Here is a 56,362-nt window from a genome sequence, read left to right on the forward strand (position 1 = left end):
GAGGGCGCTGGCGGTGGCGGCCACGGGGAGCTCGAAGCCGTCGGGGTTCTGCTCGAGTCGGTGGGCCACGTGGCGCAGGAACAGCGTTGTGGTCGGGCCGAGGATGGGGAGCCAGAACTGCTCCACGTACGTCGACCGGGCGTCGTGGCCGTGCTGGTCGAGAAGCGGGTCCAGCCAGGTGGAGATCTGGATGGCATCGGTGGGTAGCGAGTGGATGGCGGGGGGAAGTGACACGAGGTCCTCCGGGGGAGCCGGCGCACGGGCCGGTGGGCTGAGGAGACGGGGAAGATGTTTCATGTAGTTTCATGTTCTTTCCACCCATTTGTCAACTGTCGGGAATCCCTGGTCTGGATCGATTGTTGACCTCACAGGTAGCCTTTTGCACACCCCGGGTCCGTCGGCCCGGCACCGATCGCCGCACTTCCCCAGAGGACCCACCATGGCCAGCCTTCGAGACCTCCTCGAGTCGACCAAGTCAATGATCCGGGAGGTCACCACGGCAGAGGCCGATGACCTTCGGCTGGCACCCCGCGCCGTCACGCTGGACGTGCGCGAAGCCGACGAGTACGAGCAGGGTGCCCTGCCCCGCGCCATCCACATTCCGCGGGGCACCCTCGAGACCACCATCGAGATGAAGGTGCCAGACAAGACCACGCCGCTAGTGGTGTACTGCGCTGGCGGTACCCGCTCGGCATTCGCGGCCCGGACCCTCCAAGACCTCGGCTACACCGACGTGGTATCGGTGGTCGGCGGCTTCAACCGTTGGAAGGACGAAGATCGAGACTGGCTGACCCCGGCCTCGCTCAACGCCGAGCAACGGAACCGCTACAAGCGCCACCTCCTGCTGCCCGAGGTGGGGGAAACCGGTCAGCAAGAACTGCTCCAGGCCAAGGTGCTCCTGCTCGGTGCCGGTGGGCTCGGGTCTCCCGCTGCCCTCTACCTGGCCGCCGCGGGCGTCGGCACCCTGGGCATAATCGACATGGACGTGGTCGACGCCTCCAACCTCCAGCGCCAGATCCTCCACAACATGGACCGGATCGGAGACCGCAAGGTCGACTCGGCCAAGAAGACGCTCACGTTGTTGAACCCCGACGTGAACGTGGTGACCCATGACGTGCGCCTCGGCGCCGACAACGTCATGGACATCCTGGCTCAGTACGACATCGTGGTGGACGGCACCGACAACTTCCCGACCCGTTTCCTGGTCAACGACGCCTCGGTGAAGTTGGGCATTCCGGTGGTCCACGGATCGATCTTCCGCTTCGAGGGCATGGTCACCGTTTTCGACCCCAAGAACGGGCCCACCTACCGAGACATGGTCCCCGAGCCGCCGCCCGCCGAGCTGGCCCCGAGCTGCGCCGAGGCCGGGGTGCTGGGCGTGCTGCCCGGAATCGTCGGCTCCATCCAGGCCATCGAGACCATCAAGCTCATCCTCGGGCTCGGCGACCCCCTCGTGGGCAGGCTGTTGGCCTATGACTCCCTGGAGCAGAGCTTCCGGGAGTACAAGGTGCGCGTTGATCCCAGCAACGAGATCACCTGGGACAACCGGGACCGCATCGTGGTGGCCGAGCTAGACGGCATGTGCGCGCCGTTGCCCCTCCAGCCCCCGCCGAGCTGATCGAGGATCAGGGGACCTCGGCGGCTACTACCGTCCAGGGGAACGGTTTCTGGACGGAGCGAACCCGGAACCGTCGACCCACGAGGGCGGCGAAAGCGCCGCTGCCCCAGTGGTTGATGTGGCCCGGCGTGTTGCCCAGATCGCCGATGTACTTGCCCCGGGCCAGGTTGGCGACCCGCCAGATGGGTTCGCGGGGTACCGACACCACCACATCTCGACGAGCGACACGGGCCAGTTCGGCCAACGCCAACTCAGGGAAGGGGACATGTTCAAGGACCTCGATGGCCAGGACCAGGTCGAACTGACCATCCCGGAACGGAAGGCGTCCGATGTCGCCGAACAGGGGAGAGAACCGGGCGTGGTCCCAATGGGCGGCCAACTCCGGGTCCGGAAGGTCCAGGCCCACCACTGTGGCGTCGGGCCAGCGGGAGGCGATTCGGCCCGTCACCTCACCTTCGCCCACGCCGACCTCCAAGATGTAGCTGGGGGAGGTGGCCGGTAGGGCGACGTCGAGGGCTCGGAAGAACCCATCCATGAGCCGCTGTTCGACAGGGTTCTTCGACTTGTACTTGTCGTAGGTGTTGCCGGTCGGCACCACCTCGGCTGTGGGGCTCACACGGGCTCCGATGTCGATCCGCCCCGGGGTGTCGAGGTGGATCGACGGCCCGGAGGAAACGTCGGCGACGCGTCGCGCTCGTAGCCGGCGGCGGGCTGGACTTCGTTCACGGCGCGGGTGGCCCGACCGACGAGGTCGGCGAGCATGCCGACCACGAACACCTGGAACGCAGCCAGCAGGATCAACAACGTGTTGATCGCCACCTTGAAGTCGTGCTGGATCACGTCGTATCCGAGCTTGGCCACTCCCACCGCGCTCAAAAGAAAGCCCAACGGCAGGAACACCCGGAATGGGTCGTAGCTCAGCGTCATGCGGATGACCTGAAGCAGGTAGCGGCGGGTGTCGTTCCACCAGTGGAACTTGGACTTCCCCGCTCTTTCCGAATAGGTGATGGGCCAGTACTTGACGGTGTAGCCATGGGCCAAGAAGGTCATGGTGATGGTGGTGACACAGCTGAAGCCGGCTGGAAGCTGGCTGACGTACTGGAGCGCCACATCTCGGCGGAACGCCCTCATGCCCGAGTTGAGGTCGGGGATGGGGGTTTGCACCAGGTACGACGCCAGCTTGCGGATGAACCACTTGGCCGGCACCCGGAACGCCTTGTGGGTGCCCTCCTCGGTGGTGCGGGCCCCGACCACCTGGTCGTAACCGGCCATCTCCCGCACCAGTTCGGGGATCAGGTCGTTGGGGTACGACATGTCCACGTCGGTCCACACCACGACCGGCCGCGGGCGGCCCTGGTCCCGAACTTGCGGGCCGACCCCGAGCCGCGGTTGGTGAGGAACTGGATGAGGCGGATCCCCTCTATCTCACGTAGAGCTTCACCCGATCCGTCGTTGGAGCCGTCGTCCACCACCACCAACTCGTAGGAGAACTCCGACGCGTCCATGGCGGCCCGTATCCGGTCGATCTCGGCGCGCAGGTGGCCCTTCTCGTTGTAGACGGGCAACACGATGCTGACGTCCACGTCATCGACGCCGGACGCGGTGTGGGCATCGGCCGTGTCAGGCCAGGGCTGGGGCATGACCCGAGGGTACCTGCCGTGAGGTCGCGGTTCGGGAGTCGGCGGTGTCCGAGAGAGCCTTCGGTACCATCGGTTCCTCCATGGCCGCTGATTCCGACCCGAGCGAGGTGCTGGACCCGTCTGGTCCCGTCGCCTCGGGTGTGGGTGCCCGCATCGGTTCGGTGGTGGGAACCGGCTTCGCCCTGGCCGCCCTGGCGTTCGTGTTCAAGACGTTGAGTCGGGAGTGGGAGCAGGCCGAGGCCCAACTCCGAGCAGCCCGGCCCGGGTGGCTGCTGGTGGCGGTGGTCCTGGCCGGCCTGGCCATGACCTCCATCGGTGTGGTGTGGGGCCGGGTGTTGCACCAGTTGGGGGTCGCGGTGAAGGCCACCCGAGTGGTGTCCTGGTACTTCGTGGGCGAACTGGGCAAGTACCTGCCTGGTGGGGTGTGGCCGGTAGTGGGGCGGGGAGAGCTGGCCCGCCGTGGTGGCGTTCCCCGCACCCGGGCCTACACCAGCGTCGCCCTGTCGCTGGGAATGCTCTACCTGGCGGCAATGTTCGTGGTGGCCGCCCTCGTCCCTTTCGCCTTGGCCGAGGGCGGTTTCACTCCGTGGATGCTGTTCCTGCTCGCCCTCCCCGTGGGGGTGGTCGGCCTCCACCACCGGGTGTTGGAGTGGTTGTTGGCCGTGGTTCGACGCTTCACCGGGCGCGTCGTCCACCTGGACGTACCTCGGTGGCGTCAGTCGCTGGGCTTGGTCGCCATGTACATCCCGACCTGGGTCGGCATCGGGTTGTCCACCTGGGCCGTGGCCCGGGCCCTCACCCCCGACGCCCCCCTGGTCCGGGTGGCGTTCGCGGCGGTGCTGAGCTGGGTGGCAGGGTTCCTGGCCGTGCCGGTGCCGGCGGGGGCGGGTATCCGTGAGGCGGTCCTGCTGGCCGCGTCGGGTTTGGACGGCGGTGTGGCGGCCGCCACCGCCATCGTGGCCCGCTTGATCTTCGTGGCCGTCGACGCCCTCGGCGCCGTCGCCGGGGCCCCGGCCGCTACCCGTCGACGGGGCGGCGTACAGGTGGGGCCCATGGGGGAGTCGGTCGAATCGATGGAGCGCCCGGGTCAGGGCCTGGGTCCTGAGTAGGGTCCAGGCGTGTACGGACTGAGACCCCTTGGCGTGGGGGAGTTGCTCGACGCCTCCATCAAGATCTACCGGAGCCGGGCCCGCACCCTGCTGGCAGCCGTGGCCGTCCCCGTGGTGCCGGTGGTGATCTTCAGCGTCTTGGTGTCGGCCTCGGCGGGGTCTGAGCCCACCATCGACCCGGTCACCGGTGAGATCTCAGCGGACTCGGGAGACATGCTCTTGTACCTCGTGGGGCTTCTGGTCAGCTCGTTGTCGATCATCGTGGCCACCACCGTCGCCACCGCGGCCTGCTTCCGGTCCATCAGCGGGGCCTACGTGGGCGATGACCCCGACTGGAAGGAGAGCCTGCGATTCGGGTTCTCGCGGATCTGGTCGGTTCTGGGCCTCACCTTCTTGAGCACCTTGGCCACCGTGGCCGGGCTCTTCGCCTGCGGGATCGGTGTGTTGTGGCCGATGGCGGTGTTCGCGGTAGCGATGCCGGTGCTGCTGCTCGAGGGCACCTCCGCAGCCCGGTCCATGGGCCGATCTCGTGAGCTCGTCAAGGGGATGTGCTGGCGGACCCTGGGTGTGGTCTTGTTGGGCACGATCCTGGCCAGTGTGTTCCAGGGGATGTTGGCGGCACCGGTGGCGGTGGTGATGTTCATGGATGCCGGAGTGGTGGTGACTGCGATCCTCAACGGCATCGTCTCGATTGTCAGCACCGTTGCCGTCACGCCCTTCACCGCGGCCTTGACCATGGCTCTGTACGTCGATCTGCGGGTTAGAAAAGAGGGCTTCGACCTGTACCTGTGGGCCCAACGTCTGGGCACCGAGACGACGACGGGCTTCCCGGCTCAGCCTGGCTCCCGCCCGCTGCCGCCCGGTTGGGCACCAGCAGGTCCTGGTGTGCCCGGCGGATTCTCCGCTCCACCCCCGGCCTACCCCGGTCAGTACAACCCCGGCTACGCGGGTGGAAGCGCTCCCTACCCCGGCCAGCCTGGACCCGGTCTCGGTGCACCGCCCCCACCTCCACCTCCGCCCCCGCCTCCCCCTCCTCCACCTCCTCCAGCTCCTCCAGCTCCAGCGCCCCACGCGTCGCCTTCGCCCACCACCTGGGCCCCACCAATCGACTCTGGCGATCCCGGAGATCCGACCCGTTGGTCTCCGTCTGACCAGGGCTGATGAACCCCGACGAGGCCCGTCGCCGAGCCCAGAGCATCCTCGACGGCGACAAGTACCAGGAGCAGCGCCTACCCCGCCCGTTCAAAGGTGTGCTGGAGTGGATCGCCGACCGGCTGCGCCCCATCACCGACGCCGTGGCCGAGGTGATGGAAGCGGTCTTGCGCCCGTTGCTGAGCGTCCCCTTCGGTGAGTACATCCTCCTAGCCCTCGTGATCGGCGTGGCGGCGGCGCTGATGTGGTGGCTGGCGTCGCGTCGCAGCCGCTCGGCGGTGATCGACGGGGACCGCTCCGCTCTGGTCGACATCGGTCTGGACCCAGACGGGCTCGATCGCCTGGCCGCCAAAGCCGAGTCCGACGGTGACTGGGCGTTGGTCGTCCGCTACCGGTACCAGGCCGGGCTTCTCCGCTTGGTGCGAGCCGATCGGCTGGTTTTGAGACCCGACACCACCGCGGAGGGAGCCGCAGGTCAGGTCGGGCACCCCGTCATGGACCAGCTCACGGTGGACTTCGAGGAGATCACCTACGGGGGACGCCCCGCCACCTCCGAGGATGGTGAACGGGCCAAGCTCCGGTGGGCGGAGCTGATCGGGACCAGGACCCCACGGTGAACGCTCGCGAGTGGTGGAACGCCCTGACCCTGACCCAACGGGTCGTGATCTCGTTCATCGGGGCAGTGGTCGCCCTGAACGTGGCCTTGATGGGCGTGCGCAGCGCCATCGGAGGGGGCAACCCGGGAGGACCGGTTTCGTCGTCGCTCAGCACCGGTGGATCCGGTCTCGAAGCCTTCGCCGATCTAGCCCGACAGTCGGGCCACGACGTGGTGCGCCTAACCGAGGCGGTAGGTCAGGACGATCTGCCCGCCGGGTCCACGGTGGTGGTGGCCGATCCCCGAGAGATGGACGAAGCCCAGGCCCGGGCCATCCTCGAAGCCGCGGGTCGAGGTGGCCGGTTGGTGTTGGCGGGTCCGGCGACGGCCCCGCTGCTGGCCGCGGTGGCTGGGCCGGAGCTATCGGTCGAGCAGGTAGACCCCCAGAACCCCCTAGCTGTGAGCGTCGAGGACGCGGTAGAGGGAGACGTGGGGGGAAGCGTCACCGGTCGGGCCCGGTCGATGGCCGGTGATGGCGGAACCAGGTGGCAGGGGCTGGAAGGTCACCGGGTTCACGTGGCCGACGACGACGGCCGACCCGTGTTGGTGTCGATCCCGCTGGGCCGAGGTGAGGTGGTGGCGTTGGCCGACGCCGATCCACTCCACAACCGCAACCTGGCGAAGGCCGACAACGCTGCTCTGGCCCTGGGGCTGGCCGGCGAACCAGGTGGGGTGCTGGTGTTCGTGGAGTCGGTACATGGTTTCGCCGCAAGTGGAACCGGTGCAGTTCCGGCCCACTGGCGGTGGGTGGCCGCCGGGTTGGCGGGCGCCTTCGTCGTCGGGCTGTGGTGGGCCGGTGTTCGCTTCGGCCCACCCGAACCAGACCGTCGAGCCCTGCGTCCGCCCCGTCTGGACCACGTTCGGGCTGTGGCCGCCGACCTGGATCGTGTCGCACCCCACCCGGCCGAGACGGTGGCTCCCTGATGTTGGCCAATCGTCGTCACCTGACCGAGGCGCTGGGAATCCCTCCCGACGCGTCGGACACGGTGGTCGCCGCCAGCGCCGAGGCAGCCGGGATCGACCCGGCCACCATCGCCACCGTCGTAGAGGCGCCGGCCGACCTGCATACCGCTCTGGCGGTGGGTGAACTGGCAGTCGCGAACCGTCGCGCCCGAACTGGTCTCGATCCCCGCCGCGACCGTCAAGCCGGTACGGTCACGCGTCCTCAGCCTTGGGAGGCGAGCCGATAGGTGAGCCGACCCATCAGTACGGCATGGTCAAACCGAGGCGAAGCCTCGGTCTGAATACCCTCGCAGCGACGAAGGCTGGACCTATCCCGCTAGGACCCTTAGGAGCAGTTGCCTTGTCCGATCCGACAGCCCCGATCCCGACGCCGGTCCCAGCAGCGGTGCCACCAGCCGACGGGGTGCTGCGTACCCTAAGGACGCGCCTGCACGCCGAGGTCTCCAAGGTGGTGATCGGTCAGGACGAGGCGCTCGACACCCTCCTGGTGGCGTTGGCGGTCGGTGGACACGTCCTGCTCGAAGGCGTGCCGGGTACGGCTAAGACGTTGCTGGCATCCACGTTCTCTCGGGCCCTGGGTCTCGAGTTCCGGCGGGCTCAGTTCACTCCCGACCTGTTGCCGTCGGACCTCACCGGGAACCTCACCCTTAGAGACCGCGAGCTCGTGTTCCGACCCGGCCCGGTGTTCACCAACGTCCTGTTGGCCGATGAGATCAACCGCACGCCGCCCAAGACGCAGGCCGCACTCCTGGAAGCAATGCAGGAAGGCCAGGTGTCGATCGACGGTACCGCCCACCCACTACCTCAGCCGTTCCTGGTGATCGCCACCCAGAACCCGCTGGAGTACGAAGGCACCTACCCGCTTCCCGAGGCTCAGCTCGACCGGTTCCTGGTCAAGGTCCTGGTCGACTATCCCAGCGCCGACCAGGAGAAGGCTCTGCTCGGATTGGGCCGCAAGGGTCTGGTACCGACCGGGACCGCGGACGTGCAACGCGTGGTGGATGCCGGCGATGTGATGGCGGCTCGGGCCGAGGTGGACTCCACCGCCGTCACCGACGAGGTCGCCGGCTACGTGACGGCCCTCATCCGCCAGACCCGAGCCCTGCCCAGTGTGGCGGTGGGCGCCAGTCCTCGGGCCGCGGTGCACCTGCTGGTGGCGGCCAAGGCGTCGGCTCGACTGTGGGGTCGTCACTATGTGATCCCCGACGATGTGATCCGGGTGGCGCCCGGAGTGTTGCGTCATCGACTGGTGCTTCGCCCCGAGGCCGAACTCGACCGGCTGACCGCCGACGCGGCGGTGGCCAACGCAATCTCGGCCGTCCCAGTACCGCGCTGATCGGCTGGCGTCATGCCTATGAGCCCCACCGGTCGAACCGTGGCCCTTCTGGCGTTGGTGGCCATGGCCGCGCTGGTGGTGCCGGTGCCGGTGGCGGGGGCGGCATTCGCCCTGGTGCTGGTCGGTCTGGTGGTCGACAGCTGGTGGGTTCGTAAGCCTCCCGCCGTCGAGCGCAGCCTTGCTTCGGAGGTGGTCAGGGGGGTGGCTGTTCCGTTCCTGGTCGAGGTCGAGTCCCGGCCGGCGGTACGGGTGGATGTCCGCCAACCTCAGACCGCCGATGTTCGGGTGACCCCGGCCGAAGCGCTGGGGGCGATCCGGGGAGAGATGGTGGTCACCGCCCGGGGGGAGCATTCGATCGGTCCGGTCGTGACCCGCAGCACCGGCCCGCTGCGTCTGGGGCGATGGCGCCACTTCGCCGCCGGAGACGCCGTCATCCACAGTCATGCCGACCTGCCCGGGGCCCGTCGGATGGCGGCGGCGGTACGTCAGGGCACCTTCCGGGATCCGGGCATGCGCCGTGGTCCTTTGGGGCTGGGCACCGACTTCGAGACCATCCGGGAGTACACGCCCGACGACGACATCCGCCACCTCAACTGGCGAGCCAGCGAACGTACCGGTCGGCCGATGGTCAACCAGTACCGCGAAGACACCGAACGGGACCTGTGGTGCCTGGTGGACACGGGCCGCCTCCTGTCGTCTCCGGTCGGTGACCGCACTCGCCTGGATGTGGCCCTCGACGCCATGGCCGCGGTGGCGGCGGTGGCCGATGCCGTCGGAGACCGGGTTGGGGCGGTCGTGTTCGACAGCGAGGTGCACCGAGTGGTGCGTCCGAGACGTTCCAATGCGCAAGGGCTCACCCGGTTGCTCGATGACCTTCAACCCCGAGTGGTGGACAGTGATTACCAAGCAGGTTTCGCCCGGGTGGGTGAAGCCAAGCGGGCTCTTGTGATCGTCTTCACCGATCTGGCCGATGCTGCCGCCGCCCGTCCGCTGTTGGCAGCGGTGCCGGTGCTCGTACGCCGCCACGCCGTCTTGGTGGCCAGCGTGAACGATCCTGATCTGGAGGCGACGGTGACCCGTTCACCGGGTACCCGGCGTGACCTGTTGGAGGCGGGAGTTGCAGCCGAGATCATGTTCGAGCAGGACGAGGTTCGGGCCAAGCTGGCGGCATCGGGGGCGGTGCTGGCCGAAGCGCCCGCCGACCTGTTGGCCACCCGTTGCGTGTCGGCCTATCTGCGACTGAAGTCGACGGCAAGGATCTGAGGCTGACGTGGGTGAACCTCTTTCGCAGTTCGTAGCCGAGCGCGGTGACCGCTGGGACCGACTCGAGGCCCTGACGACCCGAGCCCGGGGCCGGGTGCAACGGCTCGCCCCCGCCGAGATATCGGAGCTGGGAGCGAGCTATCGCGGTGCCGTCGCCGACCTGGCCTACGCCCGCCAGCAGTACCGGGCCGACCCGGTGACCAGGCGACTCGAGGTGTTGGTCGGAGATGCCCGCCCCCTGGTCTACGGCAGCGTGACCGAACGAGAGTCGGTGGCACGTTTCGTCACCACCGGCTTCTGGCGGAGGGTGGCGGAACGGCCGGTCTACCTAGTGGTCTCGGCACTCCTGTTGTTCGTTCCGATGGGGGCCATGGGCTTTTGGTCGCACGCCAATCCTCGGGTAGCGGCCCGGGTGGCCCAGGTATCTGACCTGTCGGCGGGCGTCGGCGAAGGCGAGTTCCGAGATCCAGACACCGAGACGATCACCGAGACCGGCACCAACGCTGGCTTCTCTGCGGCCATCTTCACCAACAACGCACGGGTGGCGCTGGTGGCCTTCGCCGGCGGCCTCACCGGCGGGGCGATGACCGTCGTCAGCCTGTTGTTCAACGGACTCCTGGTGGGGCTGATCGCGGGGTTGGCGGTGGCCGGAGGCAACGGTGAGGCGTTCTGGCGTCTGGTGGTCCCTCATGGCGTGCTGGAGATGTCTCTCATCGTCGTGGCCGGAGCCGCTGGCCTTCGTGCCGGGTGGGCGCTGGTCCATCCCGGTCACCGCACCCGGGTGGAGGCGCTGGCCGTGGAGGGCCGGGCCGGGGTCGAGATGGCTCTGGGTGCGGCGGCGCTGCTGGTACCCACCGGGTTCGTGGAGGGTTTCATCACGCCCCGAGGTCTGGACCTGGTTCCCGCGGTGGTGTTCGGGGTGGGCCTGGCCGTGGTGTTCTGGGTGCTGGTGCTCTGGCGGGGTCGGGTACAGCCCGACGCCGGGTAGCTTCTCGGCGTGGAGTTGGATGACCGCGTCAGCGTGGCCGGAGCCGAAGGCCTCGATCACGAGATGGTGCTGGCCGGCCTGGGTTCGAGGGTGGCAGCAGCCATGGTCGACCTGATCCTCCAGGTGTTGGCGCTCACCGTGCTCACCTTCGTGGGTGGACTGTTCGGTGACGCCGGGGTGGTGTTGGTGTCGGTCGGCGGATTCATGGTGATGCTGGGCTACCCGGTGGTGGCCGAGGCCTTCGCCGGGGGTCAGACGGTCGGCAAGCGGGTCTTCGGCATGACCGTGGTCCGCCGTGACGGAACACCGGTCACATTTCTGACGGCCACGGTGCGAAACCTGGTGCGGGTGGTCGACATCCTCCCTGGCACGTACCTGGTGGGAGCGGTGGCCATCTTCGTGTCGCCGCTGAACCAGCGGGTCGGAGACATGGCGGCCGGGACCTTGGTGGTGAACCGGCCGCGGGCTGGAGCCGGCAACCTCGTCTCGGTCACCGGATCGGCTATGGCGCCGGTGTTGTCGCCGGGCGTGGTGGGTTGGGACGTCTCATCGGTCACAGCCGAGGAGGTGGCCGCAGTTCGGTCGTTCCTGCTTCGGCGCAGCGAACTGGATCCCGGTCATCGGGCCAACCTGGCTCAGACACTGGCCTTCCAGTTGCTCCCCAAGGTGGCAGGGGTACCGCTCGACGGTGGGCCTGAGGTGTTCTTGGAGCGAGTAGCCGCAGCCCGTACAGGCTGAGCTGTCGGCGGGCTACTCAGGTCGAGAATCGATCGAGGAGGGTCTGGGCGGCGGCGGTGGGAGCGGTCTTTCCTGACTCGACAGACAGTTCCAGGTCCGCGAGTACCTCGCGGACCGCGGGTGACTCGCTGAAGCGCTGGGTGAGCCCGGCCCGGACTTCTTCCCACATCCATGCCGTGGCTTGGCGGGCCCGCAGCGCCGGGAGTTGGCCGCTGGTAGTGAGGTGGTGGTGGGCGGCCAGAAGGTGGTCCCACACCTGAGGGATTCCGGTGCCGTCGGGGGAGGAGACCAACAGCGTCTCGGTGGTGAGACCTTCGTGCTTGGGTCTCATGAGGTGCAGGGCTCGTCGCAGGTCGGCGGCGGCATGGTTGGCGGCGCTGAGGAGGTGGCCGTCGGCCTTGGTGACGACCACGACGTCGGCCAGCTCCATGATTCCCCGCTTGATCCCTTGGAGGTCGTCTCCGCCGCCGGGGGAGGCCAACAGCACGAAGAGGTCGACCAGGTCGGCCACGGCCAGTTCGGACTGACCGACCCCCACGGTCTCGATGACGATGACGTCATAGCCGGCGGCTTCGCACAGCAGGCCGGCCTCTCGGGTGCGGCGGGCTACTCCACCCAGTTCCCCGCCCGAAGGCGACGGGCGGATGAACGCGCGCGGGTGCCTTGCCAGGGCTTCCATGCGGGTCTTGTCTCCCAGGATCGACCCGCCGGTGCGGGCGCTGGTGGGATCCACCGCCAGCACCGCCAAGCGGTGGCCGAGGTCGGCAACGTGGGTTCCGATCGCTTCGATGAAGGTGGACTTGCCGACCCCTGGTGGTCCGCTGATGCCGATGCGAACGGCCGAACCGGTCCGGGGGAGAACGGCATCGAGCAGGGCGGCGGCTTGGGCCCGATGGTCGGGACGGGTTGATTCGACCAGGGTTATGGCCCGGGCCAGGGTCCTCCGGTCGCCGGTGAGCACACCGTCTCGCAGGGCCTCGAGATCGGTGGGTTGGCCGGGCTGGCCGGTTGGGGCGGTTTGTGGGGCGGGGCCGGGGGTGTCCGGGGTGGGATCGGGCACATCGCCACGGTAGGCGACGCGTCGGCACCGCACGGTTGGCCGCTACGTTGCCGAGATGGCCAACCGGAACCTGTACCTGCACGAGACCGTCGACATCGTGGGGCAGGGCCAATACGACTACATGGCGTGCGTTACCCGGGAACCCACCAACGTCATGCCCGACATGTTGACGCTCCAGGGCACCTTCTTCGTGTGTGCCGTGGGCGGTGGGCGCTGGCCCCAGGTGGTCAACATCTGGGACGTCGGGCCGCAGGGCTGGTCTGGTTGGGCGGCCAACGTGGACCGTCTCAACCTCAAGCGGCGAAACGCCTTTTACGGGGAATGGTGGGATGAGGCGGCCCAGTGGAGGACCGGCGGCTTCGACCGCTTGTGCGGTGGGGTTCCTGGGAGTCCGTCCACCTCGGAGCTGGCCGAACGGGGAGTGAAGGGAACTCTGTTCGTGCACCAGCTCCTGACGGTGCGCCCCGGAGCGCCGTTGGACTACCTAGCCGCGGTGGTGGCCGAGCAGGTTCCGTTGTGGCGGGAGTACGGCCACGAACCGACCGGGATCTACGAAGTGTTGACCAACCAGCACGAAGTGGTGGTGGTGTGGGCGGCATCGAACGAGGCGCAGACCCGACTCCGAGCTGCTCGCGACTCGGCCCGGGGCTTGGCTGACGACGCCGTCGGGGGAACCGACCCCGACGATCGGCTGGTGGCTTGGGAGCGAACTTCGGCTCAGTGGGTCACCGGAGGAGACACCCACCTGATGACCCCGATGCCGGGCACTGTGTACGGGCCTGACGACTGGGATGAGGCATCGCTCACGGACTGGTTGCCCAGCGGCGACGGTCGATAGGGACTTCGGTGCCTCAGACCTTTTGGATGACACGTTCAGAGAAGGCGGCGTAGGCCTCGGTGGCGCTGTCTACATCCCAGGCCAAGGGCGGGATGATCATCCGGGTCACACCCAGGGCCGCCATCTCCTCGACCGCGGCCAGGGGGTCCTCACCCATCACTCCGGGGTGACCGGCGGTCAGCTCCAACCGGTCGGGGTCGCGACCAGCTTCCTCGGCTGCGGCCCGGGCCACGTCGAACAGGTGGGCCAGCTCCTCCACGGTGCCCTTGCCGGGGAAGAAGCCGTCGCCCAGACGGCCGGCTCGGCGGGCGGCGGCCTCGGTGTGGCCACCGACCACGATGGGAACCCGCCCGTGGACGGGGGTGGGCAGGCTCACGGCCCGGTTCCAGCGGTGGAAGCCATCGTCGAGATCCACCGCCTCGCCGGTCCACAACGAGCGCATGGCGGCGACGTAGGCGTCGGTGCGAGCCCCGCGCCCTGCAAACGGAACACCGAGGGCGTCGAACTCTTCCTCCAGCCAGCCGACTCCGATTCCAAGCTCGACCCGTCCGCCCGACAGGCGGTCGAGGGTGGCCACCTCTTTGGCGACGATGGCCGGGTTGCGCTGGGGCAGGATGAGGATCCCGGTTCCGAGGCGGATGGTGGTGGTCGATGCCGCCACGTAGGCGAGCCACACCAGCGGATCGGGAATGGCGATCGACTCGCCGCCGGGCATGCGGCCGCCGCGGGCGTAGGGGTAGGTGGACTGGTAGTCGACGGGTACCAGTACGTGCTCGACGGTCCACATCGATTCGAACCCGGCAACCTCGGCGGCGCGGGCAACCCCGGCGGCGGCCGGCCCTTCGGCTAGGGGTCCGGTGTTGGCGAAGGCGATTCCGAAGTGCATGGTCGGGACCGTATCCGGGTGGAATGCTTGACCACAGTTATGTGATATGCGAAGGTGTCGTGTCACACTTCGGGGGGCGAAGACGACAAGGGGACGACCAGTGCGTTCTGAACACATGTCCGCGGACGGCCAACGGTGCCAGCACCGGCTGCATCGACGGGTAGTTCCGCTGAGCGTCGCCGTCATGGTGCTGCTGGCGGCCCTGGCCGCTTGCAGCAACGACTCCGGCAAGGCCGCATCGGAACCGACCAGGTCAGGACCGAACGCAACCGACCTAGCGGTGGAGGTCGACGTCGACCAAGAAACCGGACCGGCCCAGTTCGAAGTGGTGCCCGGAACCGAGGAAGTGACCGTCACCGGTGTCGAGCCTCGTCAACGGCTGTCGCTGGTAGATGCCGACAACAACCGGCTGGTCGTGCTGCGAGCCGACAAGTTTGGCCAGGCCCACTTCTCCTATCTGCCCGATGAGCTGGCCGAGTTTCAGACCGGAGCCAAGGCCAAACTGCCCACCGATCAGGGCTACGTAGTCGAGGCCGGCAAGGGCTACACCGTCCGGCTGGAGGACACCGATCCCGTCCAGGTCTCCGAGCCGTTCGAGGTCCTGGGCGCCGACAGCCACCCCGACCCCGACTTCTTCGACGACCAGGTCGGAGATATCGGGCCGTCCGGCGACGACACCGAATGGTTCGGTTACGTGACGATGCGAGACGGCGTACAGCTCGGCGTCAACGTGAGGTTGCCGGGACCGGTCGAGAAGGGCCCGTACCCGACCGTCATCGAGTACTCCGGCTACGCCGTCTCCAACCCCGACGAGACCGAGCCCGGTTCGATGATCGCCGGGCTGTTGGGGTTCGCCACCGTCGGCGTGAACATGCGTGGCACCGGATGCTCGGGGGGCGTGTTCGATGTGTTCAACCGGGCCCAGCAGGTCGATGGCTACGACGTGGTCGAAGCAGTGGCCCGCCAGCCCTGGGTGCGGGGCAACAAGGTGGGGATGATCGGCCTGTCGTACTCGGGGATCACCCAGCTCTACACCGCGGCCACCCAACCGCCGAGCCTGGCCGCCATCACCCCGTTGTCGGTGATCAAGGACCCCTGGCTGCAACAGTGGCCGGGTGGGATCTACAACGGTGGATTCACCCGCCAATGGCTGGCCGAACGCGACAGCCAGTCCTCGTCGAGTGGCATGTCTTGGACGGACAAGCTGATCGACGAAGGCGACAAGACCTGCGCGGCCCACCAACAACTCCGCGAGCAGAACATCGATTTCGAAGCGTTCGGGAAGTCACTGGTCCACCGGCCCGAACAGGCCGATGCCCGTGACCTGTCCAGGGGTTGGTGTCCCAGATCGAGGTACCGGTGTTCCTGGCCGGGGCATGGCAGGACGAACAGACCGGCCCCCAGTTCACCGACATGTTGGGCAACTTCACTTCCAGCCCGGATCTGCACTTCAACCTCTACAACGGGCGTCATCCCGACGGTTACGCCCCCCAGGTGCTGTCCCGATGGCTCGAGTTCCTTCAGTTCTACGTGGCCGGCGAGGTCCCCCACATGGACGACATGATCCGCGCCGCCGCTCCCCCCTACTTCGAGGATGCCTTCGGTACCCCCGGGCTCTCCTTCGGACCCAACCGCTTCGAGCAGTACCGACCCGGGCGCTACGACGCCGCTCTGGCTGCATTCCGGGCCGAACCCGACGTCAGGGTGCTGTTCGAGAGCGGCACGGCCGGAGAGGTGCCGGGCGCGCCGGTGTCCGCCTTCGAGACCACCTACGAAGCCTGGCCTCCACCGACCAGCAAGGATCGCACCTTCTACCTCGGCGCCGATGGTGCCTTGAGCGCGACCAAGCCAGACGGTGACGGGGTCAACCGCTTCTCAAATGCTCCCGACAGTGCCGGCGAGGACTTCTTCGGGGAAGCTGGCTACCAACTGCTGGCCCCGACCTGGGATCTGGACTGGACTCGATTCCCCGACGGTGACGCACTTGGCTACGTCAGCGAACCTTTCGAGACCACCACCATCCTTGGAGGTCCAGCCTTCGCCGAGTTGTTCATGAAGGTCCCCGACGGGGATGGTGCCGTTCAGGTCACGGTCAGCTTGGTGCGTCCCGATGACACCGAATGGCTGGTCACCTCGGGACTGCTCCGACTCAGCGACCGGGCTGTGTCCGACACCTCGCAGGGTCGCCAGATCGACCGGACCTACTCGGCCGCCGACGCCGACGAAATGCCCGACGACAGCTTCCAGTCCGTGAAGGTGGCGATCCCGTCCTTTGCCCAAGCCTTCCGCAAGGGTGACCGCCTAGCCATCTCGATCTCGAGCCCCGGCCGCAACTTCGGGGCCTGGACCTTCACCGACCTGGGCGAAGCCGGAGCTGAGCGCGACGTGGCCTGGGGCGGCGCCCGAGCTTCGCGCCTGGTGGTAGGCGTCCTGCCTGCCATGGAGGTACCCGAAGCCACATGGCCGTGCCCATCGCTTCGAGGCCAACCGTGCCGGCCCTACCAGGCGGTCACCAACGACGATGCCCCCTGAGTCACCGGGGCACCCCCGCAACCGGCGGGGACTGGACACCCGGGCCCGCATCCTGGTTGCCGGAGACGAGTGCTTCGAGGAGCACGGCCTCGACCTGACCCTGGACCAGGTCGCCGAACGGGCGGGTACGACCCGCATGACGGTGCACCGTCACACCGGGGGTCGAGAGCAGCTGGTGACCCACCTGGTACTCCGGGCCTCGGGCCGTCTGGCGGGGGAGCTCACCGCCATCCTCGAACGCCCGGCGCCGACCGGATCCAACCTGGCCGACGCTCTCATCCACACCGTGGTGGCTATTCGGGCCACGCCGTCGCTGGCCCGGCTGTTCAGCGGTGGAGACGTGACCGGACCGTGGCGGGAACTCGACCCTGACGAACGGGTACTCGGGGTCATCCACGACTTCTATCGACCTCACCTGGCGGCCATGGACGAGGCCGGGATGCTGCGGTCGGGGGTGACGGCCGACGATGCCGTGTCGTGGCTGTTGTCCCAGGTCCTGCTGACCCTGGTCGTACCGTCGGTGGCTACCGACGTGGAGGACTTCTTCACCCGGTTCGTCCTGCCGGCGGTGCTCAAGCAGCGATCCGACCCATAAGAACGGCACGGTAAACCGAGGCGGAGCCTGATCCACCGGTCGGTACGGGGCCACCCAGCTATCGCAACGATGCCACCATGCGATGGGCTTGGTCTGGTGTCAGGTCGCCGGAGATGGTGAACACTGTGTCGCCGCTGATGCCCCACAGGTGGGTTCGGCCGCGGGCATCGGTGGAGATGGTGGTACGGGCACCGTTGAAGGCTCCGTCCCCAACGGTGCGCTCCGTTGGTTCCTGGCCGGCGGCGGGACCGAACGGTGAAGACCACGCCGTCGGGTCGCTGCCCGCCGAGCGGGTGCTGAGGGTGATGCGCTCCGAACCTCGCTGGAAACCGATGGACATGACCGCCACGTCGGGAGGGTTGGTACCAGACCCGGTGGTGGGTGCCGAGCCCGGAGCTTCTGCCCGTACCGTCACCGCAGCCATCTCGAAACCGGCGGGAAGCCAGCCCGGGGTGATGGCATCTCCCCGACCCAATAGGGGCACGGCAGACAGATCGGTGGAGGTGAAACCGTGATCCTCGACGCTGGACCGGGCATCGTCGGCCACCGGTTGGTGGAAGGTGTCGGCGGCCACCTCGGTGAGGGTGGTCCACGAGGTGATTTGGGTGCGGCGAACGGTGCGGCTCCCCACCGACCGAGTCACGTCGACCGGGAGCGAGGTGTCGGCTGCCACTCGAATCGTCCAGGTCTCATCGGTGCCGTCTACCCCGGTGGCCAGATTTGTGGACAGCACGTAGAGCGACCGGCCGTCATCGGTGGTGCGCGGCATCCTCGCCTGGCCAGCGACGCGTAACACCGACGGCACTGCACTGAGGTCGGCCAGGGGAACTGGTTCGATGGTCGACGGGTCTGGGGGTCCGGCCGCCAGACCGGTGGCGTCGGTGGCGTACACGCCGGCCTTGTCCCCACGGCCGATGACGGCCACTCGGCGCATCAGACCTTCTTCGGCATCGAAGGTGGTCTGGTCGATGGTGCCACGGTCCGATACCACCCAGGACCCGTCCCCGCCCAGGATCAACTCGTAGGTTCGTTCCGTTCGTCGGCCGGTGGCGTCGTGTTCTTCCACGTCGATCAACACCCGCCGGTAGGGGCCTTCGGCCATGGCGGCCGAAGTTGTGGCCGCAACCTCGGATGCGGCCCTGGATCCGTCCGGTATCCGGTCGCTGGTGCCGATGATCACCGCGGTCGTAATCAGGGCGGCTAGTGCAACTACAGCCAAGATCACCAAAGCGAGACGTCGTCGGTTCCGGGGAGGCCTTATGAGCTCGGCTTGCTCGGCCATGCCGTGCACGGGATCGGAACGGGGATGGAACCCGGGCTCGGCGGGGTGTGAGCGGGCCAGGCGCTCCATCGGGTCGAAGGCTGGAGCCGCGGGAGATGCCCGTTCGGCCAGCAGACGACGGCCCAATGTCGACCAGAAGCGGGGATCGGGGGCGGGAACCGGGATCGCAGACAGCACCTCGGACGCGGCGGGCGCCAGGTCGACAGGTGATGCGGTGTCGGGCGCGTGGTTGGCCGAGTGGGTCAGTAGACGTCGGGCCGATTCCAGGCGGTTGGTGGCGGTCTCGACGTCGGCATCCAAGGTCCGCGCCGCCTCGGTCAGGGTGTGGCCTTCTAGGTCCACGAGCACAGCCAGGGCCCGTTGGTCGGGGGCCAGGCGTCGCCAACCAGCGGGGGTGGATCCGATCTTGGTGTTGGCTGCAGGAGTGTCGGGGAGCCCCTCGGTGCCGGGGGCGGTGGAATCGAGCTCCCTGTCGAGCAGGAACAGGTCTTCGATCGAAATGCCGGTGTGGACGGTGGGCGCGTCGGTCGCCGTTTCGGCCCGTCCTTCATCGGCGAGGGCACGGCGGCGGGCCGGGTCCCGGGTGATGCGGCGCAGCTCGTCGGTGGCAGCCAGGTATGCGATGCGGTGGAGCCACAAGCCCGGCTTCTGGCTGGCGTCGTAGCGGGGGAGGGCTCGGTAGGCCCGCACATAGGCCGCCGACAGTGCCCTGTCGGTGGAACCGTCACCGCCCAACACGTGGTGTACGAACGGACGCAGGTAGGGGTCCCAGTGTTCGATCATGTGGGCGAAGGACGCCGGGTCGCCTCGTCGGGCTGACAACACCAGGTCGATGGGTACCTCGGGCGGCCCCGAGCGTCTCGCCGGGGTTGGAGGCGTGCGCTCCTCGTCCCGTTCCTCGGGTGGAGGAGACGGTGGAGCGGGCGCGGTGGAGGAGGGGGAGTCGTTGGTGGCCGTCACCGGACGTCCAGGGTACCGGGGGTCCGGTGCGCGACACTGGATGCACCGGCCGGCCAGGCTGGGGCTGGAGGGAGATGAGCGATGAGGCGTGCGGTCGTGGCCGTCGCGGTTGTGGTGACGATGGTGGTCGGTGCGTGCACCCCCGACACGGGGGTGGACCGGGCTGCCACCGGTGGTTCGGGCTCGTCGAGCGGGCCCGAGGTGACCGTCACCTCTTCCACCAGCACCGAGGCCTCCACCACGCTGCCTCCGACCACCGTCACCACCACTACCGCTCCCATCACCACGCTGCCCCCGACCACCGTTCCCCCGACCACCACGACCCTGCCTCCACAGTCGATCACCGAACCGCCGGGACCGCTTCAGGGCGGCAGCGTCGGGGTGAGGACCATGGCCCTGCAAAAGGCGTTGGCCGAGCAGTTCTACGACCCGGGTGAAGCCGACGGGCGGTTCGGGGTCAAGACCACCATGTCGGTGTGGGCGTTCCAGGCCCTGTTCGGAATGCCCCGCGATGGGATCGTGACGCCCGAGTTGGAGCAGTTGATCCTGGCCCGACCGGCGCAGGCCATGTTGCGACCCGAACTGGGCCCCACCCACGTCGAGATCGATCTCACCCGCCAGGTGATGCTGGTTTGGCGGGACGGAAACCTGAAGCTGGTCACCCATGTCTCCTCTGGGAGCGAGGTGCCCTATTGCGAGAGGACCAGGGAGGGGCGTCGATGCGGGAGCGCCGTCACGCCACTGGGCGTCTACCAGTTCGGACGGCGGGTCTCTGGTTGGCGCGACGCACCCCTGGGTCGGCTCTACAACCCGGTGTACTTCAACGGTGGAATAGCTGTCCACGGGGCGGGGTCGGTACCGAACCGTCCGGCCAGCCATGGCTGTGTGAGGATCCCGATGCACGTGGCCGACTACTTCCCGGCCCTGGTTGAAACCGGTGATCTCGTCGAGGTGTTTCGGAGCTGACCGGCACCGGTCCGCCCCTTCGGAACCCGAATATCTGGAACTGGGTCTGGACGGTGCTGGTTGGTCGCGGTTACCGTGACCCTCGTCACGACCCGCTTCTCGCAGGTCCGACGACCCCGCCCGATCTGCAGGCTGCCCCCGAAGGGGGAGGGCGCCGCGATCGGGCGGAGTCGCGTCCGGCTCCAACCAATACCGGGAGGCCCCGATGACCATCGACCCGCTCGAATCTTTCCGCCTCGACAGCAAGGTGGCGGTGGTGACCGGAGCCTCGGTCGGTTTGGGGCGACGTTTTGCCCAGGTGCTGCACGGAGCCGGGGCCACCGTGGTGGTGGGGGGGCAAGGCGGCTGGACCGTTTGGAGAGCCTGGCCTCCGAACTTGGAGAACGGTGCATCCCGGTGGCCTGTGATGTGACGGTGGGGTCCCAGTGCGAGGCGTTGATCGCTCGGGCCGTTGAAGCGGGCGATGGTTCCTTCGACGTGCTGGTCAACAACGCCGGCATTTCGGTGATCGGCCCGGCCGAGACCGAGCGGTTCGAGGACTTCACCCGCGTGGTCGACGTCAACCTGAACGCGGTGTTCCGGCTGTGTCAGCTCGCCTACGAGCCGATGGTTGCTGGTGGTGGGGGCAGCATCGTCAACATCGCATCGATCCTGGGGCTGGTGGCAGGGACCCCGGTGAAGCAGGCCGGCTACTGCGCGGCCAAGGCCGGCGTCGTGAACCTGACCCGGGAACTGGGCGCCCAGTGGGGGCGACGAGGCGTACGGGTCAACGCCATCGCCCCAGGATGGTTCCCCAGCGAGATGACCGCGGTCATGTGGGGAGACGAGTCTTCGGAACGCTTCGTAGCCACCAACACCGCGGTCGGTCGGGCCGGTGAGGACCACGAACTCGATGGTGCTCTGTTGTTCCTGGCCTCGGAAGCGTCGTCATATGTCATAGGCCAGACCATCCCCGTCGACGGCGGCTGGACCATCCGCTGACCAACGAGGCCCCAGCCGCCTGGTGTGCGGCGCGGAGATCGGCGTCACCAGGTCAAGCCGCGGTGACGGGGAAGCAGGCGGCGATCTCGGTGAGGTAGGCGTTGAGGGTGTCGCTGGCCTCGTCGGAGTTGGAGTTCTGTCCCAGGCGCACCACCACCAGATCACGCGTGGGGAAGCAGATGACGCGCTGGCCTTCGAACCCGTGGGCGCCAAAGGGCATCTGGTCTTGGTCCCAGCTCCACCAGTGGGCTCCGTGGAAGATGCCCTTGTCGTTGGAACGGGGGGTGCGGCCATGGTCGATCCACTCCGCTGGAACGATCTGGCGCCCGTCCCAGAACCCACCCCTCAACGCCAACAAACCGAACCGACACCAGCTCTGAAGCGTGCAATGGGCATAGGAGGAACCGACAAAGGTGCCAGCTTCGTCGAACTCGAGCCGGGTGTCGGTCATGCCGATTGGATCGAGGATGTGGTGGTGGAGCCACCGGGTGAACCCCTCGACATCACCCGACATCCCGAGGACCCGTTGCAAGTTGGCCACGATCACGTTGGTGGTACCCGAGGAGTACACGTACGCCTCCGGTGAGCCCGGAGGGTGGGCCAACTCGAAACCGGCCGCGAAACCGGCGGTGTCGTCCGCCCCCGATGCGAACAACATCTCGACCACGTCGGGCAGGCGGTCGGTATCGATGACGTACTCCTCGCGCCAGGCCAGACCTCCTCGCATGGTCAACAGATCGTCCCAGGTGATGTCGTGTCTGGGATCGCTTGGGTCGGCCCAGCGCGGTTCGGGCACCCGCTCGTGGTGGTCGATCAGTCCATCGGCCACAGCCACCCCGACGGCCAGATGGGTGAGGCTCTTGGCCATCGACCAGCTCAACAGCTCGCTGGACTCGTCGAGGCGGTCGAGCGGGGGGTCGGGCTCGAGGGCTCGTAGGTCTCGGACCGGACGTAGCCCGTAGCGTTCGGTGACCAGCTGTCCCTGGCAAACCACGGCGGCGGCGAAGGTGCGACCCATGGTGGGGTGGGGCTGGTCGGCCACCAACACGTCCAGCAGGGCGGTCAGGCGGGCGACGTCGGCTCCCAGGTCGGAGGCGTCGGCGCGGGGCCATCTGCTGGTTGGCCACGGGATCCCATCGGCCTGTCGGGGGAGGTCGGGGAGCGGTCGTTCGGTCATGGGCGGAGGCGAGGCGCTCATCGACGTTGGAGGTGGACGGTCACCGAAACGGCCAGGTGGTCGGACAGGCTGCCAGCCGGTCCGCCTCGGACGCCACGGCCTGGGAACGCCCAACGGCGGGGGCGGTCCAGCTCGACCTTGGTGCGGGCGCGGCGCCAGGGCGGGCTGTACCAGATGTAGTCGATGCGGTCGACCGAGGCCCTGGCCGCGGCTTGGGCGGTGGGGTCGGAGTCGGGGTGGTCGACGACGCAGTCGGGCAGCGCCGGGTCCGAGGGGATGGATCTGGGATCGGCGAAGGTGGCGGTCGGGCCGGGCCCGATCCCGCGCTCCTCCCAGACGTCGACCACGTCTAGCGGGGCAAGGTGTTCGACCAGATCCCGGTGGTATGCGCCGGTATCGCCACGGAGTCGTCGGTCGTGGGCGGCCACGTTGAAATCGCCGACCACCAGCAGGGGGTTCTCCTGGTTCCTGTGCTGGCTGACGAACTCGACGAGCTCGTCGACCTGGGCCATCCGGCCACGATGGTGGCGGGCGTGATCGCCGGCACCGGGAATTGGCAGGAACTCACCGCCGGCCAGCAGGTGCGTGGACGCCAGGTCGAGCTCGGCTCCGCCCGGCAGACGGACCCGAACGAACAGGACCCCCTTGGTGGCGTAGCTGTCGGAGTCGCGTAGATCACCGCCGCTGGTGAAGGTGTGGGTCGCGGTCGACACCACCTCCAACGCCAGGGGGTCGACGAGGGTCATCAGGCCGCTACCCACACGTTTGAGCGCCGAGGCGGGGCCGGGGCCGGGTTGGAATTCGACCTCGTCCCACTGGCAGGCCACCGCGTCCTGTTCCCGCTGGTCGAAGACCTCGGCCAGGGCACACACGTCGAAGCGACCGGACAGGGCCTGTCCCACCAGTGGGGCTCTACGGGTGACGTCGGGGGCGAAGAGGTGGTCGGTGAGAGGGAGCGACGGACCCCCAGACCACAGGCGAGGCCGGAGCAGCCAGGTGTTCCAGAACACCACCCTCACCGATCCGGTCGCGGATGCCATGGACCCGAAAGCTACCGGTTCGAACGAGCGGCGGTAGCCGGCCTGGCCCGATCCCGACGCGATTCTCAAATCGGCTGGATTTCGGCCGATTGTGACCACATGCCCCGTCCCAATCGTCGTCTAGGTGAGCGTAGGAACATCCAGCCCAGCCAGATCCATTGGAACCTGCCCAAGCAGGGTTGGAAGCAGCGGTTCAAGAAGCAAGAAGCCCAGGTCGGCATACTTCAGGACGTCTCTGTGACCGGTGCCGCCGTGGTCGCCCCTCTCGATGGCCAGGTCGGACGGGGGTCGCGGGTGCCGGTGGCCTTCGGTTGGGTGGAGGGCGCGGTGAGGGTGATGCGCGTCGATCCACACTCCGACGGGATCAACGCCACCTTCGGTGTGGAATGGGAGTCGAGCGACTCCGAGTTCACCAGGGCCGTCCTCCAGACCTTCCTGGAGAGCGACACCCCGCCGTACTGAGTCTTCCACCGGAAGGCTCTGCCTTCCGGTGGATCCAGGCTCAGGAGCTTGATGGTGGGATAGTTGCGTCGGTCTGGCACCCTTGATCGCCATGTTGCAGGTGAACGGGCTCAAGGTCGACGTGGGTGGTGTGACCCTCATCGATGGCGTGTCGTTCACCGTGCGCGCCGGAGAGAAGGTGGGCCTGGTCGGCCGTAACGGGGCCGGTAAGACGTCGATGCTCAAGGTGATCGGCGGTGCCACCGAGGCGGCCGGTGGTTCGGTGAGCTACCAGGGTGGTCTCGGCTACCTGCCTCAGGATCCCCGGCTCGACATGGTGCCGCCCGACGTCACCGCCCTCAACCACGTCCTGTCCGGTCGTGGTTTCGCCGAAGCGCTCGAGCGAATGGCCAAGTTGCAACAGGCCATGGAGAACGACCCGACCCCGCGGGCCATCGACCGCTACACCAAGGCGATCGAGCGGTTCCGGATGGACGGCGGATACGCGGCCGAATCCGAGGTCCGTCGGCTGGCCGCCGGAATCGGCCTGGCCGACGAGAAGCTCGACCTTCCCCTCGGGGCGCTGTCCGGTGGGCAGCGGCGGCGGGTCGAAGTGGTGCGCATCCTCTTCGCTGGGTCCGATGTGTTGTTGCTGGACGAACCCACCAACCACCTCGACGCCGACGCCAAGCTGTGGATGCTCGACTTCCTGGCCTCTTACCGGGGGGCGCTGGTCGTGATCAGCCACGACCTCGACCTGCTCGACGAGGCCATCACCCGGGTCATCCACCTCGACCGGGGTGGAGACACCGCCACCGGCACCATGCACGAGTACAAGGGCACCTACTCCCAGTACGTGGCCGCCCGGGAGGCCGACGAGGTGCGTCTGGCCAAGCAGATCGCCATGCAGGCCAAAGAGATCGATCGCATGCAGAACATCATCGATCGGTTCGGAGCCAAGGCCACCAAGGCGTCGATGGCCCACAGCCTCGAGAAGCGCATCGAGCGACTCAAGGCCAACGGACCCGAGTCGACCGTGGCCCGGAAGGTCCTCAAGCTGCGCCTCCCCGAGCCGCCTCACTGTGCCCGCACGGTGCTGGAGGCCTCCGACCTGGCGGTCAGCTACCCCGGGCTCGATGTGTTCGAGGACGTCACCTTCGACGTGGGTCGAGGGGACCGGATGTTGATCATGGGCCTCAACGGTGCCGGCAAGACCAGTCTGTTGCGGGTGTTGGCCGAGATCACCGACCCGGTGATCGGTTCGTTCCGGTGGGGCATGGGCGTTTCGGTCGGCTACTACGCCCAGGAGCACGAGGGGATCCGGGCCGGAGCCAGCCTGGTCGATCACATGCGAGAAGCGGCTCCGGACCTGGGCGACGGGGAGCTTCGGGGCCTGCTGGGCATGTTCGGCCTGGTGGGAGACAAGGTCTTCCAGGACGCGTCAACGCTCTCGGGCGGGGAGAAGACCAAGCTGGCCTTGGCCCAGCTGGTGGGTGGCAAGCACAACGTGTTGTTGTTGGACGAACCGACCAACAACCTCGATCCCGGGTCTCGGACAGCGGTGGCCGACTCGTTGTCGAGTTGGGGTGGCACCCTGATCGTGGTCAGCCACGATGCCGAGTTCGTCGAGGCCCTTCAGCCCGACCGGGCCTTGCTGATGCCCGACGGCACCATCGACCACTGGCACGATGACTTCTTGGAGTTGGTGACCCTGGCCTGATCGGTTGTCCTGACGGCAACGGGCATCGGATCCGGATGGAAATTCGGTCAGGCCAGGTCGGCTCAGGCCAGGTCGGTCAGGCCAGGTCGCTCAGGCCAGGTCGCTCAGGAGGGGATCTCGGGCCGCCCAGGGTGGAACCGGTGGTTGGGTGGCGTAGTCCTCCGCGGTCCGGGACCGGGTTAGGTCATCGACCTCGAGCCAAGCCCGCGAGCAGCGGCTCCAGGCCTGCTGGGCCTCGACGAACTCGCGGCGCCTGCTCAACCGCGTCGCGTCACGGCCCAACGCCGTGGCCCGCTCCACGTTGCGCCCGGTGGCTGACCGCCACGGTTCGGTTGGGCGGGTGGTGACGTCGACCAACAGGTCCTCGGTGTCCACCTCGGGGCCGATGAGGGCCACGGCCTGGCGCCAGGGGCGGCCCGAGTCCTCGACCGGTGCCATGGCCAGGAGTTGGGGCGGTTGGCCGTAACGGTGAACGCGTAGCCACGCCTGATGTTCCCCCAGGCCTCCCAGGTGAACGACCAGGTGGTGGCCGTGGCGTTCGGCCTTTATGACCCGGCCGTCGAGGTCGGCACCGAACAGCACCGGGATGGTGGGGCGGGGTACGAGGCGTTCCCGGGTCGGTGCAGAGCGAGCCGCCCCACCTTCGGCGGCGGCCATCGGAGCCGCCGCCACCGGAGCCGGCGCGGCCATCTCGACCAGTCTCGCCACCTGGTCCTGGCCCGTGGCCCGTCGGTGGAGGGCGCCCGAGAGGATCTGAAGGCGGTCAGCCAGGTGCGGGTCGTGGGGATAGACCGCTTTGACCCAACGGGAAGATCGCGCCGTGGTGGCGGCCAGTAGTTCGACCTCTTCATCCCAGGCGTCGGGGTCGATGTGTTCCCACCGGGCCAGCCCGGCTGTTACCAGTTCCAGCCCGCTGGGTTCGGGGTTGAGGTCGTGGGTCAGGTCCAGGGCGTGGACTCCGAGGTCGATGAGCGAAGCGGCCAGGACCGTGTCTCGGTGGTTGGTGGCGGTCAGCTCCTCGAGGCCCACAGCCAGGCGGCCCAGTAGCGGGAGGGGGTTGGACCCGATGGGGCGGACCGTGCTGGACGTTGATGTCATCCACCAACGGTCCGAGTCGGTCGGCGTGCCTGGCCCCAGAACCCGTCGGACCACGGCGAGATCGTCTTCGGAGGGTTCGAGGGGTACGGCCAGGAAGCTCAAACGATCCGGCCGGGCGTAGTCCACGTCAACTTCGGTGGTTCCCCCGGCCAGCGTGACCATGGCCAAGCCCGCCGGCCCCGGAGTACCCCCACCAGAGGCCAACCGGTGGTGTTCGGTCCGGGTGAGGCGCCGACGGTTGTCTGACTGTGACCCGCGATCGGTGGTCATGGCCCGCTCGATTCGACGGTTTGGGCCACGGCTTCGGTGAAGGTGCGCTCGAGGCGCTGGAGGGCGATCGAGCGCCGCTGACGTACCGCTCCGGTCTCGGGTTCCTCGAAGCAGTCGTGGCGGCCGGCGTAGTGGAGGGCGGCCCAGCGGCTGGCGTGGTTGGCGGCCCGCGACCGGGGTGAGGGGACCGGTGTCTCGGGCCAAAGCTCCAGTTCTGGGTGGTCGGCCAGGTGGGTGAGGGTGAGTCCCCCGGCCACCACCCAGGCATCGAGCCGGGACCGTGCCACCAGCATCAGTTGCAGGTGGTGTCGGACCAAAGGTGCAGCGGCGTCATCGGTGGTGGCGTCGGACCACGTCGTGGGTGGGTCGGGTGCTGGATCACGTTCGCCCTCGGCTAGTAGGTCTCTCAGCGCCTCTCGCCGCCCGGCTCGCAGTCGGTCCACGGCCGCGTTGCGGATGGACCGCCGGGCGTAGGCGACCACATCGTTCAGCCCATCGCTGTGTCCCTCGGCCCCCGCCGCCAGCCGGCCCCAGACCCCCACCAGGACCGCCTGGCACAGATCATCGATGTGGTCAGGGCTGGCGGTCAGCCCCAAGCGGTGCAGTTCGCTGGCGGCCGCGGCCCGACCGTCGGGGCCCAGGCAGAAGCCTTGAAGCCGGTCGAGTGTCGCCGGATCTACACCGGTTTCGGCTTGGCGCCGTGTCCGGCGGTGCCCAGAGGCCGGGGTGGTGGGGGAGGGGCGATCCATATCTGTGATGACGATACGACGGCATCGTGACCGTCCCCAGTGAGAAATCTTCGGAGAACTTGTCCGCTTCTTGGCGGGGTACCCCCTGACAACCGGGCTGGCCCGGCGTCGATGGGGCATGACCAACACAAAGAACACCCAGAAGACCCGTTCCACCAACAACATCACCGACGCCGAGCAAGCGCCCGGCCCCGTTCACCTCTACGTGCTGCTCGACCGCTCCGGTTCCATGCAGGCCATCCGGTCCGAGGTGATCGGCGGGTTCAACGCCTTCGTGGCCGGCCAACAGATCAACGGTGCCGATGCCCGCCTGACGATGGTGCAGTTCGACACCCAGGACCTGGCCGAGACGGTTGTGGACGACGTCCCCATCCGCAAGGTGAAGCCCCTGACCCGGGCCCGGTTCCAGCCCCGGGGCGGAACTCCGCTCCTGGACGCCACCGCCCACATCATCGCCCGGGCTCGGGCCAACGTCGGCGAGGCTTCCGACGGGGCCAACGTGGTGGTGGTGACCATTACCGACGGGCTCGAGAACGCCAGCCGAGAGTTCACCCGATCCGACATCAAGGAGATGATCGGCGAACGCGAGGCCGCGGGATGGACCTTCGTCTACCTGTCGGCCGGGCTCGACGCCTACGACGACGCCACGTCCTACGGCTACGGGGCCGGGTCTGTCCAGGCCTGGGCCCCCGATGCCGAAGGGGCGGCACTGGCCTTCGCCTCGTTGGACATGGCAGTGGGCGAGATGCGGACCAAGGTCCGACACTCCGCCCCCGTCGACCGACGAGACCTCTTCGAAGGGCACAAGCCTGCCGAAGTCGATCGCCGGGCCAAGCGCGGTGACCGTCGGTGATGGAGAGGTAGGGCCGGGCTCAGCCAGCGTCGACCAGGTCGTTCTCGGCCATCCGGTTGTCGGCGCTGGCCTTGAGGTGCCGGGCCACCGATGCGATGTCGAGCAGTTGACGGAACTCGGCTGCCCCGGCCACGTGGACCCGGGCCCCGTGACGGGTGCTGACAGTGGCGGTGCAGGGCACGTGGTTGATGAGGCCGACCTCACCGACCCAGCTGTCGGGGCCCAGGGTCACCACGTGATCGGTTCCGTCAGGCTGGTGGTGAACCACCTCGACCTCACCGGATTCCACGATCACGAACTGGCGGGCCAGACCGTCTTGGACCATGAGGATCCGCCCTGGGGATGCATCTATCGGGGTGAGCAGTCGGGCCACCAGATCCAGCTCTGGGTCGTCGCACTCGGCGAAGAGGGGGAGTGCTCGTAGGTCGTAGACGTCGGACACGGAGGACCTCCTTGAAGGGGTACTACCGCCCATTCTTGCAAGATTCTGCTAACAAAAGTATGCGCGGTGCCACAAGTCACCCCCCCACCGTCTCCGCCGCAAGGCTCCGCCTTTCGGCGGAGTTAGGTTTAGCGGGGGGTGAGCAGGACCACGGGGATGTCCCGGTCGGTCTTGTTCTGGTAGCCCTGGTAACCCTTGTAGGCCTTGGTGATGGTGGGCCACAGCTCGGCCTTTTGGGCGGGTTCCGCGGTGTGGGCGGTCATTGGTCGGCGGGTGCCGTCGACTAGGACCTCCACCTCGGGGTTGGCGACCAGGTTCAGGTACCAGGCCGGGTGCCCGGGGTTTCCGCCCTTGGACGCCACCAGCACGATCCGGTCCTGGTCAGCGATGGGGGCGGTGAGCATCACGGTGCGGTGTTCACCCGATCGGCGGCCGATCGTGGTCAGCTCCACCACCTTCATCCCCATCAACTGCCGGCCCAGCCGCCCTCCCGACACCGTGATCAGCAGGCGGTGGGTGCCGTTCATGAGTTTGAAGAAGGGTTCGGGAATGGCAGGCATGGGATCAGTCAACCACGATCGGGTTCCGCACCCGAACGTGGGCGGACCTGCCGTGCCCTGGACCAGGCCGGTGTCATCGTTCCCGGGTCATGGCCGCCCTCAGGGCTTCGACAGCGGCCTCGGGGTCCTCTACCTGCACTACCAGGTTGGTGAAGGCCTCGTCGTGAAGGCTGATGACCACCACCTGGCGGGCCCGACCCACAAGCCACAGGTCCTTCTCGCCGTGAGAGCGGTAGGTGCCCGCCGTCATGACGCCGGGTAGGTAGGTGCCCGGAGCCCGGAACCCGATCCGTACCGAGTTCCGATCGGCCACACCGACGGCGTCACCGCCGTGACCGGCACGTCCACGCCGCGGCTGAGGGCCCAGAAGCGCATGAAGCCGACCGGGCGAACCAGGAGCCGATCATCGGGGGTGACCCCGACTGCGGCCAGGTTGGGGCCAGCGAAGCTGGTGGCACAGATCCCGCCCAACACCACCAACAGCACCGCCACCACCCAACCCAACCCGCTGGGCATGGCGAAACCTACGGCCCACATGGCCGCGGCCATGCCCACGATGGCCACCACCAATGCAAGGGTGCCCAGCGTGCGCTGAGACATGGCCTTCGGTCAGCTCCGGGAACCCAGGTTGACCGGGGTGGTCACCTCGGCGAAGAAGTCGTTGCCCTTGTCGTCGACGACCACGAAGGCGGGGAAGTCCTCGACCTCGATGCGCCACACCGCTTCCATGCCCAACTCGGGGTAGTCGAGCACCTCGACCTTGCGGATGCAGTCCTTGGCCAGGCGGGCGGCGGGTCCACCGATGGAGCCCAGGTAGAAGCCGCCGTGGGCAGCGCAGGCATCGGTCACCTGCTGGGACCGGTTGCCCTTGGCCAACATCACCAGCGACCCGCCCGCGGCCTGGAACTGCTCGACGTAGGAATCCATGCGGCCGGCGGTGGTGGGGCCGAAGCTCCCCGACGCATAACCCTCGGGTGTCTTGGCCGGGCCGGCGTAGTACACGGGATGGTCCCGCAGGTACTGGGGCATGCCCTCACCAGCGGCCAGCCGCTCGGCGATCTTGGCGTGGGCGATGTCACGGGCCACCACCACGGTGCCCGACAGCGACAGTCGGGTCTTGACCGGGTATTGGGTGAGCTGAGCACGGATCTCGTCCATGGGTCGGTTCAGGTCGACCCGGACCACGTCTCCGCCCAGGTCGTCGTGGGTGACCTCGGGGAGGAACTGGGCGGGATGGCGCTCCAGCTCCTCGAGGAAGACGCCTTCGGCGGTGATCTTGGCCCGGGCCTGACGGTCAGCCGAACAGGACACAGCGATGGCAACCGGGCACGAGGCACCGTGACGGGGTAGGCGGATGACCCGCACGTCGTGGCAGAAGTACTTGCCGCCGAACTGGGCTCCGATGCCGAAAGCCTGGGTGAGGGCCAGCACCTCGGCCTCCATCTCCAGGTCCCGGAACCCGTGACCAGACGCCGATCCTTCGGTGGGGATGGTGTCGAGGTAGCGGGCCGATGCCAGCTTGGCGGTCTCTAGGGCGAACTCGGCCGACGTGCCGCCGATGCAGACGGCCAGGTGGTAGGGCGGGCAGGCTGAGGTGCCGAGCAGGCGAAGCTTGTCGTCCAGGAACCGCAGGAGCGATGCGTGGTTCAGCACCGCCTTGGTCTCCTGGAACAGGTAGCTCTTGTTGGCCGAGCCACCCCCCTTGGCCATGAACAAGAACTTGTAGGCGTCACCGTCCACCGCACTGATCTTGATCTCGGCGGGAAGGTTGGTACCGGTGTTGGTCTCGTCCCACAAGGTGAGCGGAGCCATCTGGGAGTAGCGCAGGTTGTCGCGCTGGTAGGTGTCGAACACGCCGCGAGCCAACGCCGCTTCGTCACCCCCGCCGGTGAGCACGAACTGCCCCTTCTTGCCCTTGACGATGGCGGTCCCGGTGTCCTGGCACATCGGCAGCACGCCACCGGCGGAGATGTTGGCGTTCTTGAGCAGGTCCAGGGCCACGAACCGGTCGTTGGCCGACGCCTCAGGATCGTCGAGGATCCGGGCCAGTTGCGCCAGGTGACCGGGGCGAAGGAAGTGGGCGATGTCGTGCATGGCCTCCGCGGCCAGAGCGGTGAGGACGCGGGGCTCGACTTGGAGGAACGTATGACCGGCCCCTTCCACCGTGGTCACGCCGTCGAGGTCGAGCTTGCGGTACGCGGTGGCGTCGGGCCCGATGGGGAGAAGTTCGGTGAATTCGAAGTCGCTCATCACTGTCGAGGGTAGGTCCGTGCGCCGCGGTGGAGCCATCCGGCCCGACCACCGGGTCTAGGCGGTAGACCGGACCCATGGATACCTCCACCATTCCCGCCCCTGAGCCCGGTACACCGACGAGGACCGAGCACGACACCATGGGGGAGGTGACGGTTCCAGCGTGGGCCCGGTGGGGTGCACAGACCCAGCGGGCGGTGGACAACTTCGCCATCTCGGGTAGGCCCGTCGATCGCCGGCTGATCCGGTCGCTGGCCCTGGTGAAGGCGGCGGCCGCAACCGTCAACGGGGCCTCGACCTTGGTCGCCCTGGATGCGCAACAGGCGAGAGCCATCGAGGTCGCCGCTGAACGGGTGGCGAGCGGCGAGTTCGACGCTCACTTCCCTGTCGACGTGTTCCAGACCGGATCGGGCACCTCGTCGAACATGAACGCCAACGAGGTGATCGCCAGCTTGGCCAACGAGTTGCTGGGAGATGTCGGGGCCCGTGTCCACCCCAACGACCACGTGAATGCCTCGCAGTCATCCAACGACGTGTTCCCGACGGCCATCCAGGTCGCCGCGGTCGAGGCGGTGTCCCTCGACCTGCTGCCTGCCCTCGGGGTGCTGTCGGCGACCTTGAGGGCCAAAGCTTCTGATCTGAGTGCAGTGGTGAAGGCCGGGCGAACCCACTTGATGGACGCGGTACCGGTCACCTTGGGTCAGGAGTTCGGTGGCCATGCCACCCAGATCGAGCAGGCCGCCGATCGCCTGGCTGGTGTCCTGCCCCGCCTGAGCGCCCTGCCCATCGGGGGAACGGCGGTCGGCACTGGGCTGAACGCCCCTGTCGGGTTCGGCGCTGCCGTGGCCCAGGCGCTGAGCGACCGAAGCGGTCACGCCTTCACCGAGGCCCGAGACCACTTTGCTGCACAGGCCGCCCCCGATGCCCTCGTCGAGTTGTCGGGGCAGCTTCGTGGGTTGGCGGTGGCCCTGGTGAAGGTGGCCAACGACCTGCGATGGATGGCTTCGGGTCCTCGTACCGGGCTGGCCGAGATCGCGTTGCCCGATCTGCAACCGGGTTCCTCGATCATGCCGGGCAAGGTGAACCCGGTGCTGTGCGAAGCGGTAACCCAGGTGGCGGCCCAGGTCATCGGCAACGACGCGGCCGTCGCCTTCGCCGGGAGCCAGGGCAACTTCGAGTTGAACACATACCTACCGGTGATGGCCCGCAACGTCTTGGAATCGGTGGACCTCCTTGCGGCGGTGTCGGCGTTGTTCGCCCGGCGGTGCGTGGCCGGGATCACCGCCGACGAGAACAGGTGCCAGGCCTTCGCCGAGTCCTCTCCGGCGGTGGTCACCTCGCTGAACCCATACTTGGGCTACGAACGGTCGGCCGCGCTGATAAAGGAGAGCCGGGAGCGCGGCGTCGGGCTGCGGGATCTGGTGGCCGCCACCGGCGAACTGACCGCGATCCAGCTAGACGAAGCGCTCGACGTGATGGCGCTCACCCGGGGCGGGCTGCCATCGGAGTGAGGCGGCCTCGTTCGAGCTTGTCAGCCCTTGGCCGGGGAACCGGCGAAGGGGCCGGGGTCACCCGAAGCGGGGAGCTGAGGGTGGCTCCACGAGTTGACCTTGCCGACCAAGGCCCCGATGTCCTCCCACTCCGAGGGGTTCCAACCCTCGGACTGGCCGACGACCACCAGGTCCTGGCGGATGTACACCAGGGCGGGCAGGCGCTCCAGGCCCAACCCCTTGACCAGCGTGCGGTCCGGGTCGGTGAAGGTGAGGGTCTCCTCGGCGAGCGGTCCCAGGAACCGCTTGGCGTCGCGCTCGTCGGCGGTGACGGTCCATGCCACCCGGCAGTCGGCACCTCGGAAGTGGGCCAGGAAGCGTCGGGCTGTCTTGAGGATCCACGCGCTCTCGTGGGTGTAGGGGTCTAGGACCACCGTGAGCAGCTGGAACGTGGTCAGCCACTCATCGAGGGGGCGGGCCTCGCCTCCGATAGCCGCAAGCTGCACGTCTTCGCTCACCTGGGTAACCACGGCAGCGAAAGGTAGTCGCCTCGGGGGGTCGAACGCAGATCCCCGATGGGTCGGTTGGTCAGAGGACCCGGTAACTTCGCCCCCGTTCGCCCCCGTTCGCCCCCGTTCGCCCCCGTTCGCCCTGGGCCTAGGCGCCCGACCCTGGAGAGGAACCCCGAGAATGGTCACCGCCGCCATCGGCAGCACCCCCTACAAGATCATGTTGCTGCTCCACATCGGCTCGGCCTTCGTGGCCTTCGCCCCCGCTTTCGTCTGGCCGTTCGTGTCGGTTCGCCTCAAGAAGGCCGGAGAGCCCGTCGGGGTCACCATCAACCGCTTGGCCGGGGGGAACACGCTCAAGATCCACGGCCCCGCCTACTTCGTCACCGGCTTCTTGGGTTTCGGGCTGGCCGGCATGAGCGAGAAGGTCTACCGGATGAGCCAGCCGTGGCTCATGGTGGCCGCCGCGCTGTGGTTCGGTGGCATGGGAATCATGTTCGGGTTGATGAACCCGGCCGAGAAGAAGGCCGCGGCCGGCGACGCCCAGGCCGAGAAGATGCTGTCCATGTGCGGCGGCATCCTTCACCTGATCTTGTTCGTGGCCCTGTTCCTGATGATCTGGAAGCCCGGGCTCTAACCTGGATCCGCCGAAAGGCAGAGCCTTCCGGCGGAGTTTCGGTCGCCGGCCTGACGGCCGACGTCTTCGCTGCTGCAACCGGCAAAGCCGGTCTCCGCAGGTCGGGGGGCTCCGCCACAAGGGGCTCTGCCCCGAACCCCCGCCCAGTCCTCCTGTTCCGGCTCATCAGACAGTTGAACGCCATCGGCGGCTGCCCAAAGAAGCGGATTCGTCTGGGTGACCAGGGTCATTGAGTAGCAGCCAAATCCGATCGGTGGATCGAGGTTTAGCCCGCGAACCGATTGGTGAGCCTGGTAACCCGAGCCGCTCGTGCGGCCACCGACGCCACGAATATCGCGGCGGCCACCAGGGCTACGGTGGCTCCGGCCGAGGTGTGGGCGGCCACCGACAGCGCCAGGCCCGTTGCCCCGGACACGACGCCGATACCGGCGGCCAGGGCCATCGTGGTCACCAGATCGTCGCTCCATTGGCGTGCCGCCGCCGCCGGAGCCACGAGGAGCGAGACGCACAGCACCGTTCCCATGGCGGGCAGGGTTGTGACCACCGCGATCTCGATGGATGCCATCAGGATCAGGTCCACCAGCAACACCCGGTAGCCGAGGGCGGCTAGCGCTCCGGGGTCGAACGCGCTGAGCACCAACTCCTTGTGGAAGAGCGCCAAGGTGGCAAGGATCACCGCCGCCACCACCGCGGTGATGACAACGTCACTCGGTGAGACGGTGGCAACCGAGCCCACCAGGTAGGCCGACACGTTTCGGGTGAACCCGTCAGAGGCCGAGACCAGCACCACGCCCAGGGCAAATCCGGCGGCCAGGACCACGCCTATGGCCGACGAGGACTCGACTTGGTCGGTGGCGCCGAGACCGACGATCGCGGCTACCACCACCAGTCCGAACACCAGGGCTCCGGCCATCAGGTTCACCCCGGCAAGACCGGCGAGCACCAGACCGGGAAAGGTGGCGTGGGTCAGCCCCATGACCAGGAAGGGCAGACGTCGAAGCACAACATGCACCCCCACGACTCCGCCGACCACCGCCGCCAGGGTGACCTGAACCAGGGCCTCGACCGAGCCGAACGTGTCGATGATCCAGGGTTCCACGTCGTCGGTCAGCTTCCTCGGGGCGTGGCCGTGGCGATGGACGCGGTGGGACCCGACGCGGCCCGGGCGAGTGCACGGCCGATCAGGACCGCAACGAACAGCACGGTGGTGGCCAGCACGATGGTTGCACCGGGAGCCAGGCGGAGGTCGTGGTCCACCGATACCCGGTAGGACACGGCCAGACCCAGCCATCCTCCAGCGGCACCGACCGCGGCCGATGTCACGTACATGGCCGTCACCGACCGAGATGCCAGCCGTGCGGTGGCGGCTGGCGTGATCAGTAGGGCCATGGTCAACAGGGTGCCCACGGCTCGAGCTGCGGCCACCACCACCAACACGATCAGGACGTTCACCAACAGGTCCAGCCCACCCACCAGGTAACCGGCGGCTCGGGCTCCATCGGGGTCGAAGGCCCGCAGCACCAGTTCCTTGTGGGTGGCGGCCAGGGTCAGGGCCACCACGACCAGGACCAGCGCAACCTCGATGATCTGGAGGCGATCCACGGTGAGGATTCGGCCGAAGAGCAAGCCGGTGAGGTCGGCGGTGTATCGCTCGGTCCGGGAGATCACGATCACCCCGACGGCGAAGAACGAGGTGAGTATCACCGCCAACGCTGCATCGGAGGTGACGCGGCGGCTGCGGTCCAGGGCGGTGAAGGCGAGGGCGGAGATCACCCCTGCGGCCAGCGCCCCCACGGTCACCGACCAACCGAGGGCGAAGGCCACCGCCATGCCCGGGAACACGGTGTGGGTGTAGGTGTCGGCCATGAAGGCCAGTCGCCGCAACGCCACCTGAACCCCAACCAGGCCGGCCAGGACGCCGAGCAGGACGGCCATGGTCAGTGCCCGTTGCATATAGGGCAGCGTGAACGGGTCGATCAGCAGGCTTCTCACGGTTCGGCCACGATGACGGCGTCGCCGGCAAGGGCCACGGCGTTGCTCCCGTACGCGGCCCGTAGGTGCGTGGTGGTGAGCGTGACCTCGGTGGGGCCGAAGGCGATCTGGTGGCGGTTGAGCACACATGCCTCCCCGCAGGCGAGGTGGGCCACGGCCAGGTCATGGGTCGACATCACCACGGCCACCCCGTCGGCTCGAAGGTCGGCCAGCACGCCGAGCAACAGGTCCTGGGTGCTGGAGTCGACACCGTTGAACGGTTCGTCGAGCAGGATGAGGCGGGCCTGTTGGGCGATGGCCCGGGCCAGCAGGACCCGCTGACGTTGGCCGCCCGACAGGGTGCCGAACCGATCCCGGGACCTCTCGGTCAGGCCGACGCGTTCCAGCGCCTCGGCGGCCAGCCTCCGGTCGGATCGGCCCGGTCGGCGAAGCCAACCCACCTCGCGGTATCGGCCCATCAGCACGACGTCGAGCGCCGAGATCGGGAACTCGGGATCGAGGGCATCGGACTGGGGGACGTAGGCAACGTCACGACGCGCCTCGGCCGGCGCCCGGTCGAGGACCTCGATGCGCCCGCGCTGGAGCGGAACCAGACCGAGGATCGCCTTGAGCAGGGTCGACTTGCCAGCACCGTTGGGTCCGATCAACGCCACCGCGCTACCGGCGGGCACGATGCCGGTGACACCGTCCAACGCGGCGCGGGGCCCGTAGGACACGGTGACGTCGTCGAGGATCAGCGATGACGTCGGGGCCGCGGCGTCGAGCCCGGACCGGGGGATCATCTGGTCGTTCACATCAGGTTCCGCGCAATCGAATCGGCGTTGTGGCGCATCATTTCCAGGTAGGTGTCACCTGGGGAACCCGCGGGGGCGAGGGAATCTCCCAGCAGTCCGTCGGATCCGGCTACCACCCGGATCTTGACTCGGCGGGCCAACGCTGCGGCCGCGTCGGGGGGCATCGACTGTTCGGTGAACACCGCTCGGGCCCCGGTCCGTTCGACGGTGGCAGCCAGATCGGCCAAGTCTCCGGCTGACACCTCCGCCGAAGTGTCGAAGCTGGGTATCACCGTGCCGACCACGTCGAGGTCGTAGCGGTCGGCGAAGTAGGCGAAGGCATCGTGGTCGGTGACCAGACGCCGGCTGGTGAGGCTTTCGAGGCGGCTGGAGATGTCGGCGTCGAGACGCACCAAGGCCGCGTCGTAGCGGGTCGCTCGTTGCGTGACTTGGGTGGCCGCGGTGGATTCGCCCAGGGCTTCGGTCAACGCCTCGGCGACGGTCCGGACCATGGTCCGGGCGTTGGTCGGGTCGAGCCAGATGTGGGGGTTGACCGAGCCCTCGTGGTCATGGCCGTGGTCCTCGTCCTCTTCCTCGTCGTGGTGGTCCTCACCACCGAGGTCGAGCAGGTGCACGCCTTTGGAGGTGTCGGTTACGGACACGTCAGGCCCGGCGGCTTCGACGGCGGCTTCGAGCCACGGTTCCAGTCCGACCCCGTTGGCGAGGATGACATCGGCTCGGGCCAGGGCATCGAGGTCGGCGGGGGAGGGTTCGTAGTCGTGGGCGTCGACGTTGGCCCTGATGAGCCCACGCACTTCGACGGCGTCACCACCGATGGTGCGGGCGAAGTCGGCGAGCTGCGTGGTGGTGGCCACCACTAGGACCTTGTCGTCGGCGGCGTCGGCTTCGGGTGAGGTTCCACAGGCGGCCAGGACGGAGATTCCCGTAACGGCAAGGGCGACGACCCGGCCGAATGACCGAGGTGGTCGACGGCCGATGTACGGGGGGTGGGCCGGTGACATACCTAAACAATACTAAGAACCATTCCCATTTCCTACCAACCGCTGTTGCGAGAGTGATGTCGGTAGTCGGTCGCAAGAGTTGGATCCGGTCCCTGTGCTTGCGATCATGGCTCGGTGGGTGAACTGTCGGTAGACGAGGTGGTCCAGGGCGCCCCGTCGTGGAGCACGCTGCTGAGCCGAGGCCTGCGCAAGAAGTGCCCGCGCTGTGGAGCCGGACACCTGTACCACGGCTGGTTCAGGATGAAGGAGCGGTGCCCGGCTTGCGGAATGCGCTTCGAGCGCGAGCCCGGGTTCTTCGTGGGTGCCTACCTCATCAACTTCGCCATCACCGAAGGACTCCTGTTCGTGTTGGTGATGGGCTTCGTGTTCTGGAAGGACCAACACCCCGACGCGGGCGTGGTCGTGCCCATCGCGGTGGGCGTATTCCTCGGCGTCTTCGCCCCGATTCTCTTCTATCCGTTCTCCCGAACCATCTGGTCGGCATTCGACGTGGGTATGACTCCGCTGGAGTTGAAGGAGATCGTCGAAGCAGCCGACGCCTCCGAACCGGTCGCCCGAGGCGGTACCGGCACAGTCTCGTCGTCAGATAGCTGACGGTCCTGACACTTGGGCTGAAGACTCCGGCCCTCGGGCTGACGGCTCAACCCCGTCGTGACCCGTACGATTCGGCGGCTGGTGGAGGTGTGACCGGGGTCCGTTGTGCCCACTGGACTAGCCCCGGGGCTGGGCTCCACCTCGACCAGAGCCGCTACGAGATCCGGTTCCGGGCTGGGGCGGGGAGGCTTCGGAATCACCTATCAGGGCCGACCACCGCCTAACGACGGAGCGTGGCCCTCAAGGAGTTGTTTCCCGAGTCGGCGCGGCGAGGCGGCTCGTATGTCGAGGTTTCCAGCGTTGACCAGCCCGCCTTCGAGGTCGCCCGGCAGCGGTTCATGCGAGAAGCCCGGGTGCTGGCTCGCTTCTCCCACCCCGGCATCGTACGGATCTTCGAGGTGTTCGAGGACAACGGAACCGCCTACCTGGTGATGGAGTTGCTGGAGGGACGCACTTTGGTCGACGTGTTGCGTCAGCACGGCCGTCCGCTGGCCGAGGACGATCTGGTCGACCTGGCCGCTCGGGTGGCTGCCGCCCTTCGGCCCGTCCACGCCGCGGGGGTCCTGCACCGAGACGTGAACCCGTCCAACGTCGTGCTGACCCACCACGGCCGAGTGGTGGTCATCGACTTCGGCCTAGCCCGTGAGTACCAGCCCGATCACACCGTCGGTATGACGAGGGTGGTAACGCCGGGCTACGCCCCGATCGAGCAGTACCGCGGTGAAGGCCACTTCGGACCGTCAACCGACGTGTACGGCCTGGCCGCCACCCTTTACCGCCTCGCGACCGGCAAGGTACCGATCGGTGCGCTCGAACGCAGCGGCGGGACCCAGCTCGTGTCGCCATTCCGCCTCAACCCGGATCTGTCCAAGGACTTCAGCGATGCCGTGCTGGACGGGCTGGAGCTGGAGCCGTCCCATCGTCCCCAGGACTTGGACAGCTTCCTGGCCCGGCTCGGAGTAGCCCAGCTTCCCACCGGGATCCGCGCCCGCCTCCTCGACTCGGTGCCCGTGCCCGTGCCCGTGCCCGTGCCCGTGCCCGTGCAAACCGCCGATTCGGCCCCCAAGCCAGTCGGACCGGCCGTCAACGAACCCGTCTCGCCCTCTGGGGCGACTCCGTTGCCGTCGCCGGGAGCGACGGTGGCCTGGACCCCCGACCAGACCGAGGTGGTGATGCCAGAGAGCGATCCGACCAGGGGTCGGGTCGTCGAGGCCACCCGCCACCATGATCCCCGCGAGGTCATGCCCGGCCAGACCAGGTACGGATCACCACCACCGCCGGCTCCACAACCTCTGGCTCCTCCGCCTCAGACGCCGCATCCCCAGGGGGCTTTGCCGCTGCCCGCCGCGCCGAAGACGTTCCGACGAGGCCGGCGGACTCTGACCTTCCCCTTGTTGGTGTTGGCTGTGTCTCTCGGCGGGGCGGCTCCGGTGTTCACCGTCGCCGTGCTGGTAGGACTGGTGTTGCCCCTGATCGCCACCCACGGGGACTCGGTGGCCCACCGGCTGCGGCTGCAGCACGGGGTGGCCGATGGATGGGCCGAGAGGAGGGTGGGACCAGCGGCATTGGCTCCGGTCCGCTTCGTCCGCAACGTCTTCTCCAGCGTCTTGAGGGCTTCACCGCTGGTGGGTCTTGGCGCCGTCCTGATGGCGGGCTGGTATGGGCTGAACGGTCTGGACCTTGACCGCAGCGTTCTCGATCTCGCTCTCAGGGCGATAGGTGTGGTGGTGGCGGGCTCTATCGCCCTGATGTCCCGGCACGGCTCCCGGCGGTTCCGGACTGGTTTGGGCCTCGACGACCTGGCCGACCGGCTGGCTCGGACCGGGGGGGTGAGCGAGCGGGTGGTGGTCCTGTGGTTGGTGGCCGGTGCATTGGCCGCCGAAGCATGGTGGCTGTCGCCGTCGCCGTTCCCGCTGTCCCCGTGATGTCCGGCTGTGGACGCGCCGACGGCGCAGCGGGGGCTGCGCCGTCGAGAAACGAAACTGGTCGAGCCACCAGGTGGCCCGGAGGTGGGTGGGTCAGCCGCGGCCAGCGTTGGGCTTGGTGCCGTGGTTGGCCTTCTTGCGCCGGGCGTTGATCTTGCGCTTGGTGGTCTTCTTCGACATAGGGGTCCAACGTTACGGCCTGGACCCCAGCGCGATCCAGACGGTGCGCCCAAGCTCAGGCCTTGGAGTTGGCCCAGTCGGTCAGGTCATCGGCGGTCCAGGTGTTGAGGATGCGGGCTGGGTCGATGCCGTGGGCCACGGCCTTGTCGCAGCCATAGTTCAAGAACTCCAGGTGACCAGGGGTGTGGGCGTCGGTGTCGATGCTGATCAGGCACCCCCACTCCAAAGCCAGGTCCAACAGTTCGGGGGGTGGGTCCTGGCGCTCGGGACGGCAGTTGATCTCCACCGCCGTGCCGTAGCGAGCACAGGCGGCGAAGACCATGTCGGCATCGAAGGTTGATGGCGGCCTGACCACCCACTGATCCCGACCGAAGCCCTTCACCTTGCGTCCGGTGCAATGCCCCAGCACGTCCACGTGAGGACTGGCCGCGGCTATCACCATCCTCTCGGTCATGGTCTTGGAGTCCATGCCCATCTTGGAGTGGACCGACGCCACCACCAGGTCGAGGCGGGACAGCAGCTCGGAGTCCTGATCCAGTTCCCCATCCGCGAGGATGTCCACCTCTATCCCGGTGAGGATGCGAAACGGGGCCAGCTCCGCGTTCAGGGCATCGATCTCGTCGATCTGGGCGCGGAGGCGTTCGGCGTTGAGGCCGTGGGCCACCGTGAGACGAGGCGAGTGGTCGGTGACCACGAGGTACTCATGGCCCAGCGCCGCCGCGGTACGGGCCATGGTGGAGATCGACGCGCCACCGTCGCTCCAGGTGGAGTGGCTGTGGCAATCACCTCTCAGTGCCTGTCGGAGGCCAGCCCCATCCCCCAGGGGAACCTGTGTCGTCTCCTCGAGTGACACGATCCTGTCCGGCACCTGCCCCGACGCCGCCTGCATGGCGACCTGGGCGGTGCTCGATCCGATGCCAGGAAGGTCAGTGAGGGTCCCCGAAGCGATCATTCGGGTGAGCTCATCGTCGGGAAGGGAGCGAAGCACCGCAGCGGCCCTCAGGAACGCCTCGGTCTTGCGTGACGACATGAGCCCCCGGTCCTGGAGGTAGGCCACCCGCTCCAACGCCTCGATCGGACCCATGGACGTGAGGGTAACGCCCGTGGCGACCGGTGGGGCGAGGAGGTGGCTACCGTTCGCTCCGATGCAGATCCGAGCCATCGCCACCGACCTCGACGGCACGCTCCTGAGGTCGGACCTGTCGATATCGCCGCGAACCCGCGAGGCGATCCTGGCCGCCGAGGACGCGGGCATCACCGTCGTTATCGCCACCGGGCGTCCCCCGCGATGGATCCAGCCGGTCATCGATCAGATCGGTGACCGGGGTCTTGTGGTGTGCGCCAACGGCGCGTCGGTGTACGACCCGGCTCGCCACGAGCTCGTTCACCGCGTCGACCTGGACCCCGACACAGTGCACGACATCGTCGATGACCTCGAGGTTCGACTCCCCGAGGCGGTGCTCGGGGTGGAACAGGGTTTCACCTTCGGCGTCGATCAGCGCTACCAGGAATCCCACGAGGATCTCCTGGGTCTGATCCCCGACGTCCGCATCGCCCCCATTAGGACGTTCCTGGACGAGCCGGTCACCAAGCTCATCGTCCGGCTGGCACATCCTGCTCCGGCTGGAACCGCGGCCAGGGTTCAACAGATCGTGGGGGAGCGGGCTCTGGTCACCCACTCCACCAACGAATCGTTCCTGGAGCTGTCCCACCCGTTGGCCCACAAGGCCCGGACCGTCGAGATGCTCCTGGGGGAGAAGGGGCATGGCCCGGCCGACGTGGCCGCGTTCGGGGACATGCCCAACGACTTGGAGTTGATCCGCTGGGCCGGGCTAGGGGTAGCCATGGCCAACGCCCATCCCGCCCTCCTGGCGGCCGCAGACCGGGTGACGACCACCAACGACGACGACGGGGTGGCTGTGGTGGTGGAGGAGATCCTCACGGGCAATCAGCTCCGATGAGAGGCAGTCGTCGTCATGGGGTCTGACCTGCGACCTTGTTCACTTCAGGCCATGATGCGATGTGCCGATGACCTCGGCAGGAGTGGATCGGGGGAGGGGCGGCATTGGTAGGTAACGGCAACACGATCTGGGATCTGGACGGCGAACTGGCCAGCGGCTTGGCCGATGGCGTGTGCGTCATTGCCCCCGACGGCCTCGTCGTTTGGGCCAACGCGGCCATGGCCTCCCTCATGGAGACGACTCGCAGCGAGCTGTTGGGCAGCAACGGTTTCGAGCTGCTGCATCCCGACGATCTGGCTCGTGCCATCGACGGCCTCGACTACGCCCAGCAGTTTCCGGGCCGTACCGCGGTGGCGCCGTTCCGCATCGTGTCCCGGCTGGGCAACATCCGCGACGTCGAGATCAAGACCGGGGTTATCACCCGAGACGGTCACGATTACGTGACCGTCGTGGCTCGCGAATCGTCGGCTCGCCGGGCCGTCAACCGAGCCCTTCGTTCGGTGGCCGAAGGGCTTCCCTTGGATAGGACGGTGGCGCTCATCGCCGAGGCGGTCCAAGGGCGGTGGCCCCACACCGGCATGGCCGTCGTCCTTCCCGATGGCGACGAAGGGCCTCAGGTGCACGTCCACGGCCTCGACGGCCTCTTGGTGGCCCACGCCCGTGGTGAGTTGGCCGATGCCGACCTAGCCGCCCCGTGGGACCTGGCCCGCCAGGCCGACCCGATCGTGGTCGTAGACGGGGCGGCCTTGCCCGAGAACCTGCGCAACGCGGCCAGGGCTCAGGGGTTCGCCGGTTTCGGGGTGGCGCCAATACGAGATGACCGTGACGGAGATGGGTGTCTGCTGGTCTGGTTCGATCACACCATCATCGCCAGGCTTGAGTTCTTCCACGCCGCCCCCGAGTTGACAGAACTGCTCACCGTCGCCGTCGATCGCCACCACCTCCACCACGAGATGTGGCGGGCCGCCCGCTACGACTCGCTCACCGGGCTGCTCAACCGCTTCGGGTTCAGCGAGAGGTTCAACGAGATGGTCAACGAAACCAGGTCATCTGAGGGGCTGACCACTGCCGTCTTCTTCGTGGACCTCAATGACCTCAAAGGGATCAACGACCGTCACGGCCATGCCGCCGGGGACGCCGCCCTGCGGGAACTGGCCCGACGGTTGGCTGCGGTGGCGGGCGAGGACGTGACCGCCCGGCTGGGGGGAGACGAGTTCGTGTTGGTCCACACGGTGCCGACATCGATCGCCGATCCCAGTGCCATGCGGCGGGCCGAACAACTGCTCAAAGCCATCGTGGGCGACGAGAGCGATGCGCTGGCGGCCAGCGTGGGTCTGGCCATCGACGACGGGGTCGGCGCACCCCAGGCTCTGCTGGAGCGCGCCGATGTGGCGATGTACCGGGCCAAGAACCAAGGCCCGTCCAACTGGTCGCTCTAACGCCCGGGCGCTGATCGCGGGATATGGGTGCCAGCGGTGGCTGGGGTCGAGGCTGAGGTCGCCACCTCGGCCCGGTAGGTTTCCCCTCGGTATGGAACGTTTTGGATTCGTCGGTCTCCCCAACTCGGGCAAGTCATCTCTCTACAACGCCCTGGCTGGTGGAGGGGCGTTGGCAGCGCCGTACGCCTTCGCCACCACCGATCCCAACGTGGGGGTGGCCAAGGTCCCCGACCGTCGTCTGGAGCGTCTGGCCGAGATGTCCAGCGCCCGCAAGGTGGTGCCAGCCAGCGTCCAGTTCGTCGACATCGGTGGCCTGGTGGAAGGGGCCAGCACCGGCGAAGGATTGGGAAACCAGTTCCTGGCTCACATCCGCGAGGTGGACACGGTGGTCTACCTGCTGCGGGCCTTCGTAGACGACGATGTTCCCGGGCCCTCGGATCCGCTCGAATGCCTGCGGGTGCTGGAGATCGAGCTGGCCCTCGCCGACCTCGAGACCGTCGAGAGCCGCGTCGAGAAGAGGCGCAAGGCGGCCAAGCAAGACAAGTCGCTCACCGAACTTGTGGAAGCGCTGGACGCGGCCCACAAGGTCCTGGCCGACGGGACCCCGATCTACCGAGCAGACCTGAGCACCGATCAGCGCACCGTGTTGGACCAAGAGTTCCTGCTCACCAACAAGCCGGTCCTGGCCCTGGTGAACGTAGGTGAGAACGACCTGGATCGGATTCCCGAGATCATCGCTCCGGTCGAGGCCGAACTGGCCGGTCGGGCCGAAGTGATCGGCATGTGCGTCCAACTGGAGGCCGAAGCCGCCCAGTTCTCCGGTGAGGAGCGCCTGGAGATGCTCGAGGCGCTCGGTCTCGGCGAAGGCGGCCTCGAGCGCTTCATCCACGCCGCGTACCAACTCATGGGTCTCCGTACCTACTTCACCACCGGCGAGAAGGAATCACGGGCCTGGACCTTCCGGGCCGGGTCCAAGGCGCCACAGTGTGCGGGCCGCATCCACAGCGACTTCGAACGTGGGTTCATCCGAGCCGAGGTCATCCACTGGGACGAGTTGCTCGAGATCGGTTCGTGGAGCAAGGCCCGAGAGGTGGGCAAGATCCGGGTGGAGGGCAAGGAGTACGTGGTGGAGGACGGCGACGTCCTCGAGTTCAGGTTCAACGTCTAGGCCATCCGATGCCCTGGTTGCTGCGCGACGACGAGGTGCTGGCCAGCGCTGAGGTCGCCGAAGGCCGCCGAGCCCGCCGGCGAGGCCTATTGGGGCGCGACGGCTTCGAGGGGGCGCTGGTGTTCGAGGGCACTCGGTCGGTCCACTCGGTGGGCATGCGCTTTCCCATAGACGTGGCGTTCTGCGATGTCGACCTGGTCGTCATCAAGACGATGAGGGTCGTTCCCCATCGGATCACCTTGCCGGTGTGGAAGGCGAACAACGTGGTCGAGGCCGAGGCTGGGGCCTTCGCCCGTTGGGGTCTGTGCGTGGGCGACCGCTTGGAGATCCGCGGCGAGCACCCATCGGCCCGGTCGTGACCGAGGGCAAGCTGGTGTTGGTGGGTACGCCCATCGGCAACCTCGGAGACATGAGCCCGCGTGCGGTGGAGGCGCTGCGATCGGCTGACCTGGTCTGCTGCGAGGACACTCGCCGCACCGGTCGGTTGCTGGCCCACTTCGGGATCCGGGTACCGGGTTTGAAGGTGGTGAACGACCACACCGAAGCCGAGGTGGCCGCCTCTGTGGTGTCGCGCCTCGTGGCCGGGGACACGGTGGCGCTGGTGTCCGATGCCGGGATGCCCGGCGTGTCGGACCCGGGTGAGCGGTTGGTGGCTGCGTGCGTCGATTCCGGTGTGCTCGTCGAGGTGATCCCCGGTCCGTCGGCGGCGCTAGCGGCGTTGGTGCAGAGCGGTCTGGCGGTCGGGCGGTTCGTTTTCGAGGGGTTCCTGCCGCGCAAGGGGTCCGGCCGATCCGGACGGCTGGCCGAGGTGGCGGCCGAGCGGCGCACGGTGGTCCTCTATGAGGCACCCCATCGCCTGGCCCGCACCCTGGCCGATCTGGTCGATGTCTGTGGAGGTGGCCGTCGGGTGGTCTTGGCCCGAGAGCTCACCAAGCTGCACGAAGAGGTGTGGCGGGGCGACCTGACCGGAGCGCAAGCCCGGGTGGCCGAGGTCGAGCCCCGGGGTGAGTTCGTGATCGTCCTCGACGGTGCCCCGGCCCCCGGGCCGGTGTCTGACGATGACGTCCTGGCGGCGCTGGCCCGCGAACAGGCGGCGGGTGCATCCACCCGTGACGCGGTGGCGTCGGTGACCCGTGAGCTCGGAGTGTCGAGACGCCGGGTCTATGACCTGGCTACGACCGGGGGGCGATGAGAGGTGGTCGTGGCCGATCCCGTGGCCGAACTGATCAGCCTGGTGCGGGCCCAGCCCGATCCTGCTCCCGCCGTGCCCGAGCCGGCCGACAGCGCCCGGGCCCACCTCATCCGCCGCCGCTTCGGCCTGGGGCTGCCCATGCCGTTCGTGGGACCTCCGGGAGAGGACGAACCGGTACGGGTCGCCGCCGCGCTGGACGGGGCGGCGGTGGCGGCCGTCAAGTGGCGGGCGTTCGGGACCAGTTACCGCGGCGGGATCCTGCCCGATGCGTTCCTGGACGGGCGTGATGTCGTGCCTCCGGCCGCCTACTGGGTCGGTAGGGCCATGGTCCCGCCGAGCCGCCAGCATCGCCTGTTGGTCTGGGGTCGTCCCGGCCACGTCTACGGCTACGTCGACTGCGGCCCGGCTCACCCAGATGACGTCGTGGGTGAAGGACCCGACGGTGCGATGGGTGAGATCTGGGAGCTGTACGTGGATCCCCACGCCCAAGGGCGGGGCGGCGGTCGCCGACTGCTGGAAGCGGCCTCGGTATGGCTGGACGAGGTTGGGCTTCATCACCAGGTGCTTTCGGTGCTGCGGTCCAACCGAAGGGCCCGGGCCTTCTACGAAGCTCAGGGCTGGCAGCCGACCGGTGAGGTCCGACCCGTCGACCTGGGTGTGGTCGCATTCGAGGAACTGCGCATGAGGCGGAGCCTCGGTTTGATCAACCTCGCAGCGACGACAACTGGACCTGACCGCTCGGGCCCTAGGTGACCGGAACGACCTCCAGGCGATTTTGGGCCTAACGGCTCATGCAGAAAGGGCGGTAGCTGACCGAAACTTGTTGTGCAGCGCGACAACCTCTCCTGGTTGAGTCGTCGCAACGAGTTTCCGGCAGGTGATCCGGGGGGAGCACTGGTCGGATCTGCTGAGGGGGTGGCCCTAGGGCCACCCCCTCAGCGCTTTCTCACACCGAGGCGGTGCCGCAGGGACGGCTTCGGTGCCCACGGGTGTGACCGCTAGCGTTGAGGTGTCGTAGATAAGGAGACAGCCGTGCCCGCAAACCCGATCCGTCGCCGTCTGGCCCTTTCCGTGGCTGGCTTGGTCGTCGTGGGGTCGATGCTCAGCGGTTGTGGAACCGGCCAATCGCAGGCCGGGAGCTACGACGATCTCGAAGCGGCATTCTTGGACGGGTGCAAGGAGACGGCCGCTGCCGATGCCAAGGCAGACGAGTCGGCTTCGCTTCCATCGAACTTCTGCCAGTGCGCCTTCGATGCTCTCAGCGACAAGGACACCGGCGTCGACTTCGACGAGCTGATGGAGATCAACGAACAGATGATCAACGCCGACTCGGCTTCCAAGCTGCCCGACTCCGTCACCAAGGTGTTCGCCGACTGCGCCTCCTAACCGCAGATTGCGGTGGTGTGACAACTGCACGTAGACGGGAAGCGGCTCACATGGTTGGGTCAGCTTCCAATGCTGCTGACAAGGATCGCCGACTTCGCCATCCGCCACCGCCGGATGGTCCTCCTCGGAGCCCTGGTGGTCTTCGTGTTCTCGGGGCTGGTCGGCGGAGGGGTGGCCGAGCGCCTCAGTTCGGGAGGCTTCGAGGACCCTGACTCGGAGTCGACGCGCGCCGAGGTACTGGTAGGGGAAGAGTTCGGTACCGGAACCCCCAACGTGATCCTCCTGGTCACCGCCCGTGACGGCGATGTGGATGCTCCCGAGGTCGAAGCGGCGGGGCGCGATCTGGCGGCGGAGTTGGCCGGCGAATCCCACGCCGGTCTGACCATCGACGACGTCCTGTCCTACTGGGACCTGCCGGCTGGAAATCCGCTCGGGTCCTCTCAGGGTGACCGGGCCCTGATCCTGGCCCGTTATCCCGACAACGACGACCTGATGGTCGAGTTCTCCCGTGGCATCACCGAGGAGTACCGGCGAGACGACCCCGATTCGCCGGTGACGGTGGCCCCCGGAGGCATGGGGCCCTTGTTCGCGGCGGTGGACTCGACGGTCGAGCACGACCTGCTGCGGGCCGAGATGATCGCGGTTCCGCTGACGCTGTTGCTCCTTCTGTTCATCTTCAGAGGGGTGGTGGCGGCCGCCATTCCCCTGGCTATCGGAGCCCTGGCGGTGGTGTCGTCGTTCCTTGCGCTGTACGTGGTCAGCGGTCTCACCCAGGTCTCGGTGTTCGCCCTGAACCTGATAACGGCCATGGGTCTGGGGTTGGCGATCGACTATTCGCTGTTCGTGGTGAGCCGCTATCGCGAAGAACTGGTGCACCACGAGCCGCTGGTGGCCGTACGGCGCACGGTGGCTACCGCGGGTCGAACGGTGGTGTTCTCGGCGGTCACCGTGGCGATCTCGCTGAGCGCCATGTTGGTGTTCGACATCGCCTTCCTGCGCAGCTTCGCCTACGCCGGGCTGATGGTGGCCGTCATTACCGGGGTGTTGGCGATCCTGGTGCTACCCGCCATGTTGGCTGCGATCGGTCATCGCATCGATGCTCTCCCGGTTGGGCGCCGGCCGCGACCGGCGACCGCGGCTGGCGACGATGGGGCCGGGGTGTGGCATCGGGTGGCGGGACTGGTCATGGGTCGACCTTGGCCCGTGGTGTTCGTGGTGGTGGGTGGTCTCGTGGTGCTGGGAGCACCGGTCCTGGGTCTGAACCTGGGGCTCCCCGACGATCGGGTGCTGCCGCCATCCAACCCGACCCGCCAGGTTCACGACCTGTTGCGAACCGAGTTCGACTCCACCGAGGCGGGGGCGGCATCGGTGGTGATCACCGGGACCGAGTCGGTCCCAGAGCGCGCCGGCCAGGTCGACGCCTACGCGTCGGCGCTGGCCCGCCTCGATGGCGTAGCTCGAGTGGATGCCGAGACCGGGATCTACTGCGGCGGCACCGGGTCGCTCGCCGGAGTGCCTTGCGAACCGGGCCAGGTGGTGATCCCCGGATCGGCCGATCCCCGTCTCACCGAGCGCTTCCAGCGTGATCACGCCACCTACCTGTCGGTCACCCCGTCGGTGGAGCCGATGTCTCTGGTCGGGGAGCGCCTGGCCCGTGATCTGCGGGCCATTTCGACCGGGTTGGTGAGCGATCAGCACTTGGTGGGTGGACCATCGGCCAGCCTGGTCGACTCCAAGGCCTCGCTGGTCGGCGATGTCCCGTGGGCGCTGGCCATCATCGCCGTGGTCACCTTCGTCCTGCTGTTCCTCATGTTCGGGAGCGTGGTCGTACCGCTGAAGGCGTTGGTGCTCAACGTGTTGAGCCTCTCGGCCACCTTCGGAGCCATGGTCTGGATCTTCCAGGACGGCAACGGGGCAGACCTGTTGGGCTTCACCCCCACCGGATCGCTGGCCGCCACCGTCCCGGTCCTCATGTTCTGCGTGGCCTTTGGCCTGTCCATGGACTACGAGGTGTTCCTGCTGTCACGCATCAAGGAGGAGCACGACAACGGTGCCGACAACACTGCTTCGGTGGCTCGAGGCCTGGCTCGTACCGGGCGCATCGTGACCGCGGCCGCCCTGCTCATGACCGTGGTGTTCCTGTCTCTGGCCACGTCGCAGGTGTCGTTCATCAAGCTCTTCGGCGTGGGCCTGACGTTGGCGGTGCTGTTGGACGCGTTCGTGATCCGCGGCACGCTGGTGCCGGCCTGCATGCGGCTGGCTGGCGAGGCCAACTGGTGGGCGCCGGCGCCGATGCGCCGCCTGTACGAGCGCGTCGGGATCAGCGAGCACGTGGATCTCGACGATGGGCAGGGTCCGGGAGCGGTCGATCTCGTACCCGAGGACCGGGAAGACCAGCCGGTGCTGGTGGGATCAGCCCTCGGTGGGGGTGATGACCACCAGGACGTCACCTGAGCCGACGGCCTGGCCCGGCTCCACCTTGACCTCGGCCACGGTGCCGGCCACGTCGGTGGAGACGTTGTTCTCCATCTTCATGGCTTCGAGCACGGCCACGACCTGGCCGGCTTCGACGGTGTCGCCCGCGGCCACGTTGACCTTGAACATCGTGCCCTGCATGGGGGCCACGATCACGCCGGTCCCGGCACCGCCACCGCCGCCAGATCCGCCACCCTTGCGGCGGGGCTTGGCCTTGGCGGCACCGCCGCCCGAGCTGGCCGGCGCGGCGGCAAGCTGGGACTCGGGGACCCACATGGCCACGGAGAACCGCTTGCCGTTGACCTCCACGTCGACGTCTCGCCGGACCTTGGCCTCGGGCTCTTCGCCATCGGCGGCGGGAGCGGCCTCGGGGTCGGTGCCGCCGAGGCGTCCGGTGATGCCGGTGAAGTCCACGGCGCCGCTCTCCAACCAGTTGGTGGAGTGCTCGCCGTCGACGAACGTGGCGTTGTCGAGGATGGCGAGCTGTGCGGGGAGGGTGGTGTCGATGCCGTCGATGACGAACTCGCGGATGGCCCGCTTGAGCCGGTCGATGGCGGTGGGACGGTCCGAGCCCCACACGATCAGCTTGCCCACCAGGTTGTCGTAGAACTGGCTGACCTCGTCGCCGCTCTCGTAACCGCCATCCCAGCGGGTTCCGAAGCCTTGGGCCGGAACGAGCTTGTCGATGTGGCCCGGCGCGGGGAGGAAGGCGCCACCGGTGGGGTTCTCGGCGTTCACCCGGACCTCGATGGCCCAGCCGCGACGCTCGATGTCTTCTTGGGTGAACGACAGCGGTAGGCCCGAGGCCACCCGGATCTGCTCACGGACCAGGTCGATGCCCGTCACCATCTCGGTGACGGGGTGTTCCACCTGGAGACGGGTGTTCATCTCCAAGAAGTAGAACTCGCCGTCTTGGAACAAGAACTCCACCGTGCCGGCGTTGGTGTAGCCGCAAGCCTGGGACACCCGGACCGCGGCCTCACCCATGGCTTGGCGGGTCTCGTCGGGGAAGTTGGGCGCCGGGGACTCCTCGATGAGCTTCTGGTGGCGGCGCTGGACCGAGCAGTCACGTTCGCCGACCCACACGCAGTTGCCGTGCTGGTCGGCGATGATCTGCATCTCTACGTGGCGGGGCCGGGTCAGGTACCGCTCCACGTAGCACTCGTCTCGTCCGAAGCCCTTGAGGGCCTCGGACTGGGCCGAAGCCAGCGCTTCGTGGGCGTCGGCCGCGGTGTTGACCACGCGCATGCCGCGACCGCCGCCGCCGTAGGCAGCCTTGATGGCAACCGGCCAGCCGTGGGCCTCACCGAAGGCCACGACCTCGTCGCCGGAGGTCAAGAACTCCGAGGTGCCGGGCACGCCGGACACACCGGCCTTCTCCGCGGCGATGCGGCTGGAGACCTTGTCGCCCATGACCTCGATGGCTTCGGGCGGCGGGCCGATGAAGGTCACGCCCCGTTCGGTGATGGCCCGGGCAAAGTCGGTGTTCTCCGAGAAGAACCCGTAGCCGGGGTGGACGCCGTCGGCGCCGGAGCGCTCGATCACCTCGAGGATCTTGTCTGTGTTCAGGTAGCTCTCGGCCGCGGTCTGGCCGCCCAGGGCGTAGGCCTCGTCGGCCAGTCGGACGTGGAGGGCGTTGCGGTCGAGATCGGAGTACACGGCCACCGTCGAGATGCCCAGCTCCTGGCAGGCACGGATGACCCGGACGGCGATCTCACCCCGGTTGGCGATCAGGATCTTGGAGAGCACGAGGAGAATGTCTAGTCGGCGCGCCCATGGGCCCACACCCTCGGGTGGCGGGCTGTGGTTCACTGCGATGGATGAACGACACCGGCGCCGACCTGAACCATGACGTCGAACTGGCGCGGGGGCGCCAGGAACGGGTGCGTGCCGCCGTCACCGGCCGCCGATTCGCCGACGTTCGGTGGGTGGCGACGACCGGTTCCACCAACACCGACGGGTTGGATCTCCTTAGAGCCGGTGAGCCCGAGGGGGTAGTACTGGTGGCCGACCACCAAGGCGCTGGTCGGGGTCGGCGGGATCGGGTGTGGGCAGCACCCGCCGATGCATCGCTGCTGTTCACCGTCTTGATGAGGCCCCCGGCCCCGGTGGCTGGTCTCACCACGATGGTGTTGGCCCTGGCCGCATCCGATGCCGTGGCCCGTCTCACCGGTCTCACCCCGCGCCTCAAGTGGCCCAACGACCTGGTCTGGCCCGGTGACGGATCGGTACCAGATCGCAAGCTGGCCGGCATCCTGGCCGAGGCGGAGTGGCCGCCGGGGGTGGCGGCGGCGTCGGGATGGCGTGAACCGGGTCCGGCGCAAAGGGCCGCGGTAGCGGCGGGCATGGGACTCAACGTGGCCTGGGGAGATGGCTTCCCCCCCGAGTTGAAGGACACCGCGGTGGCTCTGGACGGGATCGTGGCCGGCGATGTTCCTGTCCCTGATCGGGTCGACCTCCTGATCGCTCTGCTCGAAGCACTCGATGACGGCTACGGCGAGCTGGTGGGCCCGGGTGGGGCCGAGGCTGTGTTGGTGCGGTGGCGGGACCGATCGGCCACCCTGGGACGTCGGGTTCGGGTGGATCTGGGCGGTGACGACTTGGTGGGAACGGCCGTCGACGTCACCGCCGAGGGCCATCTGGTGATCGAACCCGTCGAAGGTGGCCGTCGGGTGGTCGCGGTAGGCGACGTGGTCCACCTGCGCCCGTCCTAATCCTGGATCCACCGAAAGGCAGAGCCTTCCGGCGGAGTTCGGTCGCCGGCCTGGCGGCCGACGCCTTGGCTCGGTGTGGTCAGGCGAGTTGTTCGGGGGTGACCACGTCCTCGAAGGTGCGGTCGGGCATGCTCGGTGAGACCTGGCCGACCCCGCTGAACATCCAGTCGCACACACCGGTGGGGAACACCTCGAGGAGCTGTTCGTACTGGTCGTTGGTCAGGTCGAACTCGTAGTCGGTGGGATCCACGGCCTTCAGCTCGCACTTGAGGACGTCGTCGGCCCGAGGCGCACCCGCGGCGGTCCGTGGTGAGCCGCTCACCGGGTACCGCTTCTGGCAGGTTCCGTCCTCGTCCCACACGTGCACGCCTCTTATGGGAGCGGTGGTACCGGGCGGTAGGCAGCTGTCACCAGCCTCGTCGGGGCGAGACTCATCGAGGGCCTCCGAGCGTGACCCTCTGGCGGTGGCCAAGGCATCGAGCCAGTCTGCGGCCGTGTCGATGGCCGCTAGCCGAGCGGGGGCCTCCGCTGCTTCGGTGGTGGCGGCCGCGCCACCCGGTGTCGGCTCGCGGCTCCAGATGCGCAAGCCCGGAGCCAGCTCGGGGGACGCCCCGCGGGTCAGGCGGTCTCGGAGCGAGAACGGGCGCAGGAAGTCGGTGATCTCCCCGACCGGGTCGTTCCAGACGTCGACCTCGATCAGCGGCACCATGTTCTGATCACCGACACCACTCGAGACCCGACCCGTCTCGTAGGTGGTGGCCACCGCGTCGGGATCGGCTTCGGCCCGGGCCGGTTGGTGGCGGCCGTCGCCGTCGAACCCTCCGACGTCTCGATTCAGGGCGATGAACTGCTGGAAGCTGATGGTGCCGTCGTTGAGGGCGTTCAAGCCGTACTGCACCCCGACGTTGTCCAGGGGGCGCCGGGCGGCCCCGCTGTCGGGGTCTGGCCCGAACACGTTGACGGCCTGGTCGAAGATCGTGCAGCGGATCCCGCCGGGGTTGGTGGTCGGCTCATAGATCTGGGAGGCATCGATGCCGGGATCGCATCCGGTGGTGGGATCGACCACGCCACCAAAGCGCTGGTGCCAATTCCGGCATGTGGCGTTGGTGGCGTGGCCGTTGATCGCGCCCTGCTGGGCCGGGGTCAGGGCACTCCCGGCCGGCGTCGAGTACCAACGTTGGAGCAGGACGCAATCGGCGGCTCCGCTGAGGACGGTGACGACATCGGGGAACGGCTCGACGGCCACCACCGCGTCGAGGACCCCTGGGTAGTTCTGCGTGATCAGGTGGGCTTGGGCCGCGCCGAAACCACGACCCTCGCCGATGGTCGCCGCCGGGACGCCGAACTCCTCGATTAGTCGTTCCTTGACCATCATCACCGTCTCGGCCGACACCACGTCGTTGCATTGCACGGCACCGGTGTTGAAGGTGGCGGTGGCTACGGCATGGCCTCGGGACAACAGCTCGACGTCTTCGGCCGGCGCGAGCGATCGGCCCTGTCCGTAGGTGGCGCCACAGCCATCTCCGAAGCGATACACCACGCTCCCCGACCAGGCTGGAGAATCCGACCGTTGCGATCCGGGGCCGGGTTGGACGGTGACGATGTCATAGATGGACCGGTTGAGGACGCCGCGCTCGTGACGCAACAAGAATGGTCCCTCGTAGGTGCCTTGGCGGTCGTCGAAGGTCACTGTGGCGACGTCGGCGGGCACGACCGAGGGGTCCTCGAGGTCCAGGACCCGCCCGTCGGTGGCAACGTAACGCCAGGTCACGGTGGTGGGGGCCGAGCAGTTGGCATCGGTGGCAGCGCCGAGACCGTGAGCCTCCGTTGAGCATGCCGCCAGCGGTGTGTGGGGTCCCGAGATCATGGGACCGGTCAGCGGCCAGGCCCGGACTCGTTGCACCGCTTCCTCACCGGGGTTCGAATCGTGCCGTGCCCGCAGGGTGGTCGTCCCCTCGACGAAACCGCTGACCACGCCCTCGAGGACACCGTCGACCTCGGTGAGTTGGCTGGTGACGTCTGTGCCGTCAAGGGTTACCCCGAGGTCGGCCACCGATCCTCCCGGTTCGGGGGTGACACGGATACGAGCGTCGTTACCGCTGACGCGATCGGGATGGCTGCTCAGCACCTCGATCCGAATGGCGTCTTCGATCACCGGTGGCGCGGTATCGCCCTCATCGCCATCGCTTCGGGGGTTGGTCGTGGTGGTGGGCCGGTCGGCCTGGGGATCGTCGTCGGTGGTGCACGCCGCGGTCAGCAGGCTCACCACGACCAACACGATCAGGACGGGACGGGTCATGGGGCCATTCTTCCCTCCCCGGTAGGCTGACCGACCGCCGCCCGCATCCGAGGAGACCTATCCGGTGACCGAACCGGTGCCCCAGCCCCCCCTTGACGGCCCTTTCGTGCTGCTGGCCCCGTCGGTCCACAACCGAGACGGGCGCGCCCTGATACGCCTGCCCTACCGGCTGTCGTCGGCCTCGGGGCCGGTGGACCTGGTGGAAGAGGTCGAGCTACCGGTGCCGTTGGCCGACACGGTCCGGTCCCGATCGGCGGTGCGGCACCTCCACCTCCTCGCCGGAGTCTCGTACTACAAGTGCATCGTTCCCAGCCCGCTGGTGGTGCCCGTTCTCAGCGATCCCGAAAGGCGGTTGTTGGCGGGGGTCTATGACCAGGGGCTGCGAGAACTGGCCTTTCGCAACGCCATCGTCGTACCCGTCCCCGTGGACCTACGCGAGGAAGC

General features: G+C 67.8%; 54 protein-coding genes and 2 pseudogenes (2 of these 56 cut by a window edge). 33 read left to right on the forward strand and 23 right to left on the reverse strand.

The window, feature by feature from the left end; all coding sequences use genetic code 11:
- A protein-coding gene (locus IPG97_11835; protein ID MBK6857206.1) for a hypothetical protein crosses the window boundary here: on the reverse strand, positions 1–234 show its 5' portion. The gene continues 450 nt to the left of window position 1, outside the view; 234 of the gene's 684 nt are visible here — the first part of the coding sequence; the start codon lies at positions 232–234; its stop codon lies off the left edge, out of view.
- 205 nt (positions 235–439) lie between these two features.
- Between IPG97_11835 and moeB the strand changes: the two genes are divergently transcribed.
- Positions 440–1,618, forward strand: coding sequence for a molybdopterin-synthase adenylyltransferase MoeB (moeB, locus tag IPG97_11840; protein ID MBK6857207.1), 1,179 nt, complete (start codon positions 440–442; stop codon positions 1,616–1,618).
- Positions 1,619–1,625: 7 nt separating this feature from the next.
- Here the strand turns inward: moeB and IPG97_11845 are convergent, their stop codons facing one another.
- Both IPG97_11845 and IPG97_11850 read right to left on the reverse strand, forming a co-directional pair.
- Complete coding sequence (locus IPG97_11845; GenBank protein MBK6857208.1) at positions 1,626–2,153, reverse strand: class I SAM-dependent methyltransferase; 528 nt, start codon at positions 2,151–2,153, stop codon at positions 1,626–1,628.
- Between the two features lie 77 nt (positions 2,154–2,230).
- Positions 2,231–3,258: pseudogene (locus IPG97_11850) on the reverse strand (glycosyltransferase family 2 protein).
- A gap of 80 nt (positions 3,259–3,338) precedes the next feature.
- Between IPG97_11850 and IPG97_11855 the strand changes: the two are divergent.
- The 9 genes from IPG97_11855 to IPG97_11895 are packed head-to-tail and all read left to right on the forward strand — an operon-like array spanning position 3,339 to position 11,462.
- Complete coding sequence (locus IPG97_11855) at positions 3,339–4,367, forward strand: flippase-like domain-containing protein (GenBank protein ID MBK6857209.1); 1,029 nt, start codon at positions 3,339–3,341, stop codon at positions 4,365–4,367.
- 9 nt (positions 4,368–4,376) lie between these two features.
- On the forward strand, positions 4,377–5,528 hold the full coding sequence (locus IPG97_11860; protein ID MBK6857210.1) for a hypothetical protein: 1,152 nt from the start codon (positions 4,377–4,379) through the stop codon (positions 5,526–5,528).
- A complete protein-coding gene (locus IPG97_11865) occupies positions 5,528–6,136 on the forward strand; it encodes a DUF4129 domain-containing protein (GenBank protein ID MBK6857211.1) in 609 nt (202 codons plus the stop codon). The genes IPG97_11860 and IPG97_11865 overlap by 1 nt, the downstream gene beginning before the upstream one ends.
- Positions 6,133–7,098: a DUF4350 domain-containing protein gene (locus IPG97_11870; GenBank protein MBK6857212.1), complete on the forward strand. Its 966-nt coding sequence runs from the start codon at positions 6,133–6,135 to the stop codon at positions 7,096–7,098. Before IPG97_11865 ends, IPG97_11870 begins: the two co-directional genes overlap by 4 nt.
- Complete coding sequence (locus IPG97_11875; protein MBK6857213.1) at positions 7,098–7,364, forward strand: hypothetical protein; 267 nt, start codon at positions 7,098–7,100, stop codon at positions 7,362–7,364. Before IPG97_11870 ends, IPG97_11875 begins: the two co-directional genes overlap by 1 nt.
- Before the next feature lie 23 nt (positions 7,365–7,387).
- Positions 7,388–8,473, forward strand: a complete 1,086-nt coding sequence (locus IPG97_11880; protein ID MBK6857214.1) for a MoxR family ATPase — start codon at positions 7,388–7,390, stop codon at positions 8,471–8,473.
- 18 nt (positions 8,474–8,491) lie between these two features.
- On the forward strand, positions 8,492–9,736 hold the full coding sequence (locus IPG97_11885; protein ID MBK6857215.1) for a DUF58 domain-containing protein: 1,245 nt from the start codon (positions 8,492–8,494) through the stop codon (positions 9,734–9,736).
- A 7-nt stretch (positions 9,737–9,743) separates the two neighbouring features.
- Positions 9,744–10,724, forward strand: a complete 981-nt coding sequence (locus tag IPG97_11890) for a stage II sporulation protein M (GenBank protein ID MBK6857216.1) — start codon at positions 9,744–9,746, stop codon at positions 10,722–10,724.
- Between the two features lie 9 nt (positions 10,725–10,733).
- Complete coding sequence (locus IPG97_11895; GenBank protein MBK6857217.1) at positions 10,734–11,462, forward strand: RDD family protein; 729 nt, start codon at positions 10,734–10,736, stop codon at positions 11,460–11,462.
- Positions 11,463–11,478: 16 nt separating this feature from the next.
- Here IPG97_11895 and meaB read toward each other — a convergent pair whose 3' ends face one another.
- Positions 11,479–12,522, reverse strand: a complete 1,044-nt coding sequence (meaB, locus tag IPG97_11900; protein MBK6857218.1) for a methylmalonyl Co-A mutase-associated GTPase MeaB — start codon at positions 12,520–12,522, stop codon at positions 11,479–11,481.
- Positions 12,523–12,577: 55 nt separating this feature from the next.
- On the opposite strand from meaB, the gene IPG97_11905 reads away from it, so the two are divergent.
- Positions 12,578–13,360, forward strand: coding sequence for a hypothetical protein (locus IPG97_11905; GenBank protein ID MBK6857219.1), 783 nt, complete (start codon positions 12,578–12,580; stop codon positions 13,358–13,360).
- Positions 13,361–13,373: 13 nt separating this feature from the next.
- Here IPG97_11905 and IPG97_11910 read toward each other — a convergent pair whose 3' ends face one another.
- Entirely contained in the window at positions 13,374–14,246 is an 873-nt protein-coding gene (locus IPG97_11910; GenBank protein MBK6857220.1) for an LLM class F420-dependent oxidoreductase, read from the reverse strand.
- 100 nt (positions 14,247–14,346) lie between these two features.
- Here IPG97_11910 and IPG97_11915 point away from each other — a divergent pair, with 100 nt between their 5' ends.
- Genes IPG97_11915 through IPG97_11925 form a run of 3 tightly spaced genes read left to right on the forward strand, consistent with a single transcriptional unit; the run spans position 14,347 to position 17,373 of the window.
- Positions 14,347–15,810, forward strand: a complete 1,464-nt coding sequence (locus tag IPG97_11915; protein ID MBK6857221.1) for a CocE/NonD family hydrolase — start codon at positions 14,347–14,349, stop codon at positions 15,808–15,810.
- Positions 15,741–16,778 carry a hypothetical protein gene (locus tag IPG97_11920; GenBank protein MBK6857222.1) on the forward strand — a complete coding sequence of 346 codons (1,038 nt, stop codon included), beginning with the start codon at positions 15,741–15,743 and terminating at the stop codon, positions 16,776–16,778. Before IPG97_11915 ends, IPG97_11920 begins: the two co-directional genes overlap by 70 nt.
- Positions 16,768–17,373, forward strand: a complete 606-nt coding sequence (locus IPG97_11925; GenBank protein ID MBK6857223.1) for a TetR/AcrR family transcriptional regulator — start codon at positions 16,768–16,770, stop codon at positions 17,371–17,373. The genes IPG97_11920 and IPG97_11925 overlap by 11 nt, the downstream gene beginning before the upstream one ends.
- Positions 17,374–17,431: 58 nt before the next feature.
- Here IPG97_11925 and IPG97_11930 read toward each other — a convergent pair whose 3' ends face one another.
- The gene (locus tag IPG97_11930) at positions 17,432–19,615 is read right to left on the reverse strand and encodes an RNA polymerase sigma factor (GenBank protein MBK6857224.1); all 2,184 of its coding nucleotides are present in this window, start codon (positions 19,613–19,615) and stop codon (positions 17,432–17,434) included.
- 81 nt (positions 19,616–19,696) lie between these two features.
- Here IPG97_11930 and IPG97_11935 point away from each other — a divergent pair, with 81 nt between their 5' ends.
- Together IPG97_11935 and IPG97_11940 are read left to right on the forward strand one after the other, a co-directional pair.
- Entirely contained in the window at positions 19,697–20,581 is an 885-nt protein-coding gene (locus IPG97_11935; protein MBK6857225.1) for a murein L,D-transpeptidase, read from the forward strand.
- Positions 20,582–20,792: 211 nt separating this feature from the next.
- Positions 20,793–21,562 (forward strand): annotated as a pseudogene (locus tag IPG97_11940) (SDR family oxidoreductase).
- Positions 21,563–21,614: 52 nt separating this feature from the next.
- Here the strand turns inward: IPG97_11940 and IPG97_11945 are convergent.
- Complete coding sequence (locus IPG97_11945) at positions 21,615–22,739, reverse strand: serine hydrolase (GenBank protein MBK6857226.1); 1,125 nt, start codon at positions 22,737–22,739, stop codon at positions 21,615–21,617.
- A gap of 17 nt (positions 22,740–22,756) precedes the next feature.
- A complete protein-coding gene (locus IPG97_11950; protein ID MBK6857227.1) occupies positions 22,757–23,779 on the reverse strand; it encodes an endonuclease/exonuclease/phosphatase family protein in 1,023 nt (340 codons plus the stop codon).
- A gap of 99 nt (positions 23,780–23,878) precedes the next feature.
- Here IPG97_11950 and IPG97_11955 point away from each other — a divergent pair, with 99 nt between their 5' ends.
- Together IPG97_11955 and IPG97_11960 are read left to right on the forward strand one after the other, a co-directional pair.
- A complete protein-coding gene (locus IPG97_11955; protein ID MBK6857228.1) occupies positions 23,879–24,241 on the forward strand; it encodes a PilZ domain-containing protein in 363 nt (120 codons plus the stop codon).
- 91 nt (positions 24,242–24,332) lie between these two features.
- Positions 24,333–25,940: an ABC-F family ATP-binding cassette domain-containing protein gene (locus IPG97_11960; protein ID MBK6857229.1), complete on the forward strand. Its 1,608-nt coding sequence runs from the start codon at positions 24,333–24,335 to the stop codon at positions 25,938–25,940.
- Positions 25,941–26,030: 90 nt separating this feature from the next.
- On the opposite strand, the gene IPG97_11965 is transcribed toward IPG97_11960, so the two are convergent.
- Complete coding sequence (locus IPG97_11965; protein ID MBK6857230.1) at positions 26,031–27,308, reverse strand: hypothetical protein; 1,278 nt, start codon at positions 27,306–27,308, stop codon at positions 26,031–26,033.
- A complete protein-coding gene (locus IPG97_11970; GenBank protein MBK6857231.1) occupies positions 27,305–28,057 on the reverse strand; it encodes a sigma-70 family RNA polymerase sigma factor in 753 nt (250 codons plus the stop codon). The genes IPG97_11965 and IPG97_11970 overlap by 4 nt, the downstream gene beginning before the upstream one ends.
- 118 nt (positions 28,058–28,175) lie before the next feature.
- Between IPG97_11970 and IPG97_11975 the strand changes: the two genes are divergently transcribed.
- Positions 28,176–28,910: a VWA domain-containing protein gene (locus IPG97_11975; GenBank protein ID MBK6857232.1), complete on the forward strand. Its 735-nt coding sequence runs from the start codon at positions 28,176–28,178 to the stop codon at positions 28,908–28,910.
- Between the two features lie 19 nt (positions 28,911–28,929).
- Here the strand turns inward: IPG97_11975 and IPG97_11980 are convergent, their stop codons facing one another.
- The 5 genes from IPG97_11980 to IPG97_12000 all read right to left on the reverse strand — a co-directional run bounded on the left by IPG97_11980 (position 28,930) and on the right by IPG97_12000 (position 32,162).
- The gene (locus IPG97_11980; GenBank protein MBK6857233.1) at positions 28,930–29,352 is read right to left on the reverse strand and encodes a cyclic nucleotide-binding domain-containing protein; all 423 of its coding nucleotides are present in this window, start codon (positions 29,350–29,352) and stop codon (positions 28,930–28,932) included.
- A gap of 128 nt (positions 29,353–29,480) precedes the next feature.
- Positions 29,481–29,912: a nitroreductase family deazaflavin-dependent oxidoreductase gene (locus IPG97_11985; GenBank protein MBK6857234.1), complete on the reverse strand. Its 432-nt coding sequence runs from the start codon at positions 29,910–29,912 to the stop codon at positions 29,481–29,483.
- Between the two features lie 73 nt (positions 29,913–29,985).
- On the reverse strand, positions 29,986–30,162 hold the full coding sequence (locus IPG97_11990; protein MBK6857235.1) for a hypothetical protein: 177 nt from the start codon (positions 30,160–30,162) through the stop codon (positions 29,986–29,988).
- The gene (locus IPG97_11995; protein ID MBK6857236.1) at positions 30,159–30,512 is read right to left on the reverse strand and encodes a hypothetical protein; all 354 of its coding nucleotides are present in this window, start codon (positions 30,510–30,512) and stop codon (positions 30,159–30,161) included. The genes IPG97_11990 and IPG97_11995 overlap by 4 nt, the downstream gene beginning before the upstream one ends.
- A 9-nt stretch (positions 30,513–30,521) precedes the next feature.
- Positions 30,522–32,162, reverse strand: coding sequence for a fumarate hydratase (locus IPG97_12000; GenBank protein MBK6857237.1), 1,641 nt, complete (start codon positions 32,160–32,162; stop codon positions 30,522–30,524).
- Positions 32,163–32,239: 77 nt separating this feature from the next.
- On the opposite strand from IPG97_12000, the gene IPG97_12005 reads away from it, so the two are divergent.
- Positions 32,240–33,673, forward strand: coding sequence for a class II fumarate hydratase (locus tag IPG97_12005; protein ID MBK6857238.1), 1,434 nt, complete (start codon positions 32,240–32,242; stop codon positions 33,671–33,673).
- Positions 33,674–33,693: 20 nt separating this feature from the next.
- Here IPG97_12005 and IPG97_12010 read toward each other — a convergent pair whose 3' ends face one another.
- Positions 33,694–34,182: a hypothetical protein gene (locus tag IPG97_12010; protein ID MBK6857239.1), complete on the reverse strand. Its 489-nt coding sequence runs from the start codon at positions 34,180–34,182 to the stop codon at positions 33,694–33,696.
- Positions 34,183–34,342: 160 nt separating this feature from the next.
- Between IPG97_12010 and IPG97_12015 the strand changes: the two genes are divergently transcribed.
- Positions 34,343–34,798 carry a hypothetical protein gene (locus tag IPG97_12015; GenBank protein ID MBK6857240.1) on the forward strand — a complete coding sequence of 152 codons (456 nt, stop codon included), beginning with the start codon at positions 34,343–34,345 and terminating at the stop codon, positions 34,796–34,798.
- A gap of 265 nt (positions 34,799–35,063) precedes the next feature.
- Here the strand turns inward: IPG97_12015 and IPG97_12020 are convergent, their stop codons facing one another.
- Genes IPG97_12020 through IPG97_12035 form a run of 4 tightly spaced genes read right to left on the reverse strand, consistent with a single transcriptional unit; the run spans position 35,064 to position 38,585 of the window.
- Positions 35,064–35,897 carry a metal ABC transporter permease gene (locus IPG97_12020; protein ID MBK6857241.1) on the reverse strand — a complete coding sequence of 278 codons (834 nt, stop codon included), beginning with the start codon at positions 35,895–35,897 and terminating at the stop codon, positions 35,064–35,066.
- A gap of 8 nt (positions 35,898–35,905) precedes the next feature.
- A complete protein-coding gene (locus tag IPG97_12025) occupies positions 35,906–36,790 on the reverse strand; it encodes a metal ABC transporter permease (GenBank protein ID MBK6857242.1) in 885 nt (294 codons plus the stop codon).
- Positions 36,787–37,572, reverse strand: a complete 786-nt coding sequence (locus IPG97_12030; GenBank protein MBK6857243.1) for an ABC transporter ATP-binding protein — start codon at positions 37,570–37,572, stop codon at positions 36,787–36,789. The genes IPG97_12025 and IPG97_12030 overlap by 4 nt, the downstream gene beginning before the upstream one ends.
- Before the next feature lie 8 nt (positions 37,573–37,580).
- A complete protein-coding gene (locus IPG97_12035; protein MBK6857244.1) occupies positions 37,581–38,585 on the reverse strand; it encodes a zinc ABC transporter substrate-binding protein in 1,005 nt (334 codons plus the stop codon).
- Between the two features lie 114 nt (positions 38,586–38,699).
- On the opposite strand from IPG97_12035, the gene IPG97_12040 reads away from it, so the two are divergent.
- Entirely contained in the window at positions 38,700–39,179 is a 480-nt protein-coding gene (locus tag IPG97_12040; GenBank protein MBK6857245.1) for a DUF983 domain-containing protein, read from the forward strand.
- 233 nt (positions 39,180–39,412) lie between these two features.
- Positions 39,413–41,104: a serine/threonine protein kinase gene (locus IPG97_12045; protein MBK6857246.1), complete on the forward strand. Its 1,692-nt coding sequence runs from the start codon at positions 39,413–39,415 to the stop codon at positions 41,102–41,104.
- Between the two features lie 235 nt (positions 41,105–41,339).
- On the opposite strand, the gene IPG97_12050 is transcribed toward IPG97_12045, so the two are convergent.
- Positions 41,340–42,368, reverse strand: a complete 1,029-nt coding sequence (locus IPG97_12050; protein MBK6857247.1) for a PHP domain-containing protein — start codon at positions 42,366–42,368, stop codon at positions 41,340–41,342.
- A gap of 61 nt (positions 42,369–42,429) precedes the next feature.
- On the opposite strand from IPG97_12050, the gene IPG97_12055 reads away from it, so the two are divergent.
- The 8 genes from IPG97_12055 to IPG97_12090 all read left to right on the forward strand — a co-directional run bounded on the left by IPG97_12055 (position 42,430) and on the right by IPG97_12090 (position 50,884).
- Entirely contained in the window at positions 42,430–43,245 is an 816-nt protein-coding gene (locus IPG97_12055) for an HAD family phosphatase (protein MBK6857248.1), read from the forward strand.
- A 104-nt stretch (positions 43,246–43,349) separates the two neighbouring features.
- The gene (locus IPG97_12060) at positions 43,350–44,684 is read left to right on the forward strand and encodes a sensor domain-containing diguanylate cyclase (GenBank protein MBK6857249.1); all 1,335 of its coding nucleotides are present in this window, start codon (positions 43,350–43,352) and stop codon (positions 44,682–44,684) included.
- A 91-nt stretch (positions 44,685–44,775) separates the two neighbouring features.
- Positions 44,776–45,852, forward strand: a complete 1,077-nt coding sequence (gene ychF / locus IPG97_12065) for a redox-regulated ATPase YchF (protein MBK6857250.1) — start codon at positions 44,776–44,778, stop codon at positions 45,850–45,852.
- 8 nt (positions 45,853–45,860) lie between these two features.
- The gene (locus tag IPG97_12070; GenBank protein MBK6857251.1) at positions 45,861–46,211 is read left to right on the forward strand and encodes a DUF192 domain-containing protein; all 351 of its coding nucleotides are present in this window, start codon (positions 45,861–45,863) and stop codon (positions 46,209–46,211) included.
- Positions 46,212–46,261: 50 nt separating this feature from the next.
- A complete protein-coding gene (gene rsmI / locus IPG97_12075; GenBank protein MBK6857252.1) occupies positions 46,262–47,044 on the forward strand; it encodes a 16S rRNA (cytidine(1402)-2'-O)-methyltransferase in 783 nt (260 codons plus the stop codon).
- A 9-nt stretch (positions 47,045–47,053) separates the two neighbouring features.
- The gene (locus IPG97_12080; GenBank protein MBK6857253.1) at positions 47,054–47,797 is read left to right on the forward strand and encodes a GNAT family N-acetyltransferase; all 744 of its coding nucleotides are present in this window, start codon (positions 47,054–47,056) and stop codon (positions 47,795–47,797) included.
- Positions 47,798–48,076: 279 nt separating this feature from the next.
- Complete coding sequence (locus IPG97_12085) at positions 48,077–48,430, forward strand: hypothetical protein (GenBank protein MBK6857254.1); 354 nt, start codon at positions 48,077–48,079, stop codon at positions 48,428–48,430.
- Between the two features lie 69 nt (positions 48,431–48,499).
- A complete protein-coding gene (locus tag IPG97_12090) occupies positions 48,500–50,884 on the forward strand; it encodes an MMPL family transporter (GenBank protein MBK6857255.1) in 2,385 nt (794 codons plus the stop codon).
- Here the strand turns inward: IPG97_12090 and IPG97_12095 are convergent.
- Positions 50,843–52,654 carry an acetyl-CoA carboxylase biotin carboxylase subunit gene (locus tag IPG97_12095; GenBank protein MBK6857256.1) on the reverse strand — a complete coding sequence of 604 codons (1,812 nt, stop codon included), beginning with the start codon at positions 52,652–52,654 and terminating at the stop codon, positions 50,843–50,845. The genes IPG97_12090 and IPG97_12095 overlap by 42 nt on opposite strands.
- Before the next feature lie 71 nt (positions 52,655–52,725).
- On the opposite strand from IPG97_12095, the gene IPG97_12100 reads away from it, so the two are divergent.
- Complete coding sequence (locus tag IPG97_12100) at positions 52,726–53,619, forward strand: biotin--[acetyl-CoA-carboxylase] ligase (protein ID MBK6857257.1); 894 nt, start codon at positions 52,726–52,728, stop codon at positions 53,617–53,619.
- Positions 53,620–53,698: 79 nt separating this feature from the next.
- On the opposite strand, the gene IPG97_12105 is transcribed toward IPG97_12100, so the two are convergent.
- Positions 53,699–55,918 (reverse strand): hypothetical protein, encoded by a 2,220-nt coding sequence (locus tag IPG97_12105; GenBank protein MBK6857258.1) that lies wholly within the window; start codon positions 55,916–55,918, stop codon positions 53,699–53,701.
- 64 nt (positions 55,919–55,982) lie between these two features.
- On the opposite strand from IPG97_12105, the gene IPG97_12110 reads away from it, so the two are divergent.
- On the forward strand, positions 55,983–56,362 hold the start of the coding sequence (locus IPG97_12110; GenBank protein ID MBK6857259.1) for a hypothetical protein. Its footprint extends 1,027 nt past the window's final position; 380 of the gene's 1,407 nt are visible here — the first part of the coding sequence; the start codon lies at positions 55,983–55,985; the stop codon falls past the right edge of the window.

Source organism: Microthrixaceae bacterium (assembly GCA_016702505.1).
GTDB lineage: Bacteria > Actinomycetota > Acidimicrobiia > Acidimicrobiales > Iamiaceae > Aquihabitans.

What these genes read in the sequence shown, in the direction of transcription:
- IPG97_12030 (MBK6857243.1), bottom strand. Translation starts at nt 37,572, where the DNA reads ATGATCCCCCGGTCCGGGCTCGACGCCGCGGCCCCGACGTCATCGCTG.
- IPG97_12035 (MBK6857244.1), bottom strand. Translation starts at nt 38,585, where the DNA reads ATGTCACCGGCCCACCCCCCGTACATCGGCCGTCGACCACCTCGGTCA.
- IPG97_11950 (MBK6857227.1), bottom strand. Translation starts at nt 23,779, where the DNA reads ATGGCATCCGCGACCGGATCGGTGAGGGTGGTGTTCTGGAACACCTGG.
- IPG97_11995 (MBK6857236.1), bottom strand. Translation starts at nt 30,512, where the DNA reads ATGTCTCAGCGCACGCTGGGCACCCTTGCATTGGTGGTGGCCATCGTG.
- IPG97_12090 (MBK6857255.1), top strand. Translation starts at nt 48,500, where the DNA reads ATGCTGCTGACAAGGATCGCCGACTTCGCCATCCGCCACCGCCGGATG.
- IPG97_12105 (MBK6857258.1), bottom strand. Translation starts at nt 55,918, where the DNA reads ATGACCCGTCCCGTCCTGATCGTGTTGGTCGTGGTGAGCCTGCTGACC.
- IPG97_11885 (MBK6857215.1), top strand. Translation starts at nt 8,492, where the DNA reads ATGAGCCCCACCGGTCGAACCGTGGCCCTTCTGGCGTTGGTGGCCATG.
- IPG97_11955 (MBK6857228.1), top strand. Translation starts at nt 23,879, where the DNA reads ATGCCCCGTCCCAATCGTCGTCTAGGTGAGCGTAGGAACATCCAGCCC.
- IPG97_12015 (MBK6857240.1), top strand. Translation starts at nt 34,343, where the DNA reads ATGGTCACCGCCGCCATCGGCAGCACCCCCTACAAGATCATGTTGCTG.
- IPG97_11845 (MBK6857208.1), bottom strand. Translation starts at nt 2,153, where the DNA reads ATGGATGGGTTCTTCCGAGCCCTCGACGTCGCCCTACCGGCCACCTCC.
- rsmI (MBK6857252.1), top strand. Translation starts at nt 46,262, where the DNA reads ATGAGCCCGCGTGCGGTGGAGGCGCTGCGATCGGCTGACCTGGTCTGC.
- IPG97_12070 (MBK6857251.1), top strand. Translation starts at nt 45,861, where the DNA reads ATGCCCTGGTTGCTGCGCGACGACGAGGTGCTGGCCAGCGCTGAGGTC.
- IPG97_11880 (MBK6857214.1), top strand. Translation starts at nt 7,388, where the DNA reads ATGGTCAAACCGAGGCGAAGCCTCGGTCTGAATACCCTCGCAGCGACG.
- IPG97_11865 (MBK6857211.1), top strand. Translation starts at nt 5,528, where the DNA reads ATGAACCCCGACGAGGCCCGTCGCCGAGCCCAGAGCATCCTCGACGGC.
- IPG97_11990 (MBK6857235.1), bottom strand. Translation starts at nt 30,162, where the DNA reads ATGACGGCGGGCACCTACCGCTCTCACGGCGAGAAGGACCTGTGGCTT.
- moeB (MBK6857207.1), top strand. Translation starts at nt 440, where the DNA reads ATGGCCAGCCTTCGAGACCTCCTCGAGTCGACCAAGTCAATGATCCGG.
- IPG97_11945 (MBK6857226.1), bottom strand. Translation starts at nt 22,739, where the DNA reads ATGACCGAACGACCGCTCCCCGACCTCCCCCGACAGGCCGATGGGATC.
- IPG97_11855 (MBK6857209.1), top strand. Translation starts at nt 3,339, where the DNA reads ATGGCCGCTGATTCCGACCCGAGCGAGGTGCTGGACCCGTCTGGTCCC.
- IPG97_12055 (MBK6857248.1), top strand. Translation starts at nt 42,430, where the DNA reads ATGCAGATCCGAGCCATCGCCACCGACCTCGACGGCACGCTCCTGAGG.
- IPG97_12100 (MBK6857257.1), top strand. Translation starts at nt 52,726, where the DNA reads ATGAACGACACCGGCGCCGACCTGAACCATGACGTCGAACTGGCGCGG.
- ychF (MBK6857250.1), top strand. Translation starts at nt 44,776, where the DNA reads ATGGAACGTTTTGGATTCGTCGGTCTCCCCAACTCGGGCAAGTCATCT.
- IPG97_11910 (MBK6857220.1), bottom strand. Translation starts at nt 14,246, where the DNA reads ATGCACTTCGGAATCGCCTTCGCCAACACCGGACCCCTAGCCGAAGGG.
- IPG97_12000 (MBK6857237.1), bottom strand. Translation starts at nt 32,162, where the DNA reads ATGAGCGACTTCGAATTCACCGAACTTCTCCCCATCGGGCCCGACGCC.
- IPG97_11925 (MBK6857223.1), top strand. Translation starts at nt 16,768, where the DNA reads ATGCCCCCTGAGTCACCGGGGCACCCCCGCAACCGGCGGGGACTGGAC.
- IPG97_11965 (MBK6857230.1), bottom strand. Translation starts at nt 27,308, where the DNA reads ATGACCACCGATCGCGGGTCACAGTCAGACAACCGTCGGCGCCTCACC.
- IPG97_11970 (MBK6857231.1), bottom strand. Translation starts at nt 28,057, where the DNA reads ATGGATCGCCCCTCCCCCACCACCCCGGCCTCTGGGCACCGCCGGACA.
- IPG97_11975 (MBK6857232.1), top strand. Translation starts at nt 28,176, where the DNA reads ATGACCAACACAAAGAACACCCAGAAGACCCGTTCCACCAACAACATC.
- IPG97_11960 (MBK6857229.1), top strand. Translation starts at nt 24,333, where the DNA reads ATGTTGCAGGTGAACGGGCTCAAGGTCGACGTGGGTGGTGTGACCCTC.
- IPG97_11935 (MBK6857225.1), top strand. Translation starts at nt 19,697, where the DNA reads ATGAGGCGTGCGGTCGTGGCCGTCGCGGTTGTGGTGACGATGGTGGTC.
- IPG97_11875 (MBK6857213.1), top strand. Translation starts at nt 7,098, where the DNA reads ATGTTGGCCAATCGTCGTCACCTGACCGAGGCGCTGGGAATCCCTCCC.
- IPG97_12050 (MBK6857247.1), bottom strand. Translation starts at nt 42,368, where the DNA reads ATGGGTCCGATCGAGGCGTTGGAGCGGGTGGCCTACCTCCAGGACCGG.
- IPG97_11905 (MBK6857219.1), top strand. Translation starts at nt 12,578, where the DNA reads ATGGCCAACCGGAACCTGTACCTGCACGAGACCGTCGACATCGTGGGG.
- IPG97_12005 (MBK6857238.1), top strand. Translation starts at nt 32,240, where the DNA reads ATGGATACCTCCACCATTCCCGCCCCTGAGCCCGGTACACCGACGAGG.
- IPG97_11985 (MBK6857234.1), bottom strand. Translation starts at nt 29,912, where the DNA reads ATGCCTGCCATTCCCGAACCCTTCTTCAAACTCATGAACGGCACCCAC.